Origin of the sequence: Methanoregula sp. (genome assembly GCF_028712425.1) — an archaeon.
GTDB lineage: Archaea > Halobacteriota > Methanomicrobia > Methanomicrobiales > Methanospirillaceae > Methanoregula.
The window spans coordinates 56,995-114,665 of the sequence record NZ_JAQTQD010000002.1 but is presented as its reverse complement, the minus strand read 5'-3'; the positions used below and the strand labels follow the sequence as shown (position 1 = coordinate 114,665).

The window sequence follows — 57,671 nt, the reverse complement described above, 5'->3', positions numbered from 1 at the left end:
ATTCCTGCATGAATTTCTTCCTGCGGAATTATCGATTCCTATTTAAAGATAAGAATCAGGTGCAGATTGTTGCATAACAACAGTCGATGCACTTGTTTTTGTATTTACCCTTGTTCGGATAAAATCCTTTGTCGATGATCTCAAGGATCTCCCCGATGATCTCTCGACCCCGCTCGAAATCCTGCCCGGTGAATTCGATAGTTTCAATGTGGTGATTGCTCCGTGTAAAGCAGATGAATCCCCGTTTCACATCGCAATGGTAATTCTCCCGGATCATCATGGCGTGAAGGACGAGCTGATACTTGTAGGTCTTGAAGATCGTGTCCTTGAACTCAGCAAATTTGTATTCGAACGGGGCGGCCGTTCCATCATCAAGGAAGAGGACTTCATCGACAATTCCTTTGATATGATTCTGCTTGGATGCGATGAACACGTTAATCTCTTTTTGGACTACCCCGAGTTTCTTCCTCAGGTAATCAGGATTTGTAATCATCTTCTCTTCGTGAACCTCGCGCCCTTTCATCACCTTGAACCGTTTCTCCTCATGCTGGGGGATATCGAGGCAGTGCATGTAATAAATGAACCGGGGACAGAACAGGTATTCGAGCACATCGGAGATCGTGATGATGGTTTCGCTTTCGGAAGGCATGATCAGAAAAACTTCGTCAGGAGTTCGTCGCTCACCAGTTTCTTGTCGAAAGCCTGGCCGAGCAGTTTCACCTTCTTGAACGAGGCATCGTCCATCGGGAATACGTATACGGAATCAACTTCCGGATCGATCTCCTGTTCGCATTCCAGCGCGAGGGAGTCGCGTTCATTGGAATTCAGGTTCCCGAGGAACACGCTCTTCTGGACCCGGTACAGGCCTTTGTTCAGGCAGATGCGGACCACATGGTTCCGCGTTGTCGTTTTCCCAATATCGTACACCACCCAGACCATCGTCATGTGCCGTCACCTATTTGATCAGTTTGTTTGCAATATGGTGGCACTCCATCTGAATGGTATTCCTCGTCTTGATATTTCGTCCACGGTATTCGATCTCCTTGTCGAACATCTCGTTGATCGCGCCGATGAGGGCCGCCTTTCCCTCCCTGTTAAGATACAGGCCGTGGGGAACTGGATCGAAATACCCCTCCGAGACCTGCCGCTTCATGAAGAGGTTCACGACAGTCCGGTCGATGTTGGCCCGGAATAATTCGATAAGATCGAAAACGAACGACCGCTTGTTGTAGTTATCTGTGTGCAGGAATCCGACATACGGATCGAGTCCCGCGATGATACAGGAGCGTTCGACCTGCGAGTAAAGAACCCCGTACCCGTAATTCAGCAGGCAGTTGAACCCGTCGCGCGCCGGGTCCCGGCTCCGGCCCTTGAACTTCCATTTCTCTGGCATGATACTGCTGATCGCGTCGAAATATGCCTGCGAGGCCATGCCCTCGATGCCCATGATTGATCCGCGTTTGAAATCAAGCGTTCCTTTCATTTCCTTCAGCGATACGAGCAGGACTTCAAGCCGGGTGATGTACTGTTCGAGCGGTTCTTTCTGTTCGGGCCGGTTCTTCTTCAGGTCTTTGAGCAGATCGACCTGGTCCTCGATCTTCTTTGCTATCCATTCGCGTGCGAGGTAAAAGCCGGTATCCTCGTTCGCCGCTTCAAGCTGGCGGCGGCGGATGAGTGTGGTGCTCCCGAGTTTTGAATGCCACACGCGCCCGTACGGGTTGCCGTGATAATCGAGAAAGATGATGTCGATGTTGTGCTCGATGGCGAACTGGATCGCATCGGTGGTGATCGTTGCGGACGTGGTGATGAGGATGCTGTCAACCTTGTCGGCCGAGACCTCGAAGGTCTTCTCATCGTTCTTCACGAGAAAACAGTTGTTGGATTTCTTCAGGTACGATCCCCGTGTGTTGATGACGAGCTGCATGCGCTGTCGCCTCCATACTCTCCTTTCAGTTGCCTTACTGCACCGAACCCGCGCGAGACGGATTTGCCGATGCCAAGCAGGTCCGGGATCAGGAAATTTGCCTGGAATTTCCCGGTAAAAACCATGACGCTGACATCCTTGAGCCGGTCCTTGCGGAAGTGCACCTGTGCGTCACACTTGATTTGGCCGGGCACATCGTAGTTGAGCGATTTTGCCATCGAGAGAATGTTGCCGGTCAGGATCTTCCGCATAAATTCATCGCGCTCCGGCTTCCCCTTGAGGGTGTAGAACTTCCGGTAGTTCTCCTGGTTCAGCGCGAGCCACGGGGTCGCGAACTCATACGAGTGGATTTTATCCGAGATCCCGAACTCTTCATCCTTCAGCGAGATCCCGCGTTCCACGATCTGGTAGGTGTTCTCCCCAAGCCGGATTTCCTGGTATTCATCGAAGATCTGTTTGAGGACTTCTGCGCCTTCGTTGATTCCTACTACTGTTGGGACGTTACCGATCATCTTGTACTGCACAACCGGGTAACGGTAGATGAATTTGTCCGCGTTGTGCTGGTGGAGCTCCGCGTATTCGTTGAATTTGGTGGCGAAGAAACCCCGGAGTTCGTGGGCGGAGCCGTGGATGGGGCGCGTGGAGCCGAGGGTCAGGGTGAAGGTGTGGAGGATCATATAATCACTGTTCCGCCATCAGCAGGAATGAACCCAGTTTTCTGATCATACCAGATTTTCAATTCATCCTTGCTGATATATCCAATTCCAAGATCGTTTTGGAATAATCGTTTTGCATCTTTTTCAGGAACGGATATGACGTAATCAAGAAACTTCCGCTTGATCTTCTGGAATTCTTTTCTTCGTTCCAGCAGGGGTTTGGATTTTGTCTCCTTGAACTGCTGCCACAATTTCTGTGCCTCCGTATCGCATTCGACAAAGACATCCATCTTTGGGTAATCATTCTGGATTAGATGGAATGTATCGTGAAGATCACCATATTTGAGATACCGGATCATATCGAGACATTTCTCTGCTTCATCATCCGAGTGTAATTCGTTCACTAGGCGGAAATACCGGTCGTTCAAAGAAAGGAATTCCTGTTCATTCACTGTTCTTTTTTCTTCGAAAATCTTCCGGGTTGTCCCCAGAAGGAATGGGGAATAGATCCACGAAGAGTAATTTTTCCCATTATCTGTCAGTGTGATAACCTGCACCTCGCCTCGCTTCTCCTGAGAATTATTTCGGTTACACCGTCCGGCAACCTGATTGATCGAGTCGAGAGGTGCCATGTCCCGGTAAACGATATCGACATCGATATCGACACCCGCTTCGATCAGTTGCGTACTCACGATAATTTTCCGGGATTTATTGTCGGGATCGCGGATATCCCGGATCCTATTTAGTCTCTCTTGAGGGATGAGGTGAGTCGATAAGAATGTATATTCTGTATCAGATGCCGGATTCAAAGCTAATTCGGTGTATACTTTTTCTGCGGATTTGATGGTGTTAAGAACGATCAGGAAATCTTTTTCGGACTCGTTCTTTATCCTGCTCTGGATTTCCGGGATAAAAACTTGAATCGGGCAGGGTTCAGCATTAAATGTAAGAACCACCCGGTCCAGTTGAGAGAAATAATCTCTTTTCTTCGATGCAAGTTCTTTAATCTCTCCTTCTTTCCTCTCATCGAAGATCAATGGCTGTGTAGCGGTTACGAATACCACCCGGATATTCAGGCACCGGGCGAGTGTCTGGAGCACATCATGGAATAAAAGCCAGTAATGATGAGGAATCGACTGGACTTCGTCAAGAATGATTATTGCATTGGCTATCGTGTGGAATTTCCGTACCGCCCGGTTCTTGTTGGAGATAATTGTGTGGAAGAACTGGACAAAAGTTGTTATAATAAATTCAGAATGCCATCCCTCTATCAGCAATCGGGACTCATCTTCATCATAATCCTCCTCGTCAGACGATGTGTAAGTCAAATCAGCGAGATGGTGATGCTTGAGAAGTATATCCGAGGGTATTTCAGAGCCGGGGGATTGCGAGAACACTGATGAAATGACATCAAAATTCTGGTCGATGATACTCATGAAGGGAAGGCAATAGATAATCCTTGATGACGCACCGGTTTCCCTGGCAATTCTCTCCCGTAACTTCAGTGCGAACGAGACAGAAGTCAATGTTTTTCCAGTCCCCGTCGGTACGTTGAGCGAGTATATTTTCTGATGAAGTTCAAGCGATGGAATTTTTGAGATCACATCGGCGTAGATCTCATTTCGAATCTTATTCATGGCGGTTTGAGAACTGGTAAAACCCTTCGCATTCCGGTAGAGATCAACAATATCCGGGCTTATCGTTCGCTCATGTTGATCTGCCGGAATACCTGCTGCATCTCGCTTATCCCCATCAAGGAGAATTGAGAAATAAAATAGGGTGAATACCTCCATCGCTGGAGCGGGGGTTGTCTTTTCCAGTTTGGGCTTCAGGGAGAATTTATTCCCGTCATGAACGATTGCTGTAATTGTTCTATCGATCTCCGGGAAAAAGGAATCGAGAATTTCATTTGAGATTAAATTATGATACGCAGATCTGAGATCGTTTTTGTTGATCGCATCGCACTGGCGTTTGATTAAAGCTGTTGTCTCGGGTTTTCGTACATCAGCAATTTCATCGTAAAAATTTATCAGGTTTCCATGATGTCTTCTTACAAGGATGAATCCGATAAACGGTAACAATGAATCTATATCACCGGTATCGTTTTTCAATAATTCACGGAGGCAATAGTAAGTGAAAATCGCAGAGACAAGCCCGTGGTGCGTTTCCGGCCGGGCTTTCAGGATTGCTTTCTGTTTATCATCTGCAAACAGATACTCCTGAAAATATGATGTGGCTTTCCCAAAATCATGACAAATACCCAGTGTCCGGGAAAAAACCGCAAGGACATCGGGAGAATACCCTAGTGCAGAAAAATCCGGCCTGGCGGTTTTATGCGTTCTTTCACAATAATCTGCAACTGCTGAAATATGGTCCTGGAGTTTTTTTCCGGGATGGGAAAAAAGATCACATGAAGAGGATTCGTTCATGGTTCCCAAGCTCATAGAAATGATTAACCTTCACGGAGATCGGTTTGCAGTTCCGCTCAAACATGAACTGCTGGTATTCGTTCACGGTCCGGTCCTCGGCCATCTCATTCGGTAAGGTTTCGGACATGTATTCCTTGCCTGTTTCAAACTGGATCTCCCGAATCTGATCCTTAGGAATGACAGAGTCTAGCATGACTTCGTCAGGATTTTCCCTCCTGTCGAGATGATATTCATCAATGAACCCAAAGTTTGCGATGTGCTCGGTGATTCCCAGGCAGGGAGTATAAACGCATTTATGGCCGGAGATCATCTCCAGAGCCGAGGAATAGACTCCGGGATCCGAATGCGAGAAATATATCCGGTATTTCGCATCCTTCAGGAATTCGAATTGTATCCGCGTATGCTGTTTGATGATGTTCATCGTGCTCACGGATTCTGTATCAATGAGGTTTTCTGAAAACCGGATTTTTTTCACCGGATTTAACAACCGTATTGCGAAACGTGCATCTTTTTTTGGGAATTTTTTAAGGTAGGTATCTTTTGACAAACCAAGGATTGCACCCATCAGTCCACACAGGGCGGTTCGTGGAGGCAATGAAAATGTGAGGGGTGACGTAGTGGTAAAGAATTTCCGGAAGTAGGCATATTCACTCCACACATCGAAGACCAGTACTTTATCCATGTTGATCAGAGCGTGAGTTGTTTCACCGGGCACTTGGCAGATTTCAGGGCCTCTTCAAGATTGATCGATTTTTCATTGACCGTGACACGAACATGCGGATCGATACAATAATCGATATGATCGATCTTTGCAGCGTTTGCAGAAAGCGTGTCGATGAGTGCTGAAATTTCCAGTGGTATCTGGGTTATATCACGGATCTCCTCATCGGAAACGTCTGTTTTCCCTTTCTTGATCAATGCGTTAAGATCGCCGATATGGAAATTCTTCTCCTTGTAGATCACGTTGATCAGAAGCCGGGGCATCTGGCCGACTTTCGATCGGGAGATCAGGTTCTTCGTCCCGTTCCAGAGGCCGTCAACCAGGCATTTCACGTCATCATCAGTGAGCTTGGTTGTCTTCGCGGCGTTTTCGTTGACGATCCCATAGAATCCGATGAGCGAATAGGGAAGGACATACTGTTCAGTGAAGGTTCCTTGTGCTTTCCCCTTTTCTTGGGAAGGCATGACCGTAGTTCCCTTGATAAAAGACAATTTTACCCGGTGCAGGGACCGGCCAATCCGGAACTGAACCGGACCGGTCAGGATAATGTTCTTCTCGTTTTTCTGTTCACCATCACCCTCTTCTTTTTCAGATTTCTTGGATCCCTTTGCGCCCTTTTTTGAGATGGCTGCGGTCGCACCGAACAGGCGCATGTCGATGTATTTTTTTATCAGATCATCGGCATTTGAGATCTTGTTTTCATCCAGAACAGTTTTCTTGCCTTTGAGCAATCCATCATCGTCACGATACCCACGGATGAAAATATCCATCCCCTTGCAATCATGGAGATAATCCCGTACGGTACGTTTCAGCCGGACATCGCTGACAAGGTTTTCCATCGTCTCTTCATCGATACGGGGCTTGTTCTCGTCAAGCGGATCCCCATTGGGATTGATATCCTTCACATCATACAAGAACAAGAGTTCCGAACGTTTTGATACAGTTTCACTCATTTTTTATCTCCTTCATCTTCCTGTTTTTTAGTCGTAAACTGGCTGGCAAGGTTCATACCCAGAACAAAGTAGAATGCAATTTCATCTTTCGATAGTCTCCAGTCTTTTCCGGCTTCGATCATTGAGGCCGATATCATCTGCTCAAGATCCCGGTAATAATTCGCCTTGTACTCTTCGAGTTTATTCTGGATTTGAGGTAATAATGCCTGAATCATTTTCTGATCCAGTCTGAGCCCCTGAAGCTTTGTCCTGAAAGGCGTAGCACCCCGTTCATGATGCTGAATGCCCAACAGTTTCTGACACAGTACTCCTTCTAAAAATACTGTACGTTTCGCAGCCGAGTCAAAAAATGCCGGGAACTCATCAAAGATCTCCTCGGCTTTCTTTTTTGTTTCTGAAGATCCGTCAATAACAATACTTTTTGGTAACGTTGTCATAATCCTTCCATCCTTATGTTTTCCGAATAACTCCAGCTCGTCCAGATACGCAAGCAATGCCATGCCCCTGAATGTTGTTTCCTTTGTTGGAATGCCGTGATTGTGCTGGTCCCGTATCTTTCGTACAATCTCCGAAAGGATGAACGGACAGCTTACTTCTTTTCCGGAAAAAATACGACCAACAATGTCAAAGAAATACGCATCGGCATTCCTGCCGAAGAAATATCGGAGGGTTTCAAAGGTGAACTTGTATTGTCTTTCACCGATTCTCTTTTGATCTTTAAAAGCCGTAACCTGAAAATCCTGAAAAACCGGTTTACTGTCTATCACATTTTTTGCATCGAATAACTGCTTCAACCGTGAGGGGAAGATATCTTCGATATATCGCAGGATCTTGAATTCGTTATTATTTTCCTGATAGATGAGAATGTTGCAGAGGAATGAGTTCTCTTTCTCTGCAAGGGTACTAAGAATTTCTTCCCTTGCATCGCTCATGAGCGACTGATACTTATCAGTGAGTTTGATCTTATCTGCATCTTCATGAAAATCTTTCAGAATTTCATACACGAGTGTATTTTCATTCAGGAGGGGTTTGGGGATGACATAGTAATCATAACCATAGAACTGAAAATGACCAAAGTCATTGAGATATCTTTTTCCCCGTTCCAGAGCGAGTGCACAATCAAGGCAGACCGGATAATTTTTCCAGGCAAGACTCTGGTCGAAGCCCCCGGAGACCATACCGGGTTTATCAACAGTATAGAAATTGAACGTTGATGCAAATCCGTATACTTCATCTTTCTTTTTTCGGCATACAGAACAGGTTTTGTCTTTTTCAACAGATGTTGTATTGTATTTTTGCCAGAGTGACGCCCGGCTTTTTTGAATAAAAGTTTTCCGGAACAGGTCGATATCTCCAAGATGATATCGTTGGCCATTCTCTGAAATTACGATGGTAATAAAAGCAGATTCCTTTTTTGTACGGATATCCGACAGGATTGATTGTGTCTGATCAATAATCTGTGATTGGTTGTCTTCAAGACATTTTCCTAATTCGGAGAGGTATTGTATTTCGTCATTTTCAAGAACATAAGGCATTTGGGAAAATTTTTGCCCAAACCAGTTTTTAATTTTTATCGAATAAGTTTTAGCAATCTCGGTTACCTTTGATGACGGTGTGATATTCGTACCGCGTGAACTGCCAAACCGGTAGAGATATTTCGAGTTATTTTTTCTGGAATACTCTTCTTCTTCACGTACATCAATGAAAGAAAAACTGTTGCCGGTTTTTTCAATTTTTATTGAGAGGACATGTGGAGGTTTTTCTGATAGACCTTGGATGTCTTCACAAAAAATTTCAATAAGTCCCTGAGGTTCATTCGTGCTGATTTGATCTTTTTGAAGAGAATACTCCCCAATCTCCCGTATCGCTTCAATCATCGTATCGTCCCATTGCAAAAAGAAAATTATTCCTGCACAAATTTATCGTGCCTAATTATCTCCCCTGCATTATTCAACGATCCTCCATTTACCTTTACCATCTATATACTTGCTGATTTGATGGTGTGAAAGTGATACTGGCCGAAAGTAGAACCCCCCAAACCCCTCTAATAATAGTGCAGATCCGGCCTCTTCAAAAAACCCGTCACAGTCCGACAGGACCTCCGATCTGGAGGAGGAGAAGAATGCGCAAGCATTCTTCGATTGTATCTGACCTGTGACAGGTAATGTGACCCGCAACTTCGGGAGCCCGAAATCTGGCCGGAAAACAGGCGTTCTTTTCATTCGGACCATACAGCACTACCCCTCCCCCTCACTTCTGCCTCCCAAAAGCGTACAAAAGCGTTTTACAAAACCACGGAAAATCGCCCGTTTGCCTACAATTGACCAATATACATGGATTTCGAAAACACTGAGCAAAAGTGCACCTGATTTTGCAGATATTACCAGAGAAGGGGTACCTGGAGGGACAATCCAGGCTCGTACAGGGCCCGGATTGCCAAAAGATTCCGATGATTACGAAGAGGGGGTGAAGAACTCATAAGGTACGCCGGCAAAATTCATTCCGCTAATTACCAATGAGTAACCTTTATCGTTTCTGCTAATTAGTAATTAGTATGGTCTCGAAAGAGCTGCTGCGGCAACTCGTCATCCAGCAGAAAGCCCGGATGGAACAACCAGGGGATTTTATCGAACGCTCGATCCTTCCCCTGGTCCTCGCCGCACTGGATGACAACCGGGTGATCATCCTTGCCGGTATCAGGAGATGCGGGAAGTCCACGCTCATAAAACAAATCATGGAGACAAAGAAGAACTACTGCTATGTCAATTTCGAAGACGAGCGGCTGCTCAGTTTCCGTGCAGAGGATTTTTCCATCCTCGATGAAGTGCTCATGGAAATATACGGGTCGTCCTCTACGTACTTCTTTGACGAGATCCAGAACGTGGAAAAGTTCGAGACATTTGTCCGAAGACTCCAGGACAGCGGGAAGAAAGTGATCCTCACCGGGTCGAACGCGGCCCTGCTCAGCAAAGAGTTCGGGACCCGGCTGACCGGCCGGTACAAACTCTTTGAGATCTACCCGTTCTCGTTTGTCGAATATCTCCGGTTACATGGCATCGCAGTCCGCAAAGAATCGCTGTATCTGGCTGAAGAAAAAGCAACCATTGTCCGGGCTTTTGGGCGCTACACGGAATGCGGCGGGATGCCCGAATACCTCAGAAATCGCGACACGGATTATATCAAAACCCTGTACGACAACATCCTGTACCGGGACATCATTGCACGATATTCCATCCGCAGGCAGAGACTGGTGAGGGAGCTGGTCGGGATCCTTGCATCCACAATGACACTCCCGTTTACGTACAACTCGCTGAAAAAAAGTCTCGGGCTGATGAATGCCATCACAGTCAAGGAGTACATCTCCTATCTCAGCGGGGCATACCTGTTCTTCGAACTCGCGCGGTTCGACTACTCGGTGAAAAAACAGCTGGGCTCGCCCCGCAAGATCTACTGTATCGATACCGCTTTCAGTATCATCAGCGGCTTCTCCTTATCACCGGATAAAGGAAGGCTCTTGGAAAATATCGTCTATATCGAACTGAGGCGGCGGGGAAGCGGGATCTTTTACTTCACGAAGAACCGGGAATGCAACTTCGTCCTCGTTGACCGGAAAAAAATTACCGGCGCGATCCAGGTCTGTTATGAATTCACGGAGGAAAACCGGGAGCGGGAGATTAGAGGCCTCGCTGAAGCGATGGATGAGTTCAGGCTGGACCGTGGCCTGATCCTGACCAGCGATCAGGATGATGAACTGCGGGTCGAAGGGAGGACAATCATCATCCGGCCGGTCTGGAAGTGGCTGCTGGAGAATGACGATGCAATCTAGGCCGGGTTGCCTGGCAATCCTTCCGGGACCTTACATGATCAAGCTCGGACTTTTTCATTTTCACAAATCCTGCGATCTCGCTCCTGACCGCGGGATCGATTGTCTGCAAAAAATCGCAGACGCTCTTCTCCTCGCCCTCGGTGATACGGAGGATCACATCGGAATAACTCTCACCGGCCCGCTTGTGTGCCCTGAGTGCGTGATACGCTGATTCCTTGATGTTGATGGTCTTGGTCACCATGAATGATCTATTGTGTATACACAATAATCATTTTTTCGGCAGGCATGGCGATTGCACCCGTCATCGTACGTCCATCCCCACACCGGCATGGCGGAATACGACAGCCCCGTCCCGATCCAAAACGATCTCACTCACAACAGCCGGATGGCGCCAGGTACCCGCGGGGTGAACGCCGTACGATTCGTAAGAAGGGAGAGGATTCGCCCGGGCGCGGTCACGTAACCCACGTCTTCATCAGGTAAAAATACCGCCCGCCGTACTCCAGGATCACAGGCTGTGTACTATCCGTTCCGGTTCCGCCGAGGGAGTTGCCGTATTCCCGTACCATCTTCCCCTCGCTGCAGAGATACGTACCGGTCCCGATGCAGGTACCGGGGACGGCGATAGTGAGGCCCTCGCTGCAACGCGAATCGCCGGCTTGGTCTCCCGTCAGGAACGGTTTCATGCGGGGGAAGCGGCTGAAGTCGTCACCGGTAACCGCAACGACCGTGTACAGCTTCGCCGCGGACTCGTTGACCTCGTACACATCGAACCCGCCGCAGGTCACCGCTGAATAACTGATCCATGAGACGAGGGCCATCGGCGAACACAGTACCAGCAGGATCACGGCTGAAAGCACCGCCAGCCGTTTCTGCCGGCTGATGGTGGTGCATGCCACATCCGTGCCCGCAGCCTCCTGCCGGCTTGTGGGCTCTCCGGAGATCCGGCAGAGCAGCCAGTCCAGAATGAAAAATACCAGGCCCGACAGAACCAGGACGCACGCGATCCCGATGAACAGTTCCAGCCTCCACTGAGCCGCCCCGAGACGAACGATCCCGTACTGCATAATTTCCAGGTAGAGAAGAACAGATACGAATGCCCCGAAAAAAACGGCGGGAGTTTTCAGCAGCGACGGTCTCCCCGCCCCGACAATAAACAGGGACGCAGCAATGAACAGGGGAAGTACCAGAGGAGAGAGAAGGAGGGCCAGGTAGTACGGGAGCCCCGCGATGCCATCTTCAAACTGCGGATTGACAATCCCGACAAAGCATGCCAGCACGCACCCGCAGACCAGGTGAAGGAGAATCCTGGACTTCCTGTCCCGGAGCAGCCCGGATACGATGACGAGAAGTGCGGCAATAATGGCAAGATAGGCAGCATAGGCAACCGTGAACGGATCCATCGTATTCCGGGAACCGGTCATCCCCAATTCATTAAAAGTGATCGATGTAAACCGCAGTTCCTTTCGTCCCGTACCGGAAGGTACGCCTTCTCCCCAGCCGTGCGGCTGCATCCACACCCATAAAACCTCCGGCAGCCAATATTGTTGAAGAAATGAACACCATCGACACCTTCTTCCCGTACAGCGAGTACCGGCCCGGCCAGCGCCACATGCTGGAGGTTGCGGCCACGGTTGCCCGTGATGGCGGTATTGCGATGATCGATGCACCGACCGGCTCCGGGAAATCGAGCGTGGTTGCTTCGCTTCTTGCCGAGCGCAAAGGCCGGAAGGTTGTGATTGCTGTCCGCACAGTAAGCCAGCTCACGACCTTCATCCGCGAGCTCGAACTCGTGAAGAAGAAAGCCCCGCAGATCAAAACCGTGTATCTCGTTGGCAAGAAGAGCATGTGCCCACTGGGGGGAGAGGGGGACGTGTACCGGCGCTGTGAGGGCGTCAAGGCTTTCTCGAACTCGCTGATGCGGGACCGGGCTGAGAAAGGGGCGATGATTCCGGCAAAGGATCCGTTCATCATCCAGCAGATCCGCAGGATGGACAAAGAGCACCCGCTCCTCTGCCCGTATTACATCAACAGTAAAATGTTCGTCCCCGCAGAGGGTGTTGGTGTGCGGATGGTTCCCTCAACGGAACTGCGCAACAAGGCCGACCGCGTGATCCAGAACCCCGTCCCCCCGAGGGACCTTACCGAATACTCTTCCAGCCTCTGCCCGTATGAGCTGATGATGCACGCGGCAAAGAACACCGACGTGGTCATCCTTAATTACCACCATCTCTTCGACCGGCAGATCCGGGAGCAGCTCTATGCAAACCTTGGTGTCGAGGACAAGGACATCCTTCTCCTGATCGATGAGGCGCACAACTGCGGTGACGTGATTACCGGCATCGAGAGCGTGACCATGGTGGAGCGCGACCTCGAACAGGCTTCGCGTGAACTCTCCGGCATGGCCCGGCGCCACAAAGGGGCTGAGGCGGTACGGCACGTGCTTCCCCGGCTTACGGAATTCATCCGGGGCCTCCAGAACTCGGTCGAGGCAGAGGACTGGTTCGATCCCGCGATCTTCGACCGGATGATCGTCCGCGAATCGCTCTACAAGGATATGGACGAGATCGTGGACGACCTCATGGGTCTGTCCGAGACCATCCGTGAGAAGAACATCAAGGGGGGTGAGTTCCGCGAAACGGCAATCGAGCGCCTGACTGAGTTCCTCCTCCGACTCTCCAACTCCGCAACCGACCCGGCGTTCCTGACCGTGTATCGCAAAGAGGAGTCCGGCATCACCCTGGAAGTGCGCAGCATTGATCCTGCTGCCTCGCTCTCGGAGGTGTGCGGTTCCCATGCCTGCGCCATCCTGATCTCGGGTACGCTCTCTCCTGTAGAGAGCTTCCAAAAATACTACTTCGGCAACGGGAACGTGACAACGCTCTCCCTCCCCAACGCGTTCCCGAAGGAGAACCGGCTCATCGCCTGCGCAAACGATATCACGACCGTTTACTCGATGCGGCAGAACAAGGAGAATACGAACCGTATTGCAGGGTATATCCGGGCGTTCTGTTCGCTTAAAGGCAACCGTGCCATTTACTTCCCCAGTTACCAGATCCTCGAGACGTATGCGGAACTTACTGCACGCGACATCCGGGGAAAGAAGGTCTTCATCGAGCCCCGCGATGCGGCAGGCGCAAGCGCGGCCCTGACCGAGTTCCTCTCGCTGCCGGCGCGGCGCGAATCCGGCGTCATGTTTGCCGTTGCCGGGGGAAAGTGGAGCGAGGGGCTTGATTACCGGGGTGAGATGCTCTCGGGCGCCATGGTGATCGGCCTCCCGCTTGCGCCATTCAACCGGGTACGCAAGATGATGATCGAATATTACCGGCACAAGTTCGGGCCCGAAGGGGAGTTCCTCTGCTATACCCTGCCGGCCGTCAACCGCTCGCTTCAGGCACTCGGGCGGGTGCTGCGGACCCCGGAGGACCGGGGTGTTCTCGTACTCGGGGAGAAGCGGTTTTGTGAAAAGAAGGTCAGGGATGCCCTGCCGGGCTGGATGCAGGAAGAGATAATCGCCTGCGATTATGACCGGTTCCGCGAGGTGCTCGCGCAATGGAAACCCTGAGCGGATCCTGCCGGCTCGGGCTCTGGTATGTCCACGTGTACTGGAGCGGGAACCTGGTCAGCCGCATCCGGTTCTCGCGGACGGGAATCAAAGGGAGCGTCCCGCCCCTGATCCGGCAGTACTGTGCGGGAAGGCCCGTTGACCTCAGGGCATTTTCCTCTGTCGCGATCCACGGCGACACCCCGTACAGCCGCATCTACCGCGCCGTACGGGAGATCCCGTACGGGAAGACTGCCACGTATGGCGACATTGCCCGGGTGGTCGGGACAGCACCCCGTGCAGTCGGGCAGGCCATGGCCCGGAATCCCACCCCGCTCGTCATCCCCTGCCACCGGGTTGTCGCAGCCAACGGGATTGGCGGGTTCTCTCCCGAGATCGAAATTAAGGAACTGCTCCTTGCCATGGAGAAGAAGAACCGGGAAACCCTCAAAAAAACCATTGCGTAAATTACTACATACTGAAGAGCCAATAAATCTGGTTGAATTCAGGAGTAGTACTGAGCAGATGAGATCAGCGATCATCCTTGTAGGTGGAGAGGCACGGCGTGCCAACGGGCAGGAGAAGTATTTCTTCCGGTACCAGGGTAAAACGTTCATTGAGCGGCTCGTTGACACGCTGCGGGGGATCGTGGACGAGATCATCCTTGTTGCACGCGACCCGGAACAGTGCCGGCGTTTCGACCATCTCGAGGGCGTGCGGTGTATTACAGACATCCGCCAGGGAATCGGCCCCATTCGCGGGCTCCATGCCGGCACCCTTGCTGCACAGGGAGATCTCATCTTCGTCTCTGCCTGCGACATGCCCTGCATTGATGCAGGGGTTGTCTCGTATCTCTTCTCCGCTATTGGTGAACACCAGGCAGCCATTCCCAGCTGGAATACAGACCTTCTCGAACCCCTCATGGCCGTATACCGCCGCGAGGCTATCCTGGAGTACCTCAAGACCCATGAATCCTACTCACTGCGCTCGATGATACGGTCCATCGATACGCTGTATGTGCCCGTGAACGACCTCAGGCAGTTCGACCCGGAACTCCGGTCTTTCACGAATATCAACAAGCTCGAGGACCTCGAACAGATCAACGGGGACAATGCTGCATTGTAACAGGCCGTCCGCCTTTTTCCCGTATGCACACGGGCAGCACAAATACCTTAAAATATATGTGATGAAACCAATCGATAGATCATTACCATTTGCAGGGAAACAGCCTGCTGAGCTGCAGGCAGGTGCACGAAGAGTATGAAACAGATCTCCCCCGAAAACGAGGAAGTCCTTCACCTGTTCATCATCACCGCAGCGACCATTGGCGCTGTTATCACCACGGTATTCTCCTTAACCCACGGGATCTTCGAGATATTCCCGTTCCTCTACATCCTTCCCATCATCCTTTCCGTGTACTTCTTCCCGAAGCGCGCAGTTCTCTTCTCCCTTGGCGTCAGCCTCACCTACATCGGGATGATCTACCTGTATGACTTCACCAACCCCGAACACATCGCGATTGCAACGGCATGGTTTGCCATCTTCATCACCATCGGGGTTGTCTCCTCGTCCTACGCAACGCGGCTCATCGACGAGCAAATGCGGATCCGGAGCATCCTTGTGAATTCCCAGGACGGAATCTTCTGTTTCGATCTCACGACCCTCCAGGTCCTCGGGGCAAACGCCAAGTTCGCGCAATGGCTCCGCTATGACCGGAGCGAGCTGGTGGGAAAGGACCTCTCAAAGACCTGGACCGGGTCGTCCGAGCGCGACCAGTTCATCGCAGATATCCGGAACGGTCCGCAGAACCTGGAGACTGAAGGGGTCTTCCAGTCACGGGACGGGGGCCAGCACCGGTTCATCGTCTCGGCTGTACTGGTGTCACGGAACCGCGTGCTCTGTTCTGCGATCGATATGACCGGCAGCAAGGTCGCTGACGAGGAGATCAAGAAGACCCTGGAAGAACTCGAGGTGCAGGTCCGTGCCCGGACGGAACACCTGGAAAAGATAAACGCGCAGCTTCAGGCCGAGATCCTCGAACGGCGCAGGGTGACAAAGACCATCCTCACACCGGAACCCGGGTCCAAGAAGGACCTGGAGGAGGAGGAATGATCGCCATCCCGTCCGGTGCCCCCCGCATCCTGCCCGGCACGGCACGGGGCCTCTGGTCCACTGCCATCGTGGCAAGCGTCGCAGTTGCCATCGCCTCGACTATCTTCTCCCTCACGCATGGGATCAACGAAGTCTTCCCGTTCCTCTACTTCCTCCCGATCATCCTCTTTGTCTACATCTATCCCGACCACGGTGTCATCTTCACGCTCCTTGTCAGCACCATCTACCTGGTGCTGGTCTATTCCCTCACCAGTTTCAACCCGGCAATCGTCGCGGTATCTACGGCATGGTTCGTCATCTTCGTGACAATTGGCGTAGTCACATCATCCTTTGCCAAGGGGCTTGTTTTAGAGGAGCGGAAGTACCGCGACATCTTCGAGAACTCCCAGGCAGGGATCTTCACATTCGGTCTTGACACCCTGAAGATCCAGGAACTGAATGCGAAGTGTGCCCGCATGCTCCGTTATGACAGAAACGAACTCGTGGGAAAAGACCTCAAGGAACTCTTCACGGACAGCGCACAATACCATTCCTTCACCCGCGAGATCCGGTCCCGCCCGCAAACCGGGGATATCGAGCTGCATTTTTCCACCCGTGACGGGGATATCCGGCAGTTCGTCCTCTCGGCATCAGCCTCACCCAACAACATCATCATCTGTTCTGTCATGGACATCACCGAAAGGAAACTTGCCGAGCGGGTGATCCACAAGGCCCGGGTGGAGCTCGAAGAACGGATCATAGAACGCACGCGGGAACTGACCCGGGCAAACGAGAGCCTCCTCGCAGAGATCGAGGAGCGCAAACAGTTCGAGGAGGCAATCCAGCTGGCAAACAAGAAACTCAACACGCTCTCGTCGATTACCCGGCACGACATCCTCAACCAGATAACAGCGATTGTGATGTATCTCTCGCTTGCAGAGGAGCAGATCTCCAACCCCGAGGCAATCGGGCACATAAAGAAGATCGGGCAGATCACCCAGTTGATCCAGAAGCAGATCCGGTTCACCCGCAACTACCAGTTCATCGGCTCGCGGTCGCCTCACTGGCAGGTCCTCTCGGTCACCATTGACGATGCCATAAAGGATCTTGACCTGGGGGACGTCCGCGTAGAGAAAGAGGTCGGGGATCTCGCGATTTACGCGGACCTTCTCCTGGAAAAGGTCTTCTACAACCTTGTCGAGAACTCCCTCCGCCATGGTGTGAACGTCACACGCTGCAGGATTTCCTATCGCATGGATGGTGATGATCTCGTTGTCCTGTACGAGGATGACGGGGTTGGCATACCAGCCGGCGTAAAAGAGAAGATTTTCCGCCGTGAATATTACCGGAATACCGGGTACGGGATGTTCCTCACCAAAGAGATCCTGGACTCTACCGGGATCAGTATCGTGGAGACCGGCGAACCGGGCAGGGGTGCACGCTTCGAGATCCGTGTGCCTGCGGGGGCGTTTTCCTTCGGATTACCGGAGAAGGAAGAATCGCCACGCCACAGCATGGACTAACAGATCAAATACTTTTCTTACAGCCGCTTGCATCCCGCATATAATGGCCGAATTCACTCTTCTGCAGGACCGTGCCCGGGAAAACCGGGCCATCGCGGCAGACCCGGAGGCCGGAGGGGTCGATACAGCATGACCCGCAGACGCCAAGGCCGCATTTCATGTACCGGTGGAGCGAGAACTCGGTCTTGTGCTCTACGCCCTTCTCTGTCACCTTGGCAAGCACGGAACGCATCATCACTTCGGGACCGCAGACAGCAATCCGGTCGTAATTGGCAAGGGTCAGGTCATCCAGCAGGGCCGTGACAAAACCCTTGTAGCCCTGCGATCCATCATCTGTTGCAATGACGACATCGGTGCATTCGTCAAGCTGGTCCAAAAAGAGCAGCTCGGACTCCGTCTTAGCACCAAGGAGCATGGTCATGACGCAATCTGCGCTGACAAGCGGGAGGAGCGGCGCCGCGCCCACCCCGCCTGCTATCGCGAGCACTTTTTCGCCTTGTGAAAAACCATTGCCAAACGGCCCGCGGATCCCGATTTTGTCGCCGGGTTTCATGGCAAAGAGTGCGGATGTGGCATCGCCCACCTTCTGCACAGTGATGCTGTTTAACGATGAGAGCGCCATCGGTATCTCGTCCACGCCCGGCACCCAGACCATCACAAACTGACCCGGGTTGAAGACAAACGGCTGGTCAAAGAAGAACGACCGGATATTCGGTGTCTCGTTCCGGATCCGCGTGATTGTTACAGTCACGGGAGTACCGTCAGCCATGGGCGCACCCCATGATCTCACTCGCCATTACGCCGTCCTTTGCGTACAGGGCGGCCCGGATCTTCTCAAAGACCCTGATATCCTCATGCACCGCGGAGCCAATCTCAACGGCTGATGCACCGGCCATCATCATCTCCACGACATTATCAGCAGTCGAAACACCCCCGCACCCGATGATGGGGATCTTCACTGCCTCATACAGTTCGTACACGCACCGGATGGCAACAGGAAACACTGCACTGCCCGAGAGACCGCCGTACCGGTTGCCGAGAACCGGGCGCCGGAGGCCGGTTGAGATCCGCATCGCCTTGACGGTATTGATGGCAACGATTGCACCCGCCCCACCTTTCTCCGCTGCCCTGCCAATCGCAGTGATATCCGTTACATTCGGGGTCAGTTTCACCCATGCCGGCATCCCGGTTTTAACAACAGCCCGGGTGCAGGCCTCAACAAGTGCAGGATCGCTCCCGATGGCTGCCCCGTACCCTTCCGCATGAGGGCAGGAGAGGTTAAGCTCGACTGCCGCGACCTTCCCGGAGAACCACCCGGCAACCTCGGCAAACTCTTCCGGGGTGCCGCCAAAGATACTGGCAACCACGGGCTTCTTTGCAAGCGGGGCCAGCTCGTCCACGAACTCCTTTGACGGGTTGGGAAGTCCCATCGCATTCAGCAGGCCGTCCTCAAGGGCAACGAGGCACGGGCCGCTGTGACCTTCCTTTGGGTGCGGTCCGATGGACTTTGTCACAACGCCCCCCGCCCCCAGCTGGAGCATCCGTGCCAGCGATGCACCGGTTGTCCCGAGAACACCGGCCGCAAGGAGGAGATGGTTCTGCAGCTCAACACCGCTCACATTCACCGGGCCCGGCCTGATGGTAACCATTCATCAGGAAATGGTCGTTATTTATTATTAGCATAACCCATATTGGTACCTGATGGTGCGTCTGGCAATCCTTGGTGTGGGGAGAATCGGCGGGGAGCTAGCTTACCTTGCTGCATCGCTTGGTATTGCTGACGAACTCGTCCTGTATGATACCGCTCCCGACCTGCTCAGGGCGCAGGTGCTCGACCTCCGCCATACCGGGCTCGACATTGCAATAAGTACCGACATGAACGATATCAGGGATACCGATCTCTGCGTCTTCTCTGCCGGAATGCCGCGAAACCCTTCCGTGAAGACACGGGCGGACCTGCTCCTTGCCAATCTTCCGGCAACGCGCTCCTGCGCCGGGCTCCTGAAGCGGTTTTCGGGGGTCCTGATCACCGTGACAAACCCGATGGATATCAATAATTATAATCTCTTCCAGTCCACCGGCATTCCCCGCGAACGCTGTATCGGGTTCGGCGGCCAGCTCGACAGTGCCCGTTTCGGCATCGCCCTCCGTTCCCGGAATATCAGCGGCCAGCCTTCTGTCCTCGGGGAGCACGGGGAACACCAGGTGCCGGTATGTTCCCGGCTTGATGCACCGGTTGATAGTCCTGTGCGGGAGGAGATCCTCCGTGAACTGCAGGGTGCAAGCATGGAAGTTATCCGGGGCAAAGGCGGGACCGTGTTCGGGCCGGCACTCCACCTTGCACGGCTTGTCCGGATGGTCCTGAAAGATACCAGGGAAACTGCAATCTGCTCCGCGGTACTGGACGGGGAGTACGGTCTCGATCGGTGCTCTCTTGGGGTACCGGTCCGTATCGGCAGGGACGGGATACAAGAGATCGAAGAGTGGGAACTGGATCCCTGGGAACTCGACAAGATGGCGGAGGCAGGAAGGTTCGTTGCCGGCCTCTGCGGGAAGGTCGTGCCCTGATATGGCTTCGCAGTCTGCCGGCAGCGGGAGCTGCCTGGATGCCGCCTGCACGCTTGATGCATTCGCCGGAGGTTTCCGGATCGCGATCAACCAGGTAGAGTACAGCAACTCCCCCGGCGGGCCCGTCATCCACATCTTCGGGAGGGACATCCGCGGGAAAACTGTCCGGCTGGATGTAACCGGTTTTGTTCCGTATTTCTATATCCCGTCCGACCAGGCAGAGAGCACGCCACTCCCACCGAAGGCAACCCTTGAAACCGGAACCGTGTACCGCTCGATCCGGGGAGAGCAGCTCCGCCGGATCATTACCCAGCGCCCGGGAGATGTGCGGGATGTCCGCGAGCGGTACCGCCACTTCGAGGCGGACATTCCCTTTGCCACCCGGTTCATGATCGACACCGGGCTGACCGGGGGGGTTGCTGCATCATCAGAGAACATCGACTATCATGAGATCACGCCGATCGAGATCGATGCCCCGGCCCGGACCTGCATCATCGATATCGAGTGCGAGGACGAGCGGGGCTTCCCCGACACGCAGCGCGATGCGATCATCTGCATCACCTGTTATGACTCGTTCGACGAGGACTACACTACGTTCCTGCTGACCCCCGGCAGCAGCCAGCTGCCGGGCGAGATCGCCGGGAAGGTTGGCGAAGGAGGACTCGAAAACGGGTGTTTCCGGCAGGGCACCCACACAATCTGCTCCTATTCAGACGAGACTGCGATGCTTCGGGCGTTCACCGCCTATATCATTGCCCGGGACCCGGACATCCTTTCGGGCTGGAACTTCGTTGACTTCGACATGCCCTACATCACCGGCAGGATGGAACGGCTCGGCCTGAAATCCGATTCGCTCGCCCGCATCCCGGGCATGACCGAGCGAAACGCCCTCCGGGGCCGGGCGCTCTTTGACCTCCTCACTGCGTACAAGAAGATGCATTCCACGCTCAAGGAGTCCTACCGCCTTGACGCGATCGCGATGGAGGAACTCGGGCAGCAGAAAGTCCGGTACACCGGGACGATCTCCGATCTCTGGAAGAAACAGCCGGCGCTCCTTGTTGAGTATAACTTCAAGGACGTGGAACTCTGCGTAGGGATCAACAAAAAGGACAACATCATCGGGTTCTACCGCGAGATCGCCCGGTACGTGGGCTGCCCGCTTGACCGGACCCTGAACTCCTCGAACGTGATCGATGTCTACGTCCTGAGAAAGGCGTTCGGAAAGTACGTGCTCCCCTCGAAAGGATTTGCCAATGCCGAGGAATTCGAAGGGGCAACGGTCTTCGAGCCGAGCAAAGGCGTGCGGGAGAACGTGGTGGTGCTCGACTTAAAGTCGCTCTACCCGATGGCAATGATGACCATAAACGCCTCGATGGAGACCAAGGATTCCCAAGGCGAACTCCGGGCGCCCAATGGGATCCGGTTCCGCAAGCAACCTGATGGGCTGACCCGCAGTATCATATCAGAGCTCCTCAAGGAACGGGACGAGAAGAAGCGCCTGCGCAACACCTTCGTGTTCGGTTCGCCGGAGTACATCATGTACGACATGCAGCAGAACGTGCTCAAGGTCATTATGAACACCTACTACGGGGTCTCGGGGTACACCCGGTTCCGGCTCTTCGACCGGGAGATCGGCTCTGCTGTCACCTCTGTGGGCCGTGCGATCATCGAGCACACGCGGCGGGAGATCGAGATGATGGGCTACACGGTCATCTACGGTGACACGGACTCCTGTATGATCCAGCTCCCGCCGGTCGACCGGGAGAAGACGATCGAACTAGCCCGTTCGATTGAGAAAACCCTCAACGGGAGTTATTCCGTGTTTGCAAAGAACGAGCTCAATGCCGATGTCCACTTCTTCTCCATCAAGTTCGAGAAGATCTATGCCCGCTTCTTCCAGGCCGGCAAGAAGAAACGGTACGCAGGCTCGCTTGTCTGGAAAGAGGGGGAGGATGTCAAGGAAACGGACATCGTGGGCTTCGAGATCAAGCGGAGCGACACGCCGCAGATCACGAAGCACGTACAGAAGACCGTGATGGAACTCATCCTGGACGGCAAGGGCCTCCCCGAGGTCAAAACATTCCTCGGGGACGTGATTAAAAAGTACCGGGCCGGGAAGTACACGCTGGACGAGATCGGGATCCCGGGTGGGATCGGCAAAGCGCTGAACGATTACGACAATGATGATGCACAGGTGCGGGGCGCAAAGTATGCCAACCAGTACCTGCACACGGAGTTCGGGAAGGGCAGCAAGCCCAAGCGGATTTACATCAAGACGGTAACCGCCAAATATCCCAAGACGGACGTGCTCTGCTTCGAGTATGCCGACCAGGTGCCACCGGAGTTCGTGGTGGACCTCGAACTGATGCTGGAGAAGACCATCAGACAACCGATCTCCCGGATCATCGAGGCGCTCGGCTGGAGCTGGGCGGATGTGGATCCGTCGCGGACTACGCTGGCGCAGTGGGGGCTGGGATGATGACACCCGTAAAAGGACCCGCATGAAGCGAATCTACTTCGCACAAGAGCGATGAGAATTTCACTCTGCACCGTGTTTTTGTCGTACACGTTTCTATCGACAAAACTCATAATTTTCATGATAAAACAATCACCTGCATAATTGTTTCAAAAGCGATCCCTTTTCTGCAAGGATCGGCAAAATTCCGGTGGAATAATATTTGTTTCGTCTGAATGCAAAATTTAACATATAAATTATTCAAATACAAGATCCAATGGACTCAGAAAAAATAATCCTTACAAAAGAATTGTTCCGGGTCCTGTCTTCCGATACTCGCATTACAATCCTGAAAAAACTTGCCCAACGCAGAAGGACGATCAGTGAATTGTCACGCGAGTTAAAGATCGCCAAGTCAACAGTGCACGAACATCTTGCTCTTATGTCCGGCGCGGGATTGATCGTCACCGTTCCCGATAAACATGAGTGGAAGTATTATGAGATAACCCGAAATGGAGTAAATCTGCTGGCACCGGAAAATTCGATCCCAATATCCATTCTTCTTACAACAACCGGATTCCTTTTTCTGGCCGGATCCATTACTGCATTTGTCGTGGCCTGGTTCCCGATGACACAACCGCCCGTCTCAACACCCATGCACGGCGGGGGTTATTCCGGTTATTTATACCCGGACCTCTTACCAACCTGCATTGGAATTCTTCTTCTCATAGCCGGGATTCTGGTTCTCATCCGGCTTTTCAGGATCCGGACATCATTTAAGGCGGATTCCCTCCAGTCATCCTGATCCGACCATTGCAAATCCATCCATAGGTCTTGGATCAACCTCCACAGTTCTTGCAATATCTTTGGAATATAGTCCGGCAGATTCGTGAAGATGCATTTTGGATGGTACACACCACTCCACTTTTTCTTATTTCACGGTGTTCGGATAAAACCGAACGCTTTTCGGGGGTTGAAATAGAATTGCAGAAAATTTTCTTGTACCCAGAACGTGATGTTTCCGCATTCTTGCTGGGAGGGAATATTTCCGATAATGGATAAAGCAGTCCGTTTTCCGGAGAGGTTCCGGATTAAACATTGTCAGGTACGGTTCAGAAACCTTTACACAAAGTCCTCCGACAAACGCGACACTATAATTTGCACCTCCCTTGCCCATACAGGAATACCAGGATTCTGATCCTGCCTAAGAAATCCGATGATAGGAGAAGCAAAACCATGAACAACTCATTACGAAGTATTGTTTTCTTATTGGTACTTCTGTCGTTCCTGATAGTGCCAGTGCTTGCAACAGATACCAATCTTGCAGTGCCGTATTACCAGCAGGAAACCGACTATTATTGCGGTCCTGCTGTTGCCCAGATGTGGATCGATTTCCACAGCAGTCTCGTAAGCCAGAATACGTTGTACACATTTATCCAGAACCATAACATCGAATCCGGATGGTCCACCGATCCTCAGGGACTCGAAGACGTTGTGGGAAACTATGTGACAAATCTTATCACTGACGATCACAAGTGGAGTTCAGCTGACGCTGCAATAATGGGGCAGGCTGTGGATACTGTCAACCGGGGAATCCCTTCTGCCTCGTTGATTCATGAGGGGTATCACTGGAATGCAGTAAAAGGTGTGAGTTACACCCAGTACGGGGGCCAGATTTACCAGATCAACGGTGTCTGGGTCCAGGATCCCTGGTACACAATGTCAGCTAACATATATTATGCCGTTAATTCATGGAAGAATGAATTTACTCAGGTCGATTTCCCTTCTTCGACTTGGGATAATTACTGGGTAACGGTTCAGGGTTACTGGGGAAGCCGCGGCGGCGCTCCTGATTACGATAAGGAGATTGAAAACATCCGGTTAATGGATGAATCCGCAGTAAGTACCCCCATCACGGCAGAGACGGACATTGCCGGTTTCGCACGCGAACAAATGAATAAACAGGATCTGTTCCAGGAAGAGCTTAAGGGAAGTAGTCCGGGAAATACCGTGCTCGTTCATTCCCTTAACAAAAATTATCCGGATTACTATCTGATTCCGTTTGAAAAGGATGGAGTTCCTGTGGTAGTTTCCAAGGTTGACGTTAAGGGAGATACAGCTGTGTTCAGCGCGGGTGCAGCACTGGAGAAGGGTGCCAGCAGTATAAAACCTGATCTGGATGAAGCGAGAAAAGCCTTGGAATATGCGGGCTATGGAGACCTTGAGAATGCACGCCTTGTATGGAAACCCTGCGAACAGACAATGTCGGAGTTCATGCCGGTATGGGAGTTCTCGAACAATGCCAATGAAATAAAATACGTTGGTTATAACCCGTTCGAACAGAAGGTTATGGTGTACGACAACCTTACCCCAGGAAAGATGAGAGGATAACATCTTCCTTGGACTTTTTTTTATGATTCCTTCACAATGACCATCACGATACTCCGATACAATGATGGGGGCTGATGCCCCCATACCCCTATTATGATAGATGCCGCCGAAGTCGAAGAGCGCTTCCGCACTCTTCTCCCATCTCATCCCGTTGGGATTCGATGAGAGGGTTTTTTCCAAAACCCTCTGCTTCATTCTTGCAGAATGAAGCACCCCGAAGGGACGCCCCGCGAAGGGTCAATTACTCATAAAGGAGGATAGGTAATTTTGCCCAGCGAGGGGGCGACGAGCCCCCCGAGCGACCTCCGAAGGGGGTGGGATGCATCGCAATAGTTGTTGAGGTTTTATCTTTTTTTCCTTAATTGCTGAAAAAACCAAGGAATTCTTATTTCCCGCTCAGCCGCTCGTTCAGCTTCTTGATCTGGTCCCGCAGCGCAATTGCCTTCTCGAAGTCCAGGCTCTCGGCCGCGTCCCGCATCTGCTTCTCGAGATCGATGATAACGTTCGGGATCTCGGTTTTCGGCACATGCTTGGTGTCGGTGACCTCAACCTCCTTTTCCTTGATCGGTTTGATGATGGTCTGCGGGGTGATATTGTGCTTCTTGTTGAACGCGATCTGAAGGGTGCGCCGGCGTTTCGTCTCGGCAATGGCCTTCTTCATGGAGTCGGTCATGTTGTCGCCATAGAGCACGACCTTTGCGTTCACGTTCCGGGCCGCCCGCCCGATGATCTGGATCAGGCTCCGGGCATCGCGGAGGAAGCCTTCCTTGTCCGCGTCGAGGATCCCGATGAACCCGACCTCGGGGATGTCAAGACCTTCCCGGAGCAGGTTGATCCCGACCAGGACATCGAATTTACCGAGCCGGAGCTGCCGGATGATCTCACTTCGTTCAAGGGTCTGGATCTCAGAGTGGAGGTAGCGTGTCCGGATCTTCCGGTCCGAGAGGAACTCGGACAATTCCTCGGCGAGCTTTTTCGTCAGCGTCGTGATAAGGACGCGGTCGCCCCGCGCAATGGTCTTCTCCACTTCACGGATCACGTCATCCGTCTGCCCTTCAATAGGCCTGACCTCAACTTCAGGATCGACAAGACCCGTGGGACGGATGATCTGTTCCACTGCCTTGCCCGACTTCTTCAGTTCATACTCGCCCGGCGTTGCCGAAACGAAAATCACCGAATTCATGTACTGCTCGAACTCGTGGAACCTCAGGGGCCGGTTGTCGTACGCGCTCGGGAGCCGGAAACCGTAGTCGATCAGCGCTTTCTTGCGCGAACGGTCACCGTTGTACATCCCGTGGAGCTGGGGGATCATCTGGTGGCTCTCATCGATGATCATCAGGAAATCGTCCGGGAAATAGTCAAGCAGGCAGTAGGGTTTCTCGCCCGCGTTCCGGCCATCGAAATGCCGGGAATAGTTCTCGATGCCCTTGCAGGAACCGGTCTCCTCGATCATCTCGATATCGTACCGGGTCCGCTGTTCGAGCCGGTGAGCTTCGATCAGGCCGTGGGTGGGGAGCACTTCGCCAAGCTCCTTCTGGATTGATGCAATGGCAGATTTCCGGGCGCTCTCGGGAGTAACGAAGTGGCGGGCAGGATAGACATAGAAATACTTCATCTCCTCGTTCACGGCACCAGTGTTCTTGTCCACCTCGCGGATCCGCTCGATCTCGTTGCCGAAGAGCTCGATACGGATGATGTTGTTGAAGTACCCGGGGATGAAGTCGATGGTGTCGCCCTTGACCCGGAACCGGCCCGGCATCAGTTCAAGATCGTTTCGCTCGAAGAGGATGTCGATGAGCTGGCTCATGATGTCGTTCCGCGTGATCTTCTGGCCAACGGTAAGTTCAAACCCCATATTCCGGAAGTTTTCCGGGTTGCCGAGACCGTAGATGCAGGAGACTGATGCTACCACGATCACGTCTTTCCGGAACGAGAGCGAGGCGGTTGCGGAGAGGCGGAGCTGCTCGATCTTGGGGTTGATGGCCGAATCCTTCTCGATATACTGGTCCTTTGCCGGGATGTAGGACTCGGGCTGGTAATAGTCATAGTACGAGACAAAGTATTCCACGCGGTTCTTCGGGAAGAAATCGCAGAACTCAGAGTAGAGCTGGGCAGCAAGCGTCTTGTTGTGAGCGAGGACGAGCGTGGGCTTCTGCGCTGCCGCGATCACGTTTGCCATCGTGAAGGTCTTGCCGGAGCCGGTGACACCAAGGAGCGTCTGGTACTGTTTGTCCTGTTCCAGACCTTTTACCAGTTCTTTGATCGCTTCCGGCTGCGAACCGGCCGGCCCGAAGCTGGAGACGAGCTCGAATTCTGTCACGGTGCTTAGGATCTTGGAACGGGATATTAAAAGGGATGGGGATGCGGCAGGAAAGTGATCCCGGGATCCCGTGGGGGCGGGGGAGGAAAGAGACTCTCCCCGGGATACTTCCCTACGACGGAGAATGTGAGGGAGCCGCAGGCCAAAAAATTCGGCAGTGGAAACGGTGCCAACACCCACGGAAATTTTCCCGATATTTGAGTATTTTCAGAATCGGGGCGTTTTTATCAGGAATAAACCGTGCTTTTTAGCGGCCCGTAAAAATGCGCAAAAATCGCACAGCCAGCACTCCGATCCAGAGTCCGGAGGCCAACCGGCCACCGCTATGAACGAAAATTTTACCCAGAACAGGGAAGAGGAAATCCGAAAATAGAATTTTTATAAAAAACTATGAATTTGCCATCCGGCACACGCTATGAGATGCCGGGAGGCATCGCTGGTGCAGGATGTGCTTTTTCTGCTGCTGATATACACCAGGGGGAGCCCTTCCCTGCCATCAGACCGTGCCCTTTACCCGGTGCAGCATCATGATCAGCGCAAAGGAGTTTCCACCGGTGTCCTTCCCGCTGGAATACGTCAGCACAATAGACATCGTATCCGGATCAATCAGCGTGCCCTTTGCCCAGCCACCCGGCTGGTCGATGATCGTGAGGGATTTCCCATCCGGATCAACAATGCCGAGAACGGTCTGGTTTACATCAGGGCCATAGGGCTGCCGGAAGAGTTTGAAGCCTTTGACAACGGGACCTTCCTGCGAAGCAAACACCCATGTATTCTCGCCGACCGCGACATCCTGGATGGTCGTGTTCAGGTTCCACCCGGCCTCGTTTTCGGATTTCCAGGTGCCGGTGATGTCTGGATACTTCACGTCCGGTGACGGGGTAATTTCAGCCGGCGAATTCGGAGGTGAGACGGGAGTTGTCGTACATCCTGCACAGAAAAGGAACGTGATGAGGAGGGATGCAATGGCGAAAGAAAGAATAGTTTTTCTCATAACCGGAATGATTCCCCGGGATTATTTATTGGTTCCGGAACCAGGGCGAAGGTCCCGTCACGATTGTCTCTTCTCTCATTTATCCAACGCAATCATCGTCTCCACCCACACCCGGTTCGCCCGGAGCGCACAACCACCGGTCGTTTCCGTAAGCAGCCCGTGTTCGTTACGGATCCGTGAGAGCAGCCGGGACCGGAGCGCTTCCCGTAATGGGACCTCTGCAAGGTTCGCATCCGAGTACGGCGCAGCCGGGCAGGGCTCGAGATTCCCCGACGGCCCGACATGCACAAATCCCCGCCCGGCCGCAAGGCACCCGCCATACTCATCCTCATCCCCAGGAAAACCAATGAAGAGCGCCGGAAATTTCCGGTTGAAGTCCGCGAGAACGATCTGAAGGACCTTCTTTTGTTCACGGGTGAGGACGAGGTTTTCTGTGCCGGGCGCCATGGGTACGTACTCCACGTATGTAAAGACCCGGGCGCCGGCACGGGTCATCTCGCGGATGAACGCTTCGTTTGTGACCCGGGAGAAATTTTCCCGTGTGGTCGTGACCGAACAGCCGAAAAAGATATTCCGGCTTTTCAGCAATGCGCAGGTGGAGAGGAGCCGTTCATAGACCCCGTCGCCCCTCCGCGAGTCCGTGTCCTTGCGGAATCCTTCGAAACTGATAACCGGGACAATATTCCGGCATGCTGCCATTGCCTCAGCCAGCGCCTCATCGATCAGGAGCCCGTTCGTAAAGACCGGAAAGAGGATCGCGGGATGGGCCTGTGCGATCGAGAGGATCTCATCCCGCCGGACGAGTGGTTCGCCGCCGGCAATGACAATAACCGAGACCCCCAGTTCCTCTGACTGGCTGACCAGTGATGCAAGGGTGTCCGGGCTCATCTCACCAGCCTGTTTGTCCTCCCGTCCTCTCATGTAACAGCCGGTGCAGGCAAGGTTGCAGCGCGAGGTGATGCTTGCGATGATGATGGGTGGGACGATCAATCCCTCCCGCTCGTGCTTCAGCCGCACGGAGGCAGCCTTCCGCTGGTTGTGGAGGATGACCGATCCGGGGATAACAAGAGTTGGGTTACCGGCAATGATCCGGACTGCCTGTGCGAGAGTCTCGCTGATCACCGAGTCGAATTTTTCCCGGGCGTTATCATTTTGCATGAGATACTCCGAACGCATCGGAAATTTTCCGCAGCGCCGTGACCATCCATCCTGCAAATGCTACGAGCAGGATTATACCGGCAAGCACGGAAAACCCGAACTTGAGGAGCGTGGCCGCCATGGTAATCTGCGCAACACTGTACATCTCCATCGGGTATGCAAGGAGCATCGCGATGATCCCGAGGTTTTCCAGGTAATCGAAGAGTGCCCCGATGACGGGAACGACATTGAGCCGGTGCCAGCCGCTTTCCGCTGGGAGCCACCGGTGCAGGATCCACGTGATGAGCGTCGAGAGGAAGAGCGCGTAGAAGAGCGGGACGAGATGGTCGAGCGGGATGATCCGGGTCAGCTCGAACGACCGGCCGGCTTCTCCCATGGCCGCGAGGAACGCGTAGGCCTGTTCCGGCGTGTAGAACACTTCCATGTCAAGGATGCCGACCCCCCCGGTGATCGATTTAAGTTCCGCAATACCAAAGGGACGACCGTTGACAAGGAATCCCGTGACCAGGATCCCGGCAAACGCCACGAGCACGGTACGCCCCGATGTGATGCTGATGATCCGGTCCGAAACGACATCAAGGATCTTCTTCCCGCTCCTGATTCCGTCCATCACGAAACCTCCCGCTTTTCCTTTGTTTTCCACACGTACGAGATGACACCCTTCGGGCAGGTGTCCGCACATTCACCGCAGAGGATACATTCCGTTTGCTCCATCTCATCCTTCCTGACCATGCCATTCACATCAAGGCTCATCGGGCATCCCGCTGAACATACCCCGCAATCGATGCAATGACCGGAATCGGCGGAGAGGCCCAGCGCCGGCCAGCGGAACAGGTTCCGGATTTTCCTGCCGAGAATAAGCATCGGGGCGAACGGGCAGAACGTGTGGCAGAATCCGCGTCTCCCGAAGATGAGCGTGAATGCGAGAATCATAATCACCGGCCCGAGAAATGCAGCAATCCCACCTGCTGCAAGAAGGGAAATTCCGTTCTCCGTCCGGTAGAAGAGGTCGATGCTGGAAAGCCCGCCGGCCGACCAGATCGCATACCCAATGCTGCCGAAGATCCCAAGAAAAACGAGATACTTCAGCCAGTCCAGTCTTGTTGTCCGGATACGCGGATCAGAGAGAGACCGCATCAACTCCTGCAGGCCACCCGAGGGGCAGAGCCACCCGCACCAGAGCCGTGCAACAACGAGCGAGCTCAGGAAAAGCAGGATGAATATAACGAGGCCGCCCGCCACGATCCCCAGTCCTGCCGCCTCGGTGATGATCGGGCACGAGAGGTAGGCAAAGGTGATGGGGTAAAGGATGAACGAGAGGATGATGAGTGCAAGGCGCACCCGCTGCCGCGGGGATCCCAGAATCCTCCTCCCTGCCAACGGGCTTTTCATTCTCTTTCCCTCGTCTGCATCCGGCACAGGGCCATACCCTTTTTTCACCTGCGCACTATGCCGTACGTGATTGCACCCTTCGGGCAGGCATCGGCACAACTGGCACAGAGGATGCAGTCGGCGTTTTCCATCTCATCCTTCCGGACCATTCCGTTCACGTCAAGGCCCATGGGACATTCCTTCGAACACTTCCGGCAGTCGATACAGCGGGAGGAGTCGGCTGAGAGACCCAGCGCCGGCCAGTGGAACAGGTTCCGGATCTTCCGTCCTGCAACCATGATCCCGGCGATCGGGCAGAACACGTGGCAGGTCCCGCGTTTTCCGGTGATGAAGGCGATGATGAAGATGAAGAGGAAGATCATTCCTACGATCATCAGGACCTGAACCGAGGAGATCGAGATACCGTTCACGGTGCCATAGAAGGGGTCCACAGAGCGGATCCCGCCAGCCTGGAAAAAGGTGAACCCGAGCATACCAAGCCAGATGGCGGTGATGCCGTACTTGAGCCAGTTGCGCCAGCCTTCCTTTACAGTTCCCTTTATGACCGGCGAACAGATCTCCTGCCATGCGCCCATTGGGCAGAGCCACCCGCACCAAAGCCGGGCCACGACAAGCGAGAGGATAAACAGCGTAATGTACAGGAGCAGGCTGCCCGAGGCTATGCCTTCTCCGGCGCCCATCATGGGGATGATGGGGGAGATGTAGAAGATCGTGACCGGGATCAGGATGAACGAAAGGATCAGGATCCATTTCCGGATGTTCTGGCGTGACGATGCTTTTTTGGTTTCTGTGTTTTCTGTCATGGTAATTTCCTTTGAATCAAATTTGTTTTTCAGGCGCTTTACCGTGCTGGGCTTTCAGGTCGGCAACCGTGACATCCGGATTCCGGTACCGCCCCCACGATTCCGTCTTTGGCCCGGCCTGGATTGCCTGCACCGGGCAGGTATGGATGCAGCCGCAGCAGAGCTCGCACTGGTGTTTCCAGACTGGCCGGTTATTGACCAGTTCGATATTGTCCGAGGGGCAGATCGCAACGCAGGTCCCGCAGGCCGTGCACTTCTCCGTTACGGTGAATTTTTTATCGCCGTCACGAACATGAGACCGGAAATACGGATACGCGAGGGAATACAGCACGCGGCCGATGAGGGATGAGGGAAGAGTGCGTTTCTCGCACCATCCGACAGCCCCCGCTATGTCACCGATTACCCCGTCCGCTTTTTGTAAGATCTCCCGCTGTTTCTCAACCGCCAGGGGTTCGTACATCAGGATATAATTCCCGGGCATGGCAATCCCGAATCCCGCGTCGAGCCCCCGTCCCTTCCGTTTACGGATAATACTGTCAAGCTGCCGGAGTGCCGCGGACTCCCCGCCACCTCCGTGAGTCATGACACAGAAGAGATATTCTGCCGCTGCAGGATCCAGGCGCCCTGCAAATTCCGCCACCATGAGAGGCAGACCGCAGAAATAGACCGGGGCAACAATACCAATGCGTTCAGCAGCGGGTACGATGTTGCCTGAGGTATCCTGAAGCGAGACAATCGGTACAAGCTCGGTCTCTCCCAGTGCCAGAGCGATCTTTTTTGCTGCGGCAAGCGAGTTGCCGGTGCCGGTGAAGTAATAGAGAATTGTTTTCATCCCTGCCTCAGAGTCTCCTGTACTTTTGCTATCAGTGCCGCTACGGGAGTGCCGTCCTTGATCTCCTTTTCCGTGAGAGAGAACTGCCCGGCAACGATCATCTCTTTTGCTAAAAGCTCCTTTTCCATGACCTGGAGTGTCGTACCGGGATCCCCGGAACAGGTAGCGAAGATCACTGCTTTTTTCCCCCTGCATCCCGTGAGCGCGGCAAGGGCTTTCCTGATTGCCGGGACGGGTTTTCCGCCCCAGACGGGCGTCCCGATCACGACAAGATCAGACCCGGAGAGATCGATATTGTCCGGCAGGGTGCCGCTGTCCCGCACGGTCATGCCGGGTGAATGGCGGGCCATGAATGCAACAAACCGGGACAGGAGATCCCGTGACCGGATCTCGATGATCTCACCCCCGCAGGCGTTCCGAATCTGTTCGGCTATTCCAAAGGTTGTTCCCGTATACGATGCACAAATAATTTTCACATTCATACTTTCACGTCCACATTCTCCCTGGTTCCTTCACCTGGTTCTCCGTCAGCTATGCCCCTGAGCGGGTTTGCATCAATGATCTGCCGGAGCAGTTCCCCGCCGGCATCCGGGTTCTTCGCGTCATCATGGTCAAGGCTGATCTCAGCCATAACTGTCACACCCCGCTCCTCCAGCGCTTTTCTCAGGAGGGGAAGGGCTTCTCCCGGCTGGTTGTTGCATGTCGTGAAGACCACGGCCATCTTTCCCTCGCAGCCACGGAGGGCTTTCACTGCCGCGTTGATTGCGGGTGACGGTTTCCATGCCCATACGGGCGTGCCGATGATCAGGAGATCATAGCCCGAGACATCGATCTCGCCCGGTTCGATCGGGTCACACAAGCCCTTCCGGGACCGGAGAACCCCCTTGGTGTACGCGGTAAAGGAAGAGTAGGCTGCCCGTGTCCGGACCTCGACAAGATCGCAGCCGCTCGCATTCCGGATTCCCTCGGCAACATGCCGTGTAATCCCGGAGTATGAGTAATAGATGACACATGCCCGGACGCTCCGGCCGGGTGTTGCCTTTCTGACCATCTCACGGCTGCACTGTTTCATGACGGTTGCGTACATCAGCTCGAAGTGGTCCCGCAATTCCATCATCCGGTCGCGATTGATGGTGTAGTACACATAGAACCCGTCACGGCGCGATCCGACAAGCCCCTCTGCTTTGAGGGTCTTCAAGTGCTGCGAGACCGCGGGCTGGGAGATCTTCAGCCGGCCTGCAAGCTCGCTGACACCGAGCGTCCCGCTCGTGTCCGTTGATAGGATGTAAATGATCTGGAGCCGTGTAAAGTCCCCGAGTGCTTTGAATGTCCCGGCCATCTGCGGGACAATCTCGCAGAGATTGTTGCACTCGGCACACTTTTTGCAGGGCTCCATGGAATATCTGTATAAGTGTTTGCTTATACACTTATATCTTTTTGGCCCGATAGCGGATGCAAGTGACAGTACCTGCGAGCTTCATACAATACCGAAACGGGAAAAGAGAGATCAGTATTTGGGACTGATCTTGTGGAGTTTGGGATCAATCTTGTACGCAATCGGACGGTCCAGCAGGTCAAGGACATTCACTTTCTGGTCAATCAGGTCCTGGTAATTGAAATTCTCGGACTTAATCGAACTGCCCTCTCCCCACATGACCACAACTCCTTCCGGTACCTTCTTGCTGGCTACGATGTCTGGCATACACTGCGATGGAAGCGACGGATAATGAAGGTTGTGATGGGTGCAGGTGCCCATTCCTGCGGTTCGTGAGGCAGGCACGGGCCGGCCCCCGAAAAAACAAAAACCATATCCCATCCTCTGCCCGATACACTCTCACGGTCTTTGAATGTACCGGAAAAATGCTCAACAGATGTCACCAAAAGAATCCCGGAAGGAGAAGAGCTCTTCCGCCTTTACCATCCGCCCGTTTAGGAAAACCGACATTGATTTTGTAATTGGGGGGCAGCTGACGCTCTATGCCACGGAGTACGGGTTCACCTCACAGGTCTGGAACGATTATCTTACCGGTGGCGTGCAGGAGTTCCTCCGGCAGTTCGACAGCGCCCGTGACTGCATGTATATCGCAGAGCGGGATAATACTCCCTGCGGCTGTATTGCCATCACGCATACAGAAGACAGGATAGCGCAGCTCCGGTTCTACTTCATGGAAAGGGATTGCAGGGGAAGAGGAGCCGGGCGCCGGCTCATGGATCGTGCAATCGGGTTCTGCCGGGGAGCAAACTACAAGAGAGTGTTTCTCTGGACGTTCAGCACGCTGGACGCTGCCCGGCACCTGTATGCCGGGAGAGGATTCCGGATCACGGACACACACATTAACAACGAGTGGGGCGAGCCGATCCTTGAAGAGAAGTGGGAACTCGAATTGTAACCGGATAATGAAGGTTGCGACCTCTCAGACAACAGTCACCCTGCCCCCTGCGATCTTCTGGAGGGATTATGCAACAGGAATGTAGATCTCTGTCAGGATCTCTTCCGGGGGGACTTCCCGCGGATCATTGGGATAAATCTCGCGAATCGGGCCGCTGATCGTCAGTCCTCTTTGTTCTATCCATGCGAATGCAGAAAGGTACGTGGATTCGCAGGAATCATAGGGGCCCTTGTGTATGACATGAACCATCTTTCCTCCGGGCAGAGTGTACCGCCGGATATCCCCGCTTCCGGACGCAGGGCCTGTCACCGGCCAGGCAACTTCAACCCGGGCAGTACCGTTTGCATTTGCGACTTGTACCGCTTCCGGAGAGCATTCATGGCAGTTGAAGACGGGCGGGCCGGCGATGGAGATCTTCTGTTCCATCATGTAGCTGAATACCTTCATCAGGAGCTCCGGGATAAGGGCATAGGTCCCGGTCTTCTCGGTCCCCAGGACATCCATGGGAGATACCTCAATAAGGGTAATTTTTCCTTTTTCTGGCATACAGCAAAATCATGGGTTCGGGTATTATCACTATGGCATGCGGGATGTGAAAATGAATGGGTGCGGCACCCGGGCGGACTGCAAAAAAACCTGCCGCCCAAAAACGTTTGCGGAAAAATCAGACAGGTTTATAGTGGCCCCACTTGCCAAGGGCCTCTTTGAGCTCATTTGCCTTCTTTGCCTTCTCTTCAAGAGATACTCCGTCCTGCCATGCTTCCATTGCCTGAATGGTCGCCTTCGCGCCGGCCCTTGTCCCCTTCGGGTGGCCGTGGATCCCACCGGAAACAAGCAGCACCATCTCGGTGCCGTAGATGTCCATCACGTCCGGCACAAGGCCCGGGTGCAGGCCGCCGGATGAGACCGGGAATGCTGTTTTGATCTTCCCCCAGTCCTGTTCAAGAAGAATCCCCTCGACTGCCGCGGTCTTCTTCTCACGCAGCAGGTTGGCAAGCGCAAGCGACTCTTTCCGGGACCCGGTCAGCTTCCCGACCGCGGTGCCGGTATGGATCTGCGAGACACCGATAAGCCGCATCATCTTGGCGAGGAACTGCATGCTGATCCCGTGTTTCCGGTTCCGGTCGAACGCCGCGTGCATGGCCCGGTGCGCATGGATTGCAAGGCCAAGGTCCGAGCAGTAGTCCCGCATGGTCATGACAGCAGCCGTTCCGGCAACAACGACATCGATCATACAGTAGTTCCAGCCACTCGCGGCAAGGAGATCGGCCCGCTTCTTCATGGTTTCGACATCGGCGGTTATGTTTAAGAACGCAGACTTCTTCTCACCGGTCTCCTTCTCGGCCTTGTCGCGCAGCTTTGTCATGTACTTCACCCGGTCCTCGAATTTGTTGAACGAGGTGGAGGTGAGGTTCTCATCGTCCTTCACGAAATCGAAGCCGCCCATCCAGGTCTCGTACCCGATGTCGGCGTGCTCCTTTGCCGAGAACCCGATCTTCGGCTTGGGCACTGCGCCGGTAAGGGGACGTTTTTTGATCCCCATCATCTTCCGGATGCCGTCGTTCCCAAAGTGCGGCCCTTTGAAATGCTTCAGGTATGCGGGAGAAAGTGAGACATCAATAAGGCGCAGGTTCCTCACCGCTTTCATGCCGAAGATATTGCCCGCGATCCCGCTCATGAGCTGGACTGCGTTGCCTTCTTCCCAAAGCTCGATGGGATACGCGATCTTCACGACATTTCCGTCAATGTCGAATGCGGTCGCCTGCAGGGCTTTCATCCTTGGGGGCATGGAAAAGAGCGTGGTCCACGTGCCGGTCGAACTCTCTGATGCGATCCGGCCGGCGGCTTCCCTGCCGCTGACACCCGCCGCGGGTTCGAAATAGAAGAGGCAGACGAGGTCATCCTTTGCCGGTTCGTACTTCAGGTCAACGAATTCCTTGTACCAGTCAATCGCCATAGCAGTTCCTGTAATGTAGTAAAGGTTATCTTGGCTAAAAAAGGTGTACAATAGAATAACATTCCCTGCCATCGTTTTGGCCGGCGTTACGCAGCACAACAGACAGCGGGTGCGAACCGCACCTGCGTTTTGGAATCATGGAGAACGAAAAACATTCCGGCAGGCTTCCGGCAGTCCTGGTCCACGGGTGGAACAGTCACCCGGGGATCTGGAACCGGCTCCTGCCACTCTTAAAAGAGGCATCGATACCAGCATGGATCTTCGACCATACCGGGCTTGCTGACCGGAACATACCGGAGATCGCAGCTGTGATCGGGGATTTTGTTCAGGGCAAACGGGACGAGACCGGGTATTACGGGGATGTCGATGTTGTCTGCCATTCGGTCGGGACCTGCATTGCCCGCTATTACCTGGAAGTGATTGACGGAGAGAGAAAGACGGCCCGCGCCCGGCAGCTCATTGGCCTTGGCCCGCCCAACAACGGTTCCGCCATGGCCGAACTCTTCTTTGACCCGGTGCAGGGAGCAGAGATCATCAATCGGCTCACGGGCGTTTTCGTTCCCCCCGGATACAATCCCTCGGCTGACCGGATCGTGCACGATGTGCGCCCGGGAAGTGCGGTCATGCACAACCTCAAAGCTGCCGGCATCCGCCAGGACATGGCCTACCATATCATCGTCACGGGAAATCCGGGCGAATCACCGGACTTCTTTCCTCTGTTCCATGGCGCAACCTGGGAGCGGGATGGTGACGGCAGCTGCCGTCCCACCTTCCACGGCGACGGGGTTGTCACGCACAGCGAATCTGCCCTCCCGGGCATTACGCTTGAGATCATCACGACTGGGCCTGGCACGGACGAAGCAATCCTTCCGCCCGGACAGTTCTGCCACATCCACCTGCCGCGAAACCCGGTGGTGATGGAACGCGTTCTTGGGTATCTCACGCTCCCGGCTGACCGTACCTGATCAGCCGGTATCGGCTTCCCGCCCGGGATTGTGGGCGCCACCACGAGCGGATCGTCGTTAACTCACCCTGCCATTGCGCGGATTATCCGCATTCGTCCAAATTTTAATATACGATGATTGCTGGATTAGAAGTGTAGCGCCGGGATTTTGTTATGACGAAAGAACAATTCGAACTCAGGAAATTCGTTGCACCGGAGTTTGTGATCGGCTCCGATGCCCGTTTCCTCACCGGGAGGTACGCGAAGAACTTTGGCGCCCAGAACGTGCTCGTTGTCACCGGCCCGCATATCATCGAGGCCGGCTGGGTCAGGGACGTGACAGCAAGTCTTGAAGAGGATGATATCGCGTTCACGGTATTTTCCGGGATTACTTCGAATCCCCGGGACTCCGAAGTCATGGCGGGGGCAGCGGTCTATGACGAGGCCGGCTGCGATGCCATCGTTGCCGTGGGCGGGGGCAGCCCGATCGACTGCGCCAAAGGTATCGGTATCGTCTCCTCCAACAAAAAAAACATCCTGGACTTTGAAGGTGTGGACCAGATACGGGTTCCCCCGCCACCCATGATCTGCATCCCGACAACTGCCGGGACAGGCGCGGATGTCTCGCAGTTCGCCATCATCAACGACACGCAGCGGAAAGTGAAGATCGCCATCATCAGCAAGATGATCGTGCCGGACATCGCTCTCGTCGATCCCGAGCCGCTCACCTCACTCTCACCTGAACTTACTGCCCATACCGGGATGGACGCGATCACCCACAGCGTGGAGGCCTTTGTCTCCAATGCCAGCTCCCCGGTTACAGACGTCCATGCGTTTGAGTCCATCCAGCTGATGAACGGATTTCTCTTGAAGGCATACCAGGACCCGGAGAATCTCGAATACCGGTTCCAGACCATGCTCGGAAGCCTCTCTGCCGGCCTTGCCTTCTCGAACGCGAGCCTTGGTGCAGTCCATGCCATGGCGCACAGCCTCGGAGGCTTCTCCGACCTCCCGCACGGGGAGTGCAATTCCCTGCTGCTCGAACACGTGATGGCGTTCAACTACGACTCCTGCCCGGAACGCTACGAGACGGTAGGGAAGGCGATGGGCCTCAACCTTGCTTCTCTTTCGCCATTGGAGAGAAAAGAACGGATCATTGGATCGGTCAGGAACCTCCGTGAAGCGCTGGGCATTACCGACACGCTCGGGGATCTTGGGGTGACAAATGGGGACATCCCGCAACTGGCGAAAAACGCCCTTCACGATCCCTGCATGGCAACCAACCCGCGACAACCCGTTGCGGCAGATATTGAACGGATCTATGAAGAAGCACTCTGATACAAGAACTGACTGGCAGGTCCAGCGCGACCGGATCATAGGCCTTGGAGAGACATCGCTCCGAAAGAGTTACTATCCCGAACTGCGGGAAAAGATTGCCGAACTTGAGAAGAAGAACAGGGAGCTTCACGAGGCCTATGAACGGCTTGCATCAAACGAGGAGGAACTCAGGCAGAACTACGATGAACTCAGCCGGAGGGAGCAGGAGATCCGGAGCGCAAAGCATTACCTGGAAGCGATCTACGAGGGATCGCCGGATATGATCTTCGTCCACTCTTCGGACGGCCATATCATCGATGTAAACGATAACGTCCTTTTGGCCTACGGTGTCTCCCGCGAGGAGATCCATGCTGCGGCACCATCGGACATGAGCGGGAAGGGGTATACCAACGAAATGGCGCTGGGAAAATTCCAGGCTGCGCTAAAGACCGGTAAGACGGAGTTCGAATGGTTTGGGAAAAGAAAGAACGGCGAAGAGTTCCCGCTCGAGATCCGGCTCCGCCGGATCGATCACGTGCGCGATGACGGGACGATCGAACCAAGGGTCCTTGCGATCGTCCGGGATATCAGCGAGGCAAAGATGGCGGAGCGGGCACTCGATCAGGCCCGGAAGAAACTGAAACTTTTAAACACCGTCATCTTCCAGGACATCCAGTCAACCGTCTTTGCCCTTTCCGCGTACATCCAGCTCTCAGGAAGCTCCCGTGACGGGACAAAGGTTACAGCCTACCTGGACAAGGAAGCATTCCTCATCAGCAAGATCGTCAGTTCGCTGAACTTCACGAAGAACTACCAGGATCTGGGGATGCAGCCCCCCAAGTGGCAGAATGTCGGCCAGGTGTTCCTGTACGCGATCTCCCACCTTGATTCCCTGAAGATCGAACGCCGCATGGAGGTCGAAGGGCTCGAGATCTATGCTGACCTGCTTTTAGAGAAGGTCTTCTTCAACCTGGTTGAGAACAGTTTTATCCACGGCCAGGGAGTTACCGAGATCTCACTCACATACCGCGAGTCCATGGACGGAATGACGATTGTTTTGACCGATAATGGTGTCGGGATCGAGAGTGAACAGAAATCCAGGATTTTTGAGCAGGGCGGAGGAAAGAGCAGCGGTCTTGGCCTCTTTTTGGCACGCGAGATTCTCTCCATCACCGGGATCACCATCCGGGAGACCGGCGAGGCGGGCAAGGGGGTGCGGTTCGAGCTGCTGATACCAAAAGGGGCATACCGCTTCGCAGAACCGCCACAAAAAACCAGGTAACTGCAGGACGAGTATTCAGCGCCGTTATTACGGCATACTGTCCCGGCATGCCGGGCAGTTTAAGGCATAGTCGCGGATCCCTTCATTCCACGGGGTAAAGCTAATGCAGACCGCAGGTTTTGTCATGTGGATGCGACAGTATACCTTTCCGTCACCGGCCCGGAAAAAGAACGGGCAGTGCCTGAGTTTCTTTCCTTTGGGGCTGACCCAGTAATCGATCCTGGTGACCCGGGAGAGGTCGGCTGCCGCAAGGTTCTCTGCAGTTGAACGCTTCCCGTCTGCAAAGGTGATCCCGACATGCGGGAGGATATCGGTGCGGTGCTCCGCGATCCATGGGACCAGGTCCTCCGGTATTCCCTTCTGGTCCCAGCCCCACTTCTCGCAGCACTTCCCGCACTGCATGCAGTCCTGTTTCCCCGGCATGCTTACATAACAGGTGTGTTTCCGGAAAGTATTGTAGGTATTGTATCAAGGTAATAACCCTGAAGACGGGACCGCAATTTCCGGCAGATCGAAAATTTTCTTTTGTGAGAAATAAGCGGAAATTATTATGCTTGAATTATCCATTATTGGTATAAGATGGCAGGAAACGGAAAACCATCGGTTTTCATTGTCGAAGACGAAACTGTCGTTGGCATGGATATCCATGATGTCCTGACCGGTTTTGGATACAAGGTTGAGGGGATTGCAAAAACCGGTGAGGATGCGTTGGAGAGGATTCCGGCTTCCCTTCCTGACATTGTCCTCATGGACATCCACCTTGCCGGAAAGATGGACGGGATCGAAACGGCAGACCGGGTGCACACGGAGTATCATATTCCGGTGATATTCCTCACTGCATACGCCGACGATGTCCTGATCGAACGGGCAAAACGGACACTGCCCTTTGGCTACATCATCAAACCATTCGGGGAACGCGAACTCCAATCAGCAATCGAGGTAGCGATCTACAAATCCGGGGTGGAGAAGCGCTTATCTGAGAGCGAGGAGAAATTCCGGACGCTCTTTGACTGCATCCCCGACGCGCTCTGTTACTGCCGGATGATCACAAGTGAAGACGGAACACTGGCCGACCTGGAGGTCATTAACGCAAACCCGGAATTCCAGGTCATGGCACAGACCCCGGCGCTTACCGGGGCACTGTTCTCCCAAATCCCGTTTTTAACAGGCGACTCTTCCGGCAGGTTTCTCCTGCTGTGCCAGAGCGTTGCAAAGACCGGGGTTCCGGAATCTATCGACGGGCTCAAGGGAAATCAGAACCTCTGGTTACGGGTGCATGTTTCCTCCTATGATCCCGATCATATTGTCGCAATCTTCGTGGATGTCACGGAACTGAAGAGGGCAGCCGAGGCCCTCCGGCTCTCCAACCATAAACTGAACCTCCTCGCAAGCATCACGAGGCACGATATCCGCAACCAGATCCAGGCACTCTACGGGTATTTCGGGATTTTAAAGACCGAACTCGAAGGCACGCCCTGGCTCGAGTACATTCTCAAGGGTGCGCAGGTTGTCGATACCATCGTGCGGCAGATCAGCTTCACTAAAGAGTATGAGGACCTCGGGCGGCAGGACCCGGCCTGGCAGTCCGTTGCGCGGAGTGTCGAAGGCGCTGCTGAATCGTTACCAATGAGGGTGATTCAGGTCACGCACACGACCGGCGGCCTGGAAATTTATGCCGACCCGCTCTTTGACAAGGTCTTTTACAATCTCATTGACAATGCCCTCCGGTATGGCGGCGAGAAGATGACAGAGATCCGGATCTTTTGCCGCGAGAGCGAAGAGGGACTCGTCATTGTGGTGGAGGATGACGGAACCGGCATTGCAGGGGAAGACAAAAGCCGGTTGTTCACGAAAGGATTCGGGAAAAACACCGGTTTCGGGCTCTTCCTCTCCCGGGAGATCCTCGCGATCACCGGGATATCAATTACCGAAAACGGCGAGCCGGGAAAAGGGGCGCGGTTTGAGATCCTCGTACCGGCTGACGGATACCGGTTTCCCTGAAATTCTCCGTTATCGTCCACATACTGACATGACCACAGGAACCGTCTTTTTTTACTGTGATCACGAAACAAGACGCGATCGTTCCGGAACGAGAATGCCTTTGAAGGATCCGGCAGTGAAAATATTGTCCGCTTACCCTGCCATTGCCATAACATCCCATGTTCACCCAAAATACTAATACGAGTGAGATAATAGAGAGAACTTTATGGCTGATCTGACCGGGGAGCCTTTCCATATCCTGCTTGTTGAGGACAACGAGGACCATGCCGAACTGGTTCTCCGCGGGATGCGGGACCAGCAGGTGGCCAACACCATACACTATGTCCCGGATGGCGAGAAAGCCCTTGATTATCTTTTCACCAGGGGCGCATACAGCGATCCGGAAAAGAATCCCCGGCCAAACCTTGTGCTCCTTGACCTCCGCCTCCCCCGTGTCGACGGGCTCGATGTCTTAAAAGCCATAAAGTCGACACCGGAACTCCTCCGCATACCGGTTGTCGTCCTGACCAGTTCCGAGGCGGAGAACGATATTGCCCAGTCGTACGACTACCATGCCAATAGTTATATTGTCAAACCCCTGGATTTCAAGTCCTTTTCACGACTGATGAAAGATCTCGGGACCTACTGGATGAGCTGGAACGCAAAACCGGCCATACACTGACGCTTTGGAGGAGAGAGTACGGTATCAACGGAATCCACCGGTAAACAAGATCGTGCCATCCACATCGTGATTATTGAGGATGACCGCGAACACATCGAACTCATCCTCCATGCATTCCGGCAGGACCCCGGGCAGTTCCGTGTCGAGACTGCGGCAACCCTCAGGAAGGCGCGGGAGATTATCGCGCGCGAATCCCCCGACCTGATCATCGCGGACTGGAACCTTCCCGACGGCAGGGGCATTGACATCATCAACCGGGAGGATGACAGGGTCACCACCCCGTTAATTATCATGACCGGGTACGGGGACGAGCGTCTTGCCGTCGAGATCATGAAGTCCGGCGCTGTTGATTATATCGTCAAGTCGGCAACGGTCTTTGAGGACCTCCCGAACATCTCGCGGAGGACGATCCGGTTCTGGGAAAACCTCCAGGAGAGGGTACGGGCGGAACGGGCACAGCAGGAGACACAGAAACGCCTTGGAGACATCCTCGCTTTCCTCCCCGACCCGGTACTGGCGATCGATACCACCGGCACCGTAATCGCCTGGAACAATGCCATGGAAGACCTGACGGGTGTTCCTGCAGCGGATATGCTGGGGAAGGGCGATCATGAGTACAGCATCCCCTTCTACGGTGAGAGAAGACCACTCCTGATCGATCTTGTTCTCGAATCCGATACCGAGATCCTGAACCGGTATCCGTTTGTCCAGCGCGATGATGACCGCATAACGTCCGAGACATTTGTTGCTGGAATCTACGGCGGCAAAGGCGCATGTCTCTGGGGGACTGCCACTCACCTGTATGATACTTCGGGAAACCGCGTCGGTGCGATTGAGGTGATCCGGGACATTACCGAGCGGAAACAGACCGAGGAGATCGTCAGGGCAAGCGAGGGGAAATTCCGGTCGCTGGTTGAGGAGGTGCCCGATTTTATCCTTGTGCACCGGAACGGAAAACTTCTCTTCGTGAACCGGGCTGCGTCCGAGAGCACCGGGTATGCCCATGAGGATCTCATCGGGAAGTCCATGCTGGACTTCATCGTGCCCGAGGACCGGGAACGTGTCATCGCTTCCATGAAACAACGTATGATGGGAATTACCGTTGACCCCTATGAGATCAGGATACTGACACACACCGGCCAGGAACGGCAGGTTATTGTCCGGGGCAACCTGATCGAATTCGAAGGGGGCCCGGCCTCTCTGAATGTCCTCACCGATATCACAGAGATGCGGAGGGGAGAAAAAGCCCTTGCCGAAAGCGAGTCACGCTTCCGGGACCTCTTCAACACCATGAGTAGCGGCGTGGTTATCTATGAACCTGTTTTCAGCGGACAGGACTTCATCATCCGCGATATCAACCGCGCCGTAGAGAGGATTGAAAACGTCAGAAAGGAGAATGTTGTCGGCAAAAGCGTGCTTTCGGTCTTCCCGGGCGTCGTGGAGTTCGGTCTTTTTGCAGTCTTCCAGCGTGTTGCAGAAACCGGATATGCAGAGGCATTTCCCGTTTCACTGTACAAGGACAACCGGATCTCCGGGTGGCGGGACAACTATGTGTACCGGCTCGAATCCGGAGCAATTGTAGCAATCTATGAGGATGTAACGGAGAAGATGCAAGCCGAAGAGGCGGTGCGGGAGTCCAATGAACGTTTCAGGTTCATTTCCCATGCAACAAACGATACCATCCGGGACTGGGACTTAACCACCGGCCACCTGTGGTGGAACGAGGGGATCAGCAACATTTTCGGGTACCGGGAAGATGAAATCGAGTTCACCATAAAAACATGGGAGAGCTTTGTCCATCCTGACGAGAGGGAACGGGTGGTAACCGGCCTCCAAAGAAAAATTGATACTGGAGGTGAGAACTGGTCAGACGAGTACCGTTTCTGTAAAGCTGACGGATCGTATGCCGATGTTCTTGACCGGGGCTATATTATACGGAATGCGGCGAACGAAGCCGTCCGCATGGTCGGGGTCATCCTTGATCTCACCGAAAGGAAAGCAGCCGAACGGTTACTTGCTCAAGAGGCTGCCCGCCGCAGGATCCTGGTAGACCAGTCCCGCGACGGTATTGTCACCCTTGATCAGGACGGACGGGTTTTTGAGGCAAACCAGCGGTTCGCCGACATGCTCGGGTATACCCCGGATGAGATGAAAAACCTCCATGTCTGGGACTGGGAAGCGGTTGCCACAAAAGAGCAGCTTGAGGGCATGATCAGCAGCGTGAACGAAGGAGGGGACCATTTCGAGACACGTCACCGGAGGAAGGACGGCACTTTACTGGACGTCGATATAAGCACGAATGCTGCTGTCTTCTCGGGCCGGAAACTGATCTTCTGTGTCGTCAGGGATATCTCGGATAAGAATGTTGCAGCCCGGGCACTGGAGGCAAGCGAACAGAAATTCCGTTCCCTTGTGGAATATGCTCTTGAAATTATTTTCATTCTCGACCTGCAGGGAAATATCCTGTTTTCCAATACAGCCGCCGCACGGGCGCTGGGGGTCGATACTCCCGAAGAACTCAAAGGCAGGAATGCGATGGAGTTCGTCGCTCCCGAGTCCCGAAAGGATGCAATCCGTGACTTTGAGGAAGTGGCGCAGGGCCATGACGCCTATCTGGCCCAATACAAGGTCATAACGGCAAAAGGAGCGGAGATTTATGTTGAGAGTATTGGTAAAGTCATTACCTACGAGGGAAAACCGGCAAATCTCGTCTCTTTACGGGACGTCACCGCACGTATCCGGGCAGAAGAGGCAGTCCGGCAGAACGAGACGCGGTTCTCGGCCCTGATCCAGAACTCCTCGGATATCATCCGTGTTCTCGACCGCGAAGGAAAAATCACCTATGAATCAGATTCTGCTGAACGGATACTCGGACTTCCCCGGGGATCCCTCATCGGAAAGAATCCCATGGATTACATCCATCCCGATGATCTTGAATTTGTGAGACAGGATCTCCAGGGTGTTTTCGACTGGACAAATTCAGGCATTCCTACCGAGTTCCGGATCCGGAAATCTGACGGGGGATACATCTGGGTTGAAGCCATAGCAAATAACCTGCTCGACGTTCCCGGCGTGAACGGGATCGTTGTCACCACCCGGCCGATCCAGCAGAGGAAGGAGGCAGAGGATGCCATTCGTAAAAGCGAACAGCGTCTCCGCCTTGCCCTTGAAGGGGCCGATGCCGGGTTCTGGGACTGGCACGTTCCCTCGGGCACAGCAGTCTTCAGCGACCGGTTTTACACCATGCTCGGGTACGAACCCGGGGAGTTTTCGGCTGACTTTGATACCTGGACCGGATGGATACACACGGATGACAGAAAGAGGGTTGTTGCCGATCTACAGCGGAAGATCCAGGAAGGTGAATCCCAGCTGGAGATCGAGTACCGGATGCGCACAAAAGACGGGGGCTGGCTCTGGATCCTCGGGAGAGGGAAAGTTGTAGAAAAGAATGAGGATGGCACCGCTCTCCGGATTACCGGTGTTAATATCGATATCACGAACCGGAGACTGCTGGAATCAGAGATCCGTTCCCTGAATACGGTATTGGAACAGCGGGTAAAAGACCGCACTGAGGCGCTTTCAAAGGCAAACGAAGCTCTCGAGGAGGAAAACCTGCAGCGTATCGCCGCCGAAGAGAAACTCAAGGCGTCTCTTGAAGAAAAGACGATGCTCTTAAAGGAGATCCACCACCGTGTGAAGAACAACCTCCAGATCATCGTGAGTCTTTTAAACCTCCAGTCACGCCAGGTAAAGGACGAGTCCGTTCTTGGGACGATACGCGAGAGCCAGAACCGGGTCAAGGCGATGGCCCTTGTTCACGAGAAACTCTACCGGGCCGAAGATATCTCGCATATCGACCTGAACGATTATGTCAAATTCCTCGGGACCGGCCTCCTCCACTTCTATGACGCAAAAAGCCGGGGCATACGGTTTACCCTCGATGCACCCGATGTCAGGGTTGATATCAATACCGCAATCCCGCTCGGGCTTATCCTCAATGAGCTGATCTCAAACGCGCTCAAGTACGCGTTCCCCAAAGGGAGAGGTGGGGAGATCTCGGTTAACATCAAGCGCGAAGAGAAGACCCTTACCATTATTTTTCTTGATGACGGGATCGGGATACCCCCGGACTTTGACTGGCAGAACGCCCCGTCCCTGGGGCTCCGGCTGGTCAACTCCCTCGTGGACCAGCTCAATGGCACAATTGAACTCGACCGATCATCGGGGACACGGTTCACGATGGTTTTGCATGAGAAGGCGTGAGGAGCAGGCATGACAAAAAACGATCCGATGAAACGGTATGGAAGGCAGAGGAACATGACGCGGAATGTATTCTTTATATTCACGATCCTTTCCCTCACGCTCCTTGTGGGAGCGATACTGGTTGCAGGATGTTCAGGCACGGGGCAGGAAAAGAACAGCAGCTCCGGAAAGGTCTGGCATGTCGGGATCTTGAGCGGCATGGCATTTTTTGCCGATACGGAAGACGGTTTCCGCGAGAAGATGGCCGAACTGGGATATACCGAAGGGAAAAACATAGTCTACGATTCCCGGAAAATGGTTGGTTTTGACCAGCCGGCATACCAGTCAGCCTTACAAGAATTCCGGGACAACAAGGTTGACCTGGTCCTTGTCTTCCCCACGGAAGCATCGCAGGAGGCAAAAGCCGCCATGAAAGGAACCGGCATTCCCGTGGTATTTGCCAATGTCTTCACGGAAGAGACCGGCCTTATCGAGAGCGTACGGCAGCCCGGCGGGGATATCACGGGTGTGCGCTGGGGAGGTCCTGACTTAACCCTCCAGCGGTACGAGGTCATGCGCGAACTGGCGCCGGGCGCAAAGCGTATGCTCATTCCTTACCAGAGGGGATATCCCACAACCACAAGCCAGCTTATTGCACTGCGAACCGCAGCGTCCGCCGACGGCATCACGTTGGTTGAGATCCCTGTGGACAATGCAACCGAGCTTGAGGCGGAACTCAACAAACAGGCTGCATCCATTACTGGCAAAGACACGGCCATTTTAGCCATTGCCGAGCCGCTCTTCGTGACACCAAACAGTTTTGCCGTTATCGGCGAATTCGCGGATGCGCATGCCATCCCGGCAGGGGGCCCGTCCATGTCCGTTAATGGCCATGAGACGGTCTTTGGCCTGGCACCCCGGAGTGTCCCGCAGGGCAGGCAGGCAGCAATCCTGGCAGACAAAATCTTCCGGGGTACACCGGCAGGCGGGATCCCGGTGGTCACCGCTGAGAACTATTTCCAGCTGAATTACTGGCAGGCGCAACAACTCGGCCTTCCGGTCAGCGAAGGCCTGCTGAGCAGGGCAGACGAGATCCTCCGTTGAGACGAAGGGCAAGCCATGAAAATCTGTGGTGTGATGAACACGATTTCGATGCAGGATCCATCCATCGGAGCGGGGTGCCCCGTAGTCATGGTTCATCACCCGTATGATCAGGATGAACGAGTGAGACGAACACGGAGATGACACCGATGCCACCCCAGACCCCCTCGGATAAAAAGAAGTCACGCAGCCTTACGGTAACGCTGGCAATCGCGTTTGTTGCCATGAGCCTCACCATCGTCCTCATCACCACCGGCCTCCAGGGTTTTTCCAATTACCAGAACCAGCAGAGGACCATATCCTACGAGCAGAAACTCATTGCCCAAGGCGCAGCCGACACCGTGAAAAATATGGTCACTGACAGGATGGACAAACTCCGGGAGACCGCATACCTGTCAAGCATCGCGACTTCGCCGCCGGAGCAGCAGAAGGCAACCCTGGATAAACTCCTGCACTTCGATCCGGCATTCCGTCAGGTCATCCTGTTCAATGCCACGGGTGAGGAACTGGCACGGTCATCCCGGGTCTCGCGGGCCGAATCAAACCAGATCTCAGAACCAATCAGGGCGGATATCTTTGCACGGGCAGTCCAGGGAAAAACCTTCATCGGGCCGGCCTATATCGATGAAAAATCCAGCGAGCCGATGGTGGTCATGGCAGTACCGGTCACGGATATCTTCGGGGATTACAAGGGGGTCCTGGCTGCTGAGGTGAACCTGAAGTTCATGTGGGACCTTGTCGGGAACCTGAAGATTGGCGAGGGGGGTACTGCATATGTCGTGGATGGACAGGGGAACCTCATCGCCTATAGAGATATCAGCCGGATCCTCAAAGGAGAGAATGTTCTTGGCCTTGAGGATGTCCGCCGGTTTGTGAGTGGCAGGGATACGGTATACGATGCAGAAGTGACACAGGGCATGGAAGGAGATGCTGTAATTGCCAATTATGTCTCATTGGGAGAACCGGACTGGGCGGTTGTCGTTGAGATGCCGGTGGATGAGGTCTACCGGGAGTTCAATAAAGGATTGTACCGCACTATCATCATCCTGCTCGCAAGCCTCGTCTTAGCGTCCATTGCCGGCATCCTCCTATCACGGTTCATCACAAAACCCCTGATCCTCCTCCGTGATGCCACCCGCGAGATCAGCAAGGGCAACCTGGATACGCGGGTTGAGATCTCTTCGATGAACGAGATCGGGGAGCTTGCGGACTCATTCAACAGGATGACTGCGGACCTGGTCCAGACAACGGTTTCCCGGGATTATTTCGACGATATCTTAAAGAGCATGTTCGACATGCTGATTGTCTTGGAGCCGGATGCCACCATCCAGTCCGTGAACCGGCGGACCTGCGATGTGCTGGGATACCGGTCGGATGAACTGGTCGGCCGTTCGTTCTCCCACCTCCTCTCGCCCGACAGTCCCCGTCCGGACGGTGCAGCGACCGGCATGCTGCCCGGGACACGGGCAGTTACGGAAATCGAGCGGATCTTTATGACGAAGGGGGGCCGGAAGATTCCCATCATCCTTTCTTCATCCGTCATGCATGACAGCACCGGGGCCGTCCGCGCGATTGTCTGCGTTGCGCACGATATGACCGAGCGCAAGAAGGTCGAGGAGGAACTCCGGGAGTCCCGGCAACTCTTCATGGACATTATCAGTTTCCTCCCGGACCCCACGTATGTTATTGACAAAACCGGTACCGTGCTGGCATGGAACCGGGCGCTCGAAGTGATGAGCGGAGTGCCTGCAGAAGAGATCATCGGAATAGGCAATTATGAATACAGCCTCTGGGCATATGGCAGGCGGCGGCCGCTTCTCATCGATCTTGTCCTGGACCCTGACAAGGACTCGGCCCGGCTGGATTATTCGGATATCCACTGGGTCGGCCGGACCGTGACCGCCCAGACTGTCATTACAAAGGCAGACGGCCGGAAGATCCCCATCTCGCTTGTCACGTCCCCCTTGATCGACTCTCAGGGAAACACCGTCGGTGCGATTGAATCACTGCGGGACATAACCTCGGTTAAGAAAGCAGAGGCTGACCTTGCACGCCTGAATGCCGGTCTTGAAAAGATCGTGAAGGAGCGGACAAAAGCTCTCGAAGAGGAAGTTGAAGTCCGGAAACAGGCAGAGGCTGCCATACGGTTATCCCTTGACGAGAAGGTGCTGCTCCTGCGGGAGGTCCACCACCGGGTTAACAACAACCTCCAGATCATCATCAGCTTAACGAAGCTCCAGCTGCGGACACTTGAAGATCCGGGAATGAAGCAGGCTTTAAGCGATATGCAGAGCCGTGTCCGGGCAATGGCCATTGTCCACGAGAAACTCTACCAGACAGAGGACCTCTCCTCGATCGATATTGCGGATTATACCCAATATCTCGTCACCCAGATCTTCGGTCATTACAAAGTCGATCGGCAGAAGGTTGCCCTCAACATTGATATTGGGAAGATCCTCCTGAACATCGATACGGCAATTCCTCTCGGGCTCATCCTCAACGAACTAGTGGGGAACGCCATCAAGTATGCGTTCCCTGACGGGAGGAAGGGTGAGCTTACTATCCGGATGACAGAAGAAGGAGAGATCCTGACAGTCGTTGTCCAGGATAACGGGATCGGCATCTCTTCGGATATCGACTGGCAGAACACGCCGTCCCTGGGCCTCCGGCTTGTCGGAAACCTTGTTGACCAGCTCTTTGGGACGATCGAGCTCGACCGCTCATCCGGTACGAAGTTCACGATGGTACTGCATGAGAAGAAATAAGGGATACTGTTCATGAAAATTCCCCGGGTGCAGGGAATCCGGATGACCGAGCGGCGGTGGCAGGCACTGGTGCTGGCAGCATCGGCTGTCGTCATCATCCTGACCGCGTGGTGCCTGGCAAACGGCATCACGATCATCTTCATGCACCTGTACTACATTCCCATCACCCTCCTTGCCTACCACTACCGGAAAAAAGGCATTGTAGGTACAGTCCTGCTGAGCGCGATCTTTTGCCTCCTTGTCATTGGTTACGGGGCCGGTGCCAGTGAAGTCGCAGGAGCATTCATCCTCGCCTGCGTGTTCGTGGCCGTCGGAGCTCTTATCGCATTCCTTTTCGAGGCTGTCACTGCGTCACGGGACAGCCTGAAGAAGGCGGGGGATATCCAGCTGGGGATTGTCCAGAATGCCAATGTCCTGCTGATAGTAATGGAAAAGAACGGTATCATCCGCGAATGGAACCGGGCAGCAGAAGAGATCAGCGGTTACCCTGCAAACGAAGTCATCGGCAAAAACACGATCTGGAAACACCTGTATCCTGACAACGGATACCGGAAGGAGATCACCAGAACGATTGCCGGCATCATTGAAAAAAATGATTACCTGGAAAATTTCCGGACCGCCATTTCCTGCCGTGACGGATCGACAAAGACCATTCTCTGGAATACCAAGATGCTGCCCCCGGCAAGCGATGAACAGGCCCGGTTCATCGCTGTGGGAGTTGATATCACGGAGCGCACCCGTGCCGAGGATGCCCTGAAGGAGAGCGAGGAGAAGATACTCCTTTTACTCAACTCGGCAGCTGAGGGGGTGTACGGGATCGACATGAACGGCAACTGTACGTTCTGCAATGCGGCCTGCCTCAGGATACTCGGATACTCTGACGAGAAGGAACTGCTCGGCAGGAACATGCACAGGCAGATCCACGGGAAGCATGCGGACGGTTCCCCGTTCCCGGTTGAAGAATGCCGGATCTACCAGGCATTCAGGAGAGGCGCGGGCACGCATGTCGATGATGAAGTGCTCTGGCGTGCCGACGGGACCTCGTTCCCTGCCGAGTACTGGTCCTACCCCCAGCGCGCCAATGGTGAGATTGTTGGCGCCGTGGTCACATTTTTTGACATCACGGAAAGGAAACGGATCGAAAATGCGCTGCGGGAGAGTGAACTGAAGTACCGCACGCTCTTCGAGAACATGCTCGAAGGGTTTGCCTACTGTCGCATGATCTACGATGGGGAGGGCCACCCTTCGGACTGGGTGTATCTTTCCGTTAACCGTGCGTTCGGGCAGATGACAGGGCTTTACGGTATTGAGGGAAAGCGGGTGCTCGAAGTGATACCCGATATCCGGAAACTCACACCTGAAATCTTCGACATGTACGGGCGTGTTACACTGACGGGCGTTCCGGAAACATTCGAGATCGATTTCAAGCCACTCGGTCGGTGGTTGAAAGTCTCCGCGTTCAGCCCGGAGAAGGACTATTTCGTTGCGGTCTTCGAAGATATTACTGAACGAATAACGAGCCAGGACCGTATCCAGGAGCTCCTCCAGGTCAGGGAGGAGCAGCTCCGTATCATCAACACCAGCCCGGCGATCTCCTTCCTCTGGAAAGCCGAAGAGGGGTGGCCGGTCGAGGGCGTGAGCGAGAACATCTCACAGTTCGGACATGTCCCGGATGACTTTACCTCAGGCCGAATCGCTTTCTCTTCCATCATTTATCCTGACGATCGTGAACGTGTGGCGAGCGAGGTCGCGCACAACAGCAACCACCAGACCAACGACTTCATCCAGGAATACCGGATCTTCGATAAGAACCACGACGTGCACTGGATATCCGATTATACCCATATCAGGAGGAACGAGGCCGGGAGTATCACTCACTACGAGGGGATCGTCCTCGACATAACCAACCAGAAACTTGCCGAAGAGGCTCTCCGGGAAACCAACAAATACCTTTCCAGTCTCTTTGACTATGCCAACGCCCCGATCATCGTCTGGGACCCGGAGTTCCGGATTACCCGGTTCAACCATGCCTTCGAACGCCTGACCGGACTGGCAGAGCGCGATGTACTGGGAAAACATCTCTCGATCCTGTTTCCTGAGGAGATACGCCATTCCTCCATTGACCTTATCAGGTCAACGCTTGCGGGTGTGAGGATGGAGACTGCCGAGATCCCGATTCTCACCACATCGGGTGAGGTCCGGACCGTTCTCTGGAACTCGGCCACCATCTATGACGAAGATGGAAAGACCGCTATTGCCACCATCGCGCAGGGACAGGACATCACTATCCGGAAGAAGGCATTACAAGAACTGGAGCAGCTGAACGCCAACCTTGAGAACATTGTCGAAGAAAGGACCCATTCCCTCAACGAGGAGATCCGGCAGCGCCGGCAGGCAGAGGAGACTATTCGTGCTTCACTTGACGAAAAAGTGCTCCTTCTCCGCGAGATCCACCACCGCGTGAACAACAATCTCCAGATCATCATCAGCCTCGTAAAACTCCAGATGCGGAATGTAGAAGACGCGGAAATGAAACAGGTCCTTTCCGAGATGAGGAACCGGGTGGAGGCCATGTCCCTTGTCCATGAAAGACTGTACCAGTCAAAGAGCCTCTCCTCCATCGACATCGACGATTATACACGCTTCCTTGTAACCCAGCTCTTTGCATTCTACAGTGTGGATCGCCGGAGGATAGCGCTCCGGACAGACATTGAAAAGAACCTCATGGACATTGAAGTTGCCATCCCGCTCGGGCTCATCCTCAACGAACTGATCTCCAATGCCCTCATGCATGCCTTCCCGAACAACCGGACAGGGACGATCACGATCAGCAGCCACCTCGAAGGAGACCTGATCTCACTGGTTATCGCTGACGACGGGGCAGGCATGAGCCCGGAGTATGACTGGCGGGGGACCTCATCCCTTGGATTCCGCCTCGTGAACAGCCTTGTCGACCAGCTGGGGGGGACGATCGAGCAGACAACGGGGGATGGAACAACATTTATTATCCTATTTCCCAGAAAGACTACAACAGGGAGTGCATGAGTGAGCGGACCTGCTATTTTTATCGTGGAAGATGAGGCAATCGTTGCAAGCGACATCAAGGAGACCCTGATCGGCCTTGGGTATACCGCGGCAGGCATGGCAAAGTCCGGGGAAATCGCCCTTGAGAAGATCGCGCAGAACCGCCCGGACCTCGTCCTGATGGACATCCACCTTGCCGGGGAGATGGACGGGATTGACACCGCGGGAAAGATCCACGTGCTGTATGGTATCCCGGTCATCTACCTGACCGCGTATGCCGACAAGGTCCTGCTCGAGCGCGCGAAAGTGACTGAGCCATACGGCTATGTCGTCAAACCCTACGACGAGCGGGAACTCCACTCCGTCATCGAGATGGCCCTGTACAAGCACCGCATCGAACACGAGATCAAAAAACGCGATGCTATCCTCTTTGCGGTCAGCTCAGCCGTGGAATGGCTCCTGCGCGTCTCGCGCAAGGGAGCCCCGGCATCGGATAAAATACCGGATTTCGCAGCCTCCGACATCCGCGACATTCTCGAACCCATCGGCCTGGCACTGGATGCTGGTGCCATCGGGATCTTTCAGGTCCGGTCTTCGGGCCCGGCACCCGTCATCAGCATGCTCTACGAATGGGGGTGCCCGGAGTACCATTCATCCCTCTTCAAGCTGGAACTGAAACAGTTCACCTTTGCAACCATGGGGCTGTCGCGGTGGGAAAGTCTCCTGAGGAGGGGTGAGCAGATCTCCGCGGTTGTTTCAACGCTCCCTCCTGAGGAACGGAAACTCTTCAGCCTCCTTGGCGCGAGAGCCGGAGTCATCATCCCGATATTCATTTATGATAATCTCTTTGGGTTCATCGGCTTCTTCGATCTCACCGAAAAGATCCATTCGCCTGAAGAGATCGAAGCGCTCCGCATCACGGCAAACCTTCTCGGCGCAGCTATCGGGTACCAGCAATCCGGGCAATAACGACCTCATTTTCTTTGCCAGCGGACCGGGAAACGGTGTGGGCGTCATCGTTCTGGCATTTGGGTCACGATTCCCGGGGAAGAGATCAGGGCTCCCTGGTAATACGGCTTCCGTCCAGAAAGCATATAAAACAAAATGTAAAACATATTTTACATATACCGGTGCGACAACGCACAGGTATTGCAGTATCGCAAAAAGAACACCAGGAAGACAAGCAGCGAGAACACCAGGCATTGTCCCTTCGGGACAGACACCACCTGTACCTTTCCCTGCCCCGTGTTGGGCGGGGGATTATATCTCATTTTTCCACAACCTTCCTGATACGCGATATGCGCTACTCCTGCAATCGTCTTTTACCCTGACTCAAAGCCCCTATTGCTGCGTTCGGGATTATCATAATAACGGTGGGGTCCAGCCCGGGAAACCAGAGAGGGGGAATTTTTCACAATAAGCTTTGTATCATCTCCCGCCAGATAGAAGACTGTCTCATGGTCCCTGCGGAAACCCCACGGTTCGAACAGACGCTTCTTGCCATTGCGCTTGTCTTTTTCATCGTCATCGCCGTGAAGATGACATCGTACATCATCTCGCTCATCCTGATGTCCCTCATCATCACGCTTCTTACCATACCGGCGCTTGTCTGGCTGAAAAACAAGAGGCTCCCGGACACTCTGGCAATAGCACTCATCACCCTTGCTGCAGTCCTGGTCATCGCGGCCATCGGATATATTGCAGTATTCTCGTTCCAGTTGCTGCTGAATGATATGCCGCAGTTCCAGCAGGAACTCGCCCTGCGGCTTGACGAGCTCATGACGATCCTCTCCAGTTTTGGCATCTCGATTGAGACCGACAGTATCAGGTCCCTCGATCTCAAGGAGTTCTTCTCGATGGGTGTCGCCGGGGCGACAACGATAGCCGAGGGCCTCATGTTCCTCTTCTTTGTTGCAGTGACCTCGTTTTTTATGCTCCTTGAAGCCCCGAGGCTCACGGAACGCTTCGAGGCACGGTATGGAAAGGACTCGCAGACCGTCAGGCAGTTCGGGAAGATGTCCGGGTACATCATCGATTTCATCGTTGTCCGAACCGAGACGAACTTCATTCACGGGATCCTCTTTGGGGGGTTTTTGACAGTCATGGGAATCCATGGTGCGCTCCTCTGGGGACTCCTCACGTTCCTCCTTGGGTATATCCCCTACTTCGGCCTGATCATAGCAGCAGTCCCCGCCATCTTCTTTGCGTGGCTCCAGTTCGGCATTCCCGGGGCAATCACGGTAATTGTAGTGGTCTGCATCCTCAACCTGATCGTGGAAAACCCGATCTTTTCCTATCTCACCTCAAGAAAATACGAGATCCCGGCACTCATCGTGATCCTTTCCGTGATCTTCTGGGGCTGGCTGCTGGGGATTGTCGGGATGCTCTTTGCCATCCCGTGCACCCTCATCTGCCTGCTGGTGATCCAGTTGTCCGACGACCTGCGCTGGATCAATGATTTTCTGGGTGTCGGGCACCTGTTTGAAGAGCATACGCGAAAGAAAGACGATTGAACCCGGGTGTGGCACCAGGTACCTGCAACGGGGTCCGGTTGCCGGGGGACATTCGCGGATATCCCGAACAATCACAGGGAGTCCACTATCCCGGGCAAGGGCGAGCAGGAGAACACGTGCCGGCAGGAGAGCATGGAACAACGCCATGGCTCACATCGGTGCCCGTGCAGAATTAACCGGCTTGTCACCGGCAGTTTTCCGGAACAAAACCATATCGCGGTGCCGCGACAGTGCATCAAATCGTGTTTGAAAACAGGTTCCTGGGCATATTTCACCAATGGTTTCTCGGGTGGTGAAATGCTGATCATGCTTCCAGGAACGGTTCCGAATGAAACGAAGGGATCTCTTTTCACTCAGGTCATGTGCTGGTTTGAGTACCATGCAGGCCCCGGACCCTCCACGGCCTCATGCCCTGATAACTATTATTGTTACTATTAACTATATAAACATATGTTTTATTCGAAAAACGAATATTCTTGATTTTATCGCGAATATTTGTCAAAATATTCGGTTTTCTCACACAGATCGAAATTTCACGCAAAAAGGAGGTCTCAATTCTTTTCACTGGTGAATACAAGGCACATTCATGCAAAAAATAATAGAAAAGGGAGACGGATTTCCATTCTTGGGACAGGGAAGAGTTCATATAGTGATTAGTGCCGGTAATGGAAGAGACCAGCAATAACGATCCCACCGGCCAGCATGGTGCATATGAGCAGGGGGTCCGGCCCGGGTGCATAGGTCTGTTTTTTCGCCGGCAATGCGGTTGTGACGGGAGTCTCTGTTGGCACGGGGGTGATCACCAGGACAATCTCTTCGGGCACCGTTGTGGGTATCTCGGTCGGCACTGGGGTAGGGACAATAACCATGGCAGTCTTCTTCACCAGTTTCCCGT

Annotated in this window: 48 protein-coding genes (1 of these 48 running past the window's edge); 22 read left to right on the top strand and 26 right to left on the bottom strand. The window is 54.0% G+C overall.

What is annotated here, in order from left to right; translation table 11 throughout:
* Positions 1-55 precede the first annotated feature (55 nt).
* From cas4 to PHF39_RS01395, 8 genes are read right to left on the bottom strand one after another with little or no spacing between them, the layout of a single operon-like run.
* A complete protein-coding gene (gene cas4 / locus PHF39_RS01430) occupies positions 56-649 on the bottom strand; it encodes a CRISPR-associated protein Cas4 (RefSeq protein ID WP_300219424.1) in 594 nt (197 codons plus the stop codon).
* Positions 650-651: 2 nt separating this feature from the next.
* Positions 652-945, bottom strand: a complete 294-nt coding sequence (gene cas2, locus PHF39_RS01425) for a CRISPR-associated endonuclease Cas2 (protein WP_300219422.1) — start codon at positions 943-945, stop codon at positions 652-654.
* A gap of 10 nt (positions 946-955) precedes the next feature.
* The gene (gene cas1, locus PHF39_RS01420; protein ID WP_015286118.1) at positions 956-1,924 is read right to left on the bottom strand and encodes a CRISPR-associated endonuclease Cas1; all 969 of its coding nucleotides are present in this window, start codon (positions 1,922-1,924) and stop codon (positions 956-958) included.
* Positions 1,888-2,601, bottom strand: a complete 714-nt coding sequence (locus PHF39_RS01415) for a CRISPR-associated endonuclease Cas6 (RefSeq protein WP_300219419.1) — start codon at positions 2,599-2,601, stop codon at positions 1,888-1,890. Before PHF39_RS01415 ends, cas1 begins: the two co-directional genes overlap by 37 nt.
* The gene (cas3, locus tag PHF39_RS01410; RefSeq protein ID WP_300219417.1) at positions 2,598-5,009 is read right to left on the bottom strand and encodes a CRISPR-associated helicase Cas3'; all 2,412 of its coding nucleotides are present in this window, start codon (positions 5,007-5,009) and stop codon (positions 2,598-2,600) included. Before cas3 ends, PHF39_RS01415 begins: the two co-directional genes overlap by 4 nt.
* Positions 4,987-5,691 (bottom strand): type I-B CRISPR-associated protein Cas5b, encoded by a 705-nt coding sequence (gene cas5b, locus PHF39_RS01405; protein ID WP_300219416.1) that lies wholly within the window; start codon positions 5,689-5,691, stop codon positions 4,987-4,989. Before cas5b ends, cas3 begins: the two co-directional genes overlap by 23 nt.
* A gap of 5 nt (positions 5,692-5,696) precedes the next feature.
* Complete coding sequence (gene cas7b / locus PHF39_RS01400; RefSeq protein WP_300219414.1) at positions 5,697-6,683, bottom strand: type I-B CRISPR-associated protein Cas7/Csh2; 987 nt, start codon at positions 6,681-6,683, stop codon at positions 5,697-5,699.
* Positions 6,680-8,560, bottom strand: a complete 1,881-nt coding sequence (locus PHF39_RS01395; RefSeq protein WP_300219412.1) for a TIGR02556 family CRISPR-associated protein — start codon at positions 8,558-8,560, stop codon at positions 6,680-6,682. The genes cas7b and PHF39_RS01395 overlap by 4 nt, the downstream gene beginning before the upstream one ends.
* Before the next feature lie 677 nt (positions 8,561-9,237).
* On the opposite strand from PHF39_RS01395, the gene PHF39_RS01390 reads away from it, so the two are divergent.
* The gene (locus PHF39_RS01390; RefSeq protein WP_300219410.1) at positions 9,238-10,509 is read left to right on the top strand and encodes an ATP-binding protein; all 1,272 of its coding nucleotides are present in this window, start codon (positions 9,238-9,240) and stop codon (positions 10,507-10,509) included.
* Here PHF39_RS01390 and PHF39_RS01385 read toward each other — a convergent pair.
* Both PHF39_RS01385 and PHF39_RS01380 read right to left on the bottom strand, forming a co-directional pair.
* Positions 10,460-10,750, bottom strand: coding sequence for an antitoxin VapB family protein (locus PHF39_RS01385; RefSeq protein WP_300219408.1), 291 nt, complete (start codon positions 10,748-10,750; stop codon positions 10,460-10,462). The genes PHF39_RS01390 and PHF39_RS01385 overlap by 50 nt on opposite strands.
* A 214-nt stretch (positions 10,751-10,964) precedes the next feature.
* On the bottom strand, positions 10,965-11,912 hold the full coding sequence (locus PHF39_RS01380; RefSeq protein ID WP_300219406.1) for a hypothetical protein: 948 nt from the start codon (positions 11,910-11,912) through the stop codon (positions 10,965-10,967).
* A gap of 152 nt (positions 11,913-12,064) precedes the next feature.
* On the opposite strand from PHF39_RS01380, the gene PHF39_RS01375 reads away from it, so the two are divergent.
* The 5 genes from PHF39_RS01375 to PHF39_RS01355 all read left to right on the top strand — a co-directional run bounded on the left by PHF39_RS01375 (position 12,065) and on the right by PHF39_RS01355 (position 17,667).
* Positions 12,065-14,074, top strand: a complete 2,010-nt coding sequence (locus tag PHF39_RS01375) for an ATP-dependent DNA helicase (RefSeq protein ID WP_300219404.1) — start codon at positions 12,065-12,067, stop codon at positions 14,072-14,074.
* Positions 14,062-14,520 (top strand): methylated-DNA--[protein]-cysteine S-methyltransferase, encoded by a 459-nt coding sequence (locus PHF39_RS01370; protein WP_300219402.1) that lies wholly within the window; start codon positions 14,062-14,064, stop codon positions 14,518-14,520. The genes PHF39_RS01375 and PHF39_RS01370 overlap by 13 nt, the downstream gene beginning before the upstream one ends.
* A gap of 58 nt (positions 14,521-14,578) precedes the next feature.
* Entirely contained in the window at positions 14,579-15,178 is a 600-nt protein-coding gene (locus PHF39_RS01365) for a molybdenum cofactor guanylyltransferase (RefSeq protein WP_300219400.1), read from the top strand.
* Positions 15,179-15,313: 135 nt separating this feature from the next.
* Positions 15,314-16,165: a PAS domain-containing protein gene (locus tag PHF39_RS01360; protein WP_300219398.1), complete on the top strand. Its 852-nt coding sequence runs from the start codon at positions 15,314-15,316 to the stop codon at positions 16,163-16,165.
* Complete coding sequence (locus tag PHF39_RS01355) at positions 16,162-17,667, top strand: ATP-binding protein (RefSeq protein WP_300219396.1); 1,506 nt, start codon at positions 16,162-16,164, stop codon at positions 17,665-17,667. Before PHF39_RS01360 ends, PHF39_RS01355 begins: the two co-directional genes overlap by 4 nt.
* A 4-nt stretch (positions 17,668-17,671) precedes the next feature.
* On the opposite strand, the gene PHF39_RS01350 is transcribed toward PHF39_RS01355, so the two are convergent.
* Both PHF39_RS01350 and PHF39_RS01345 read right to left on the bottom strand, forming a co-directional pair.
* Positions 17,672-18,436, bottom strand: a complete 765-nt coding sequence (locus PHF39_RS01350; protein WP_300219395.1) for a dihydroorotate dehydrogenase electron transfer subunit — start codon at positions 18,434-18,436, stop codon at positions 17,672-17,674.
* Positions 18,429-19,316: a dihydroorotate dehydrogenase gene (locus tag PHF39_RS01345; RefSeq protein ID WP_300219393.1), complete on the bottom strand. Its 888-nt coding sequence runs from the start codon at positions 19,314-19,316 to the stop codon at positions 18,429-18,431. Before PHF39_RS01345 ends, PHF39_RS01350 begins: the two co-directional genes overlap by 8 nt.
* A 52-nt stretch (positions 19,317-19,368) precedes the next feature.
* Here PHF39_RS01345 and PHF39_RS01340 point away from each other — a divergent pair, with 52 nt between their 5' ends.
* The 4 genes from PHF39_RS01340 (at position 19,369) to PHF39_RS01325 (ending at position 25,081) form a co-directional block, all read left to right on the top strand.
* Positions 19,369-20,235 carry a lactate dehydrogenase gene (locus PHF39_RS01340; protein WP_300219391.1) on the top strand — a complete coding sequence of 289 codons (867 nt, stop codon included), beginning with the start codon at positions 19,369-19,371 and terminating at the stop codon, positions 20,233-20,235.
* 1 nt (position 20,236) lies between these two features.
* The gene (locus PHF39_RS01335; protein WP_300219390.1) at positions 20,237-22,714 is read left to right on the top strand and encodes a DNA-directed DNA polymerase; all 2,478 of its coding nucleotides are present in this window, start codon (positions 20,237-20,239) and stop codon (positions 22,712-22,714) included.
* Positions 22,715-22,967: 253 nt separating this feature from the next.
* A complete protein-coding gene (locus PHF39_RS01330; RefSeq protein ID WP_300219389.1) occupies positions 22,968-23,495 on the top strand; it encodes a winged helix-turn-helix domain-containing protein in 528 nt (175 codons plus the stop codon).
* Positions 23,496-23,983: 488 nt separating this feature from the next.
* A complete protein-coding gene (locus tag PHF39_RS01325; RefSeq protein WP_300219387.1) occupies positions 23,984-25,081 on the top strand; it encodes a C39 family peptidase in 1,098 nt (365 codons plus the stop codon).
* A gap of 385 nt (positions 25,082-25,466) precedes the next feature.
* On the opposite strand, the gene uvrB is transcribed toward PHF39_RS01325, so the two are convergent.
* The 10 genes from uvrB to PHF39_RS01275 all read right to left on the bottom strand — a co-directional run bounded on the left by uvrB (position 25,467) and on the right by PHF39_RS01275 (position 34,282).
* Entirely contained in the window at positions 25,467-27,401 is a 1,935-nt protein-coding gene (uvrB, locus tag PHF39_RS01320; RefSeq protein WP_300219385.1) for an excinuclease ABC subunit UvrB, read from the bottom strand.
* A gap of 496 nt (positions 27,402-27,897) precedes the next feature.
* Positions 27,898-28,395 (bottom strand): hypothetical protein, encoded by a 498-nt coding sequence (locus PHF39_RS01315; RefSeq protein WP_300219384.1) that lies wholly within the window; start codon positions 28,393-28,395, stop codon positions 27,898-27,900.
* Between the two features lie 75 nt (positions 28,396-28,470).
* Complete coding sequence (locus PHF39_RS01310; protein WP_300219382.1) at positions 28,471-29,553, bottom strand: radical SAM protein; 1,083 nt, start codon at positions 29,551-29,553, stop codon at positions 28,471-28,473.
* Positions 29,543-30,163: a hypothetical protein gene (locus PHF39_RS01305; protein WP_300219380.1), complete on the bottom strand. Its 621-nt coding sequence runs from the start codon at positions 30,161-30,163 to the stop codon at positions 29,543-29,545. Before PHF39_RS01305 ends, PHF39_RS01310 begins: the two co-directional genes overlap by 11 nt.
* Positions 30,163-30,945, bottom strand: coding sequence for a 4Fe-4S binding protein (locus PHF39_RS01300; protein WP_300219378.1), 783 nt, complete (start codon positions 30,943-30,945; stop codon positions 30,163-30,165). Before PHF39_RS01300 ends, PHF39_RS01305 begins: the two co-directional genes overlap by 1 nt.
* 44 nt (positions 30,946-30,989) lie before the next feature.
* Positions 30,990-31,748, bottom strand: coding sequence for a 4Fe-4S dicluster domain-containing protein (locus tag PHF39_RS01295; RefSeq protein WP_300219376.1), 759 nt, complete (start codon positions 31,746-31,748; stop codon positions 30,990-30,992).
* Between the two features lie 16 nt (positions 31,749-31,764).
* Positions 31,765-32,580, bottom strand: coding sequence for an EFR1 family ferrodoxin (locus PHF39_RS01290; RefSeq protein WP_300219374.1), 816 nt, complete (start codon positions 32,578-32,580; stop codon positions 31,765-31,767).
* On the bottom strand, positions 32,577-33,062 hold the full coding sequence (locus PHF39_RS01285; RefSeq protein WP_300219372.1) for an ArsR family transcriptional regulator: 486 nt from the start codon (positions 33,060-33,062) through the stop codon (positions 32,577-32,579). The genes PHF39_RS01290 and PHF39_RS01285 overlap by 4 nt, the downstream gene beginning before the upstream one ends.
* On the bottom strand, positions 33,059-33,976 hold the full coding sequence (locus PHF39_RS01280; RefSeq protein WP_300219370.1) for a metalloregulator ArsR/SmtB family transcription factor: 918 nt from the start codon (positions 33,974-33,976) through the stop codon (positions 33,059-33,061). The genes PHF39_RS01285 and PHF39_RS01280 overlap by 4 nt, the downstream gene beginning before the upstream one ends.
* 111 nt (positions 33,977-34,087) lie before the next feature.
* Positions 34,088-34,282: a hypothetical protein gene (locus PHF39_RS01275; RefSeq protein WP_300219368.1), complete on the bottom strand. Its 195-nt coding sequence runs from the start codon at positions 34,280-34,282 to the stop codon at positions 34,088-34,090.
* Positions 34,283-34,451: 169 nt separating this feature from the next.
* On the opposite strand from PHF39_RS01275, the gene PHF39_RS01270 reads away from it, so the two are divergent.
* On the top strand, positions 34,452-34,970 hold the full coding sequence (locus PHF39_RS01270; protein WP_300219367.1) for a GNAT family N-acetyltransferase: 519 nt from the start codon (positions 34,452-34,454) through the stop codon (positions 34,968-34,970).
* 66 nt (positions 34,971-35,036) lie between these two features.
* On the opposite strand, the gene PHF39_RS01265 is transcribed toward PHF39_RS01270, so the two are convergent.
* Positions 35,037-35,516, bottom strand: coding sequence for a GyrI-like domain-containing protein (locus PHF39_RS01265; protein WP_300219365.1), 480 nt, complete (start codon positions 35,514-35,516; stop codon positions 35,037-35,039).
* A gap of 118 nt (positions 35,517-35,634) precedes the next feature.
* Positions 35,635-36,927 carry a type III ribulose-bisphosphate carboxylase gene (rbcL, locus tag PHF39_RS01260; RefSeq protein WP_300219364.1) on the bottom strand — a complete coding sequence of 431 codons (1,293 nt, stop codon included), beginning with the start codon at positions 36,925-36,927 and terminating at the stop codon, positions 35,635-35,637.
* A 137-nt stretch (positions 36,928-37,064) separates the two neighbouring features.
* On the opposite strand from rbcL, the gene PHF39_RS01255 reads away from it, so the two are divergent.
* The 3 genes from PHF39_RS01255 to PHF39_RS01245 all read left to right on the top strand — a co-directional run bounded on the left by PHF39_RS01255 (position 37,065) and on the right by PHF39_RS01245 (position 40,469).
* Positions 37,065-37,892 carry an alpha/beta fold hydrolase gene (locus tag PHF39_RS01255; RefSeq protein ID WP_300219362.1) on the top strand — a complete coding sequence of 276 codons (828 nt, stop codon included), beginning with the start codon at positions 37,065-37,067 and terminating at the stop codon, positions 37,890-37,892.
* A 152-nt stretch (positions 37,893-38,044) separates the two neighbouring features.
* Positions 38,045-39,208 carry an alcohol dehydrogenase-like regulatory protein ErcA gene (gene ercA, locus PHF39_RS01250; RefSeq protein ID WP_300219361.1) on the top strand — a complete coding sequence of 388 codons (1,164 nt, stop codon included), beginning with the start codon at positions 38,045-38,047 and terminating at the stop codon, positions 39,206-39,208.
* Positions 39,192-40,469, top strand: coding sequence for a PAS domain S-box protein (locus PHF39_RS01245; protein ID WP_300219359.1), 1,278 nt, complete (start codon positions 39,192-39,194; stop codon positions 40,467-40,469). Before ercA ends, PHF39_RS01245 begins: the two co-directional genes overlap by 17 nt.
* A gap of 27 nt (positions 40,470-40,496) precedes the next feature.
* Here PHF39_RS01245 and PHF39_RS01240 read toward each other — a convergent pair whose 3' ends face one another.
* Entirely contained in the window at positions 40,497-40,892 is a 396-nt protein-coding gene (locus PHF39_RS01240) for a YkgJ family cysteine cluster protein (RefSeq protein ID WP_300219357.1), read from the bottom strand.
* A gap of 156 nt (positions 40,893-41,048) precedes the next feature.
* Here PHF39_RS01240 and PHF39_RS01235 point away from each other — a divergent pair, with 156 nt between their 5' ends.
* The 8 genes from PHF39_RS01235 to PHF39_RS01200 all read left to right on the top strand — a co-directional run bounded on the left by PHF39_RS01235 (position 41,049) and on the right by PHF39_RS01200 (position 56,776).
* Positions 41,049-42,470 (top strand): response regulator, encoded by a 1,422-nt coding sequence (locus PHF39_RS01235; RefSeq protein WP_300219355.1) that lies wholly within the window; start codon positions 41,049-41,051, stop codon positions 42,468-42,470.
* A 205-nt stretch (positions 42,471-42,675) separates the two neighbouring features.
* Entirely contained in the window at positions 42,676-43,131 is a 456-nt protein-coding gene (locus PHF39_RS01230) for a response regulator (protein ID WP_300219353.1), read from the top strand.
* A 66-nt stretch (positions 43,132-43,197) separates the two neighbouring features.
* Positions 43,198-47,394, top strand: coding sequence for a PAS domain S-box protein (locus PHF39_RS01225; protein ID WP_300219351.1), 4,197 nt, complete (start codon positions 43,198-43,200; stop codon positions 47,392-47,394).
* Between the two features lie 9 nt (positions 47,395-47,403).
* Positions 47,404-48,477, top strand: a complete 1,074-nt coding sequence (locus PHF39_RS01220; RefSeq protein WP_300219349.1) for an ABC transporter substrate-binding protein — start codon at positions 47,404-47,406, stop codon at positions 48,475-48,477.
* 146 nt (positions 48,478-48,623) lie between these two features.
* On the top strand, positions 48,624-51,239 hold the full coding sequence (locus PHF39_RS01215; protein ID WP_300219347.1) for a PAS domain S-box protein: 2,616 nt from the start codon (positions 48,624-48,626) through the stop codon (positions 51,237-51,239).
* Between the two features lie 12 nt (positions 51,240-51,251).
* On the top strand, positions 51,252-54,284 hold the full coding sequence (locus tag PHF39_RS01210; protein ID WP_300219345.1) for a PAS domain S-box protein: 3,033 nt from the start codon (positions 51,252-51,254) through the stop codon (positions 54,282-54,284).
* Positions 54,285-55,232 (top strand): response regulator, encoded by a 948-nt coding sequence (locus PHF39_RS01205; RefSeq protein WP_300219342.1) that lies wholly within the window; start codon positions 54,285-54,287, stop codon positions 55,230-55,232.
* A 488-nt stretch (positions 55,233-55,720) separates the two neighbouring features.
* On the top strand, positions 55,721-56,776 hold the full coding sequence (locus tag PHF39_RS01200) for an AI-2E family transporter (protein WP_300219340.1): 1,056 nt from the start codon (positions 55,721-55,723) through the stop codon (positions 56,774-56,776).
* A 653-nt stretch (positions 56,777-57,429) separates the two neighbouring features.
* Here PHF39_RS01200 and PHF39_RS01195 read toward each other — a convergent pair.
* On the bottom strand, positions 57,430-57,671 hold the 3' end of the coding sequence (locus tag PHF39_RS01195) for a hypothetical protein (RefSeq protein WP_300219338.1). It continues 463 nt past the right edge of the window; the window shows 242 of its 705 coding nt (coding positions 464-705); the start codon falls outside the window, past its right edge — the gene reads right to left on this strand; it ends in the stop codon at positions 57,430-57,432.

What these genes read in the sequence shown, in the direction of transcription:
- cas4 (WP_300219424.1), bottom strand. Translation starts at nt 649, where the DNA reads ATGCCTTCCGAAAGCGAAACCATCATCACGATCTCCGATGTGCTCGAA.
- cas2 (WP_300219422.1), bottom strand. Translation starts at nt 945, where the DNA reads ATGACGATGGTCTGGGTGGTGTACGATATTGGGAAAACGACAACGCGG.
- cas1 (WP_015286118.1), bottom strand. Translation starts at nt 1,924, where the DNA reads ATGCAGCTCGTCATCAACACACGGGGATCGTACCTGAAGAAATCCAAC.
- PHF39_RS01415 (WP_300219419.1), bottom strand. Translation starts at nt 2,601, where the DNA reads ATGATCCTCCACACCTTCACCCTGACCCTCGGCTCCACGCGCCCCATC.
- cas3 (WP_300219417.1), bottom strand. Translation starts at nt 5,009, where the DNA reads ATGAACGAATCCTCTTCATGTGATCTTTTTTCCCATCCCGGAAAAAAA.
- cas5b (WP_300219416.1), bottom strand. Translation starts at nt 5,691, where the DNA reads ATGGATAAAGTACTGGTCTTCGATGTGTGGAGTGAATATGCCTACTTC.
- cas7b (WP_300219414.1), bottom strand. Translation starts at nt 6,683, where the DNA reads ATGAGTGAAACTGTATCAAAACGTTCGGAACTCTTGTTCTTGTATGAT.
- PHF39_RS01395 (WP_300219412.1), bottom strand. Translation starts at nt 8,560, where the DNA reads ATGATTGAAGCGATACGGGAGATTGGGGAGTATTCTCTTCAAAAAGAT.
- PHF39_RS01390 (WP_300219410.1), top strand. Translation starts at nt 9,238, where the DNA reads ATGGTCTCGAAAGAGCTGCTGCGGCAACTCGTCATCCAGCAGAAAGCC.
- PHF39_RS01385 (WP_300219408.1), bottom strand. Translation starts at nt 10,750, where the DNA reads ATGGTGACCAAGACCATCAACATCAAGGAATCAGCGTATCACGCACTC.
- PHF39_RS01380 (WP_300219406.1), bottom strand. Translation starts at nt 11,912, where the DNA reads ATGGATCCGTTCACGGTTGCCTATGCTGCCTATCTTGCCATTATTGCC.
- PHF39_RS01375 (WP_300219404.1), top strand. Translation starts at nt 12,065, where the DNA reads ATGAACACCATCGACACCTTCTTCCCGTACAGCGAGTACCGGCCCGGC.
- PHF39_RS01370 (WP_300219402.1), top strand. Translation starts at nt 14,062, where the DNA reads ATGGAAACCCTGAGCGGATCCTGCCGGCTCGGGCTCTGGTATGTCCAC.
- PHF39_RS01365 (WP_300219400.1), top strand. Translation starts at nt 14,579, where the DNA reads ATGAGATCAGCGATCATCCTTGTAGGTGGAGAGGCACGGCGTGCCAAC.
- PHF39_RS01360 (WP_300219398.1), top strand. Translation starts at nt 15,314, where the DNA reads ATGAAACAGATCTCCCCCGAAAACGAGGAAGTCCTTCACCTGTTCATC.
- PHF39_RS01355 (WP_300219396.1), top strand. Translation starts at nt 16,162, where the DNA reads ATGATCGCCATCCCGTCCGGTGCCCCCCGCATCCTGCCCGGCACGGCA.
- PHF39_RS01350 (WP_300219395.1), bottom strand. Translation starts at nt 18,436, where the DNA reads ATGGCTGACGGTACTCCCGTGACTGTAACAATCACGCGGATCCGGAAC.
- PHF39_RS01345 (WP_300219393.1), bottom strand. Translation starts at nt 19,316, where the DNA reads ATGGTTACCATCAGGCCGGGCCCGGTGAATGTGAGCGGTGTTGAGCTG.
- PHF39_RS01340 (WP_300219391.1), top strand. Translation starts at nt 19,369, where the DNA reads ATGGTGCGTCTGGCAATCCTTGGTGTGGGGAGAATCGGCGGGGAGCTA.
- PHF39_RS01335 (WP_300219390.1), top strand. Translation starts at nt 20,237, where the DNA reads ATGGCTTCGCAGTCTGCCGGCAGCGGGAGCTGCCTGGATGCCGCCTGC.
- PHF39_RS01330 (WP_300219389.1), top strand. Translation starts at nt 22,968, where the DNA reads ATGGACTCAGAAAAAATAATCCTTACAAAAGAATTGTTCCGGGTCCTG.
- PHF39_RS01315 (WP_300219384.1), bottom strand. Translation starts at nt 28,395, where the DNA reads ATGAGAAAAACTATTCTTTCTTTCGCCATTGCATCCCTCCTCATCACG.
- PHF39_RS01310 (WP_300219382.1), bottom strand. Translation starts at nt 29,553, where the DNA reads ATGCAAAATGATAACGCCCGGGAAAAATTCGACTCGGTGATCAGCGAG.
- PHF39_RS01305 (WP_300219380.1), bottom strand. Translation starts at nt 30,163, where the DNA reads ATGGACGGAATCAGGAGCGGGAAGAAGATCCTTGATGTCGTTTCGGAC.
- PHF39_RS01300 (WP_300219378.1), bottom strand. Translation starts at nt 30,945, where the DNA reads ATGAAAAGCCCGTTGGCAGGGAGGAGGATTCTGGGATCCCCGCGGCAG.
- PHF39_RS01295 (WP_300219376.1), bottom strand. Translation starts at nt 31,748, where the DNA reads ATGACAGAAAACACAGAAACCAAAAAAGCATCGTCACGCCAGAACATC.
- PHF39_RS01290 (WP_300219374.1), bottom strand. Translation starts at nt 32,580, where the DNA reads ATGAAAACAATTCTCTATTACTTCACCGGCACCGGCAACTCGCTTGCC.
- PHF39_RS01285 (WP_300219372.1), bottom strand. Translation starts at nt 33,062, where the DNA reads ATGAATGTGAAAATTATTTGTGCATCGTATACGGGAACAACCTTTGGA.
- PHF39_RS01280 (WP_300219370.1), bottom strand. Translation starts at nt 33,976, where the DNA reads ATGGAGCCCTGCAAAAAGTGTGCCGAGTGCAACAATCTCTGCGAGATT.
- PHF39_RS01275 (WP_300219368.1), bottom strand. Translation starts at nt 34,282, where the DNA reads ATGCCAGACATCGTAGCCAGCAAGAAGGTACCGGAAGGAGTTGTGGTC.
- PHF39_RS01270 (WP_300219367.1), top strand. Translation starts at nt 34,452, where the DNA reads ATGTCACCAAAAGAATCCCGGAAGGAGAAGAGCTCTTCCGCCTTTACC.
- PHF39_RS01265 (WP_300219365.1), bottom strand. Translation starts at nt 35,516, where the DNA reads ATGCCAGAAAAAGGAAAAATTACCCTTATTGAGGTATCTCCCATGGAT.
- rbcL (WP_300219364.1), bottom strand. Translation starts at nt 36,927, where the DNA reads ATGGCGATTGACTGGTACAAGGAATTCGTTGACCTGAAGTACGAACCG.
- PHF39_RS01255 (WP_300219362.1), top strand. Translation starts at nt 37,065, where the DNA reads ATGGAGAACGAAAAACATTCCGGCAGGCTTCCGGCAGTCCTGGTCCAC.
- ercA (WP_300219361.1), top strand. Translation starts at nt 38,045, where the DNA reads ATGACGAAAGAACAATTCGAACTCAGGAAATTCGTTGCACCGGAGTTT.
- PHF39_RS01245 (WP_300219359.1), top strand. Translation starts at nt 39,192, where the DNA reads ATGAAGAAGCACTCTGATACAAGAACTGACTGGCAGGTCCAGCGCGAC.
- PHF39_RS01240 (WP_300219357.1), bottom strand. Translation starts at nt 40,892, where the DNA reads ATGCCGGGGAAACAGGACTGCATGCAGTGCGGGAAGTGCTGCGAGAAG.
- PHF39_RS01235 (WP_300219355.1), top strand. Translation starts at nt 41,049, where the DNA reads ATGGCAGGAAACGGAAAACCATCGGTTTTCATTGTCGAAGACGAAACT.
- PHF39_RS01230 (WP_300219353.1), top strand. Translation starts at nt 42,676, where the DNA reads ATGGCTGATCTGACCGGGGAGCCTTTCCATATCCTGCTTGTTGAGGAC.
- PHF39_RS01220 (WP_300219349.1), top strand. Translation starts at nt 47,404, where the DNA reads ATGACAAAAAACGATCCGATGAAACGGTATGGAAGGCAGAGGAACATG.
- PHF39_RS01215 (WP_300219347.1), top strand. Translation starts at nt 48,624, where the DNA reads ATGCCACCCCAGACCCCCTCGGATAAAAAGAAGTCACGCAGCCTTACG.
- PHF39_RS01210 (WP_300219345.1), top strand. Translation starts at nt 51,252, where the DNA reads ATGAAAATTCCCCGGGTGCAGGGAATCCGGATGACCGAGCGGCGGTGG.
- PHF39_RS01200 (WP_300219340.1), top strand. Translation starts at nt 55,721, where the DNA reads ATGGTCCCTGCGGAAACCCCACGGTTCGAACAGACGCTTCTTGCCATT.